42 protein-coding genes, 1 other RNA gene and 1 pseudogene (1 of these 44 running past the window's edge) are annotated in these 57,671 nt (G+C 72.7%); 33 read left to right on the plus strand and 11 right to left on the minus strand.

Annotated features, from left to right (window positions below; genetic code table 11):
* The first annotated feature begins 337 nt into the window (after nt 1–337).
* Nucleotides 338–1,885, plus strand: a complete 1,548-nt coding sequence (locus EIO00_RS10105) for a glycoside hydrolase family 3 protein (protein ID WP_206664099.1) — start codon at nt 338–340, stop codon at nt 1,883–1,885.
* A 123-nt stretch (nt 1,886–2,008) separates the two neighbouring features.
* On the opposite strand, the gene EIO00_RS10110 is transcribed toward EIO00_RS10105, so the two are convergent.
* Nucleotides 2,009–3,085, minus strand: coding sequence for an N-acetylglucosamine kinase (locus tag EIO00_RS10110; RefSeq protein ID WP_241661255.1), 1,077 nt, complete (start codon nt 3,083–3,085; stop codon nt 2,009–2,011).
* Between the two features lie 73 nt (nt 3,086–3,158).
* Here EIO00_RS10110 and EIO00_RS10115 point away from each other — a divergent pair, with 73 nt between their 5' ends.
* Together EIO00_RS10115 and murQ are read left to right on the plus strand one after the other, a co-directional pair.
* On the plus strand, nt 3,159–4,121 hold the full coding sequence (locus EIO00_RS10115) for a MurR/RpiR family transcriptional regulator (protein WP_241661256.1): 963 nt from the start codon (nt 3,159–3,161) through the stop codon (nt 4,119–4,121).
* Entirely contained in the window at nt 4,118–5,014 is an 897-nt protein-coding gene (murQ, locus tag EIO00_RS10120; protein ID WP_140177508.1) for an N-acetylmuramic acid 6-phosphate etherase, read from the plus strand. Before EIO00_RS10115 ends, murQ begins: the two co-directional genes overlap by 4 nt.
* Before the next feature lie 139 nt (nt 5,015–5,153).
* Here murQ and EIO00_RS10125 read toward each other — a convergent pair whose 3' ends face one another.
* Nucleotides 5,154–6,362: an acyl-CoA dehydrogenase family protein gene (locus tag EIO00_RS10125; RefSeq protein ID WP_140177519.1), complete on the minus strand. Its 1,209-nt coding sequence runs from the start codon at nt 6,360–6,362 to the stop codon at nt 5,154–5,156.
* Between the two features lie 61 nt (nt 6,363–6,423).
* Here EIO00_RS10125 and EIO00_RS10130 point away from each other — a divergent pair, with 61 nt between their 5' ends.
* From EIO00_RS10130 to EIO00_RS10150, 5 genes are all read left to right on the plus strand, one after another.
* The gene (locus EIO00_RS10130; RefSeq protein WP_422100037.1) at nt 6,424–7,077 is read left to right on the plus strand and encodes an HAD family hydrolase; all 654 of its coding nucleotides are present in this window, start codon (nt 6,424–6,426) and stop codon (nt 7,075–7,077) included.
* A 5-nt stretch (nt 7,078–7,082) separates the two neighbouring features.
* Nucleotides 7,083–7,583 carry a DUF6912 family protein gene (locus EIO00_RS10135; RefSeq protein WP_140177521.1) on the plus strand — a complete coding sequence of 167 codons (501 nt, stop codon included), beginning with the start codon at nt 7,083–7,085 and terminating at the stop codon, nt 7,581–7,583.
* Between the two features lie 183 nt (nt 7,584–7,766).
* The gene (gene pruA, locus EIO00_RS10140) at nt 7,767–9,395 is read left to right on the plus strand and encodes an L-glutamate gamma-semialdehyde dehydrogenase (RefSeq protein ID WP_140177523.1); all 1,629 of its coding nucleotides are present in this window, start codon (nt 7,767–7,769) and stop codon (nt 9,393–9,395) included.
* Nucleotides 9,396–9,619: 224 nt separating this feature from the next.
* The gene (locus EIO00_RS10145) at nt 9,620–10,357 is read left to right on the plus strand and encodes an HAD family hydrolase (RefSeq protein ID WP_140177525.1); all 738 of its coding nucleotides are present in this window, start codon (nt 9,620–9,622) and stop codon (nt 10,355–10,357) included.
* 78 nt (nt 10,358–10,435) lie between these two features.
* On the plus strand, nt 10,436–12,406 hold the full coding sequence (locus EIO00_RS10150; RefSeq protein ID WP_140177527.1) for an acetoacetate--CoA ligase: 1,971 nt from the start codon (nt 10,436–10,438) through the stop codon (nt 12,404–12,406).
* A 108-nt stretch (nt 12,407–12,514) separates the two neighbouring features.
* Here EIO00_RS10150 and EIO00_RS10155 read toward each other — a convergent pair whose 3' ends face one another.
* On the minus strand, nt 12,515–13,117 hold the full coding sequence (locus tag EIO00_RS10155; RefSeq protein WP_206664100.1) for a C40 family peptidase: 603 nt from the start codon (nt 13,115–13,117) through the stop codon (nt 12,515–12,517).
* Between the two features lie 903 nt (nt 13,118–14,020).
* On the opposite strand from EIO00_RS10155, the gene EIO00_RS10160 reads away from it, so the two are divergent.
* The gene (locus EIO00_RS10160; protein WP_140177529.1) at nt 14,021–18,871 is read left to right on the plus strand and encodes an NAD-glutamate dehydrogenase; all 4,851 of its coding nucleotides are present in this window, start codon (nt 14,021–14,023) and stop codon (nt 18,869–18,871) included.
* A 21-nt stretch (nt 18,872–18,892) separates the two neighbouring features.
* Here EIO00_RS10160 and EIO00_RS10165 read toward each other — a convergent pair whose 3' ends face one another.
* The 3 genes from EIO00_RS10165 to prfB form a co-directional block, all read right to left on the minus strand.
* The gene (locus EIO00_RS10165; protein WP_140177531.1) at nt 18,893–19,786 is read right to left on the minus strand and encodes a DUF8094 domain-containing protein; all 894 of its coding nucleotides are present in this window, start codon (nt 19,784–19,786) and stop codon (nt 18,893–18,895) included.
* A 51-nt stretch (nt 19,787–19,837) separates the two neighbouring features.
* The gene (locus EIO00_RS10170) at nt 19,838–20,857 is read right to left on the minus strand and encodes a DUF8094 domain-containing protein (protein WP_140177533.1); all 1,020 of its coding nucleotides are present in this window, start codon (nt 20,855–20,857) and stop codon (nt 19,838–19,840) included.
* Between the two features lie 89 nt (nt 20,858–20,946).
* Nucleotides 20,947–22,101, minus strand: coding sequence for a peptide chain release factor 2 (prfB, locus tag EIO00_RS10175; RefSeq protein WP_140177535.1), 1,155 nt, complete (start codon nt 22,099–22,101; stop codon nt 20,947–20,949).
* A 169-nt stretch (nt 22,102–22,270) separates the two neighbouring features.
* Between prfB and EIO00_RS10180 the strand changes: the two genes are divergently transcribed.
* A complete protein-coding gene (locus tag EIO00_RS10180; RefSeq protein ID WP_140177537.1) occupies nt 22,271–23,338 on the plus strand; it encodes a DUF8094 domain-containing protein in 1,068 nt (355 codons plus the stop codon).
* Between the two features lie 35 nt (nt 23,339–23,373).
* Here EIO00_RS10180 and EIO00_RS10185 read toward each other — a convergent pair whose 3' ends face one another.
* Nucleotides 23,374–23,565, minus strand: coding sequence for a hypothetical protein (locus EIO00_RS10185; RefSeq protein WP_140177539.1), 192 nt, complete (start codon nt 23,563–23,565; stop codon nt 23,374–23,376).
* 268 nt (nt 23,566–23,833) lie between these two features.
* On the opposite strand from EIO00_RS10185, the gene ftsE reads away from it, so the two are divergent.
* The 14 genes and pseudogenes from ftsE to EIO00_RS25155 form a co-directional block, all read left to right on the plus strand.
* Nucleotides 23,834–24,523, plus strand: coding sequence for a cell division ATP-binding protein FtsE (ftsE, locus tag EIO00_RS10190; protein ID WP_140177540.1), 690 nt, complete (start codon nt 23,834–23,836; stop codon nt 24,521–24,523).
* Between the two features lie 64 nt (nt 24,524–24,587).
* A complete protein-coding gene (gene ftsX / locus EIO00_RS10195) occupies nt 24,588–25,493 on the plus strand; it encodes a permease-like cell division protein FtsX (protein ID WP_140177542.1) in 906 nt (301 codons plus the stop codon).
* 36 nt (nt 25,494–25,529) lie between these two features.
* A complete protein-coding gene (locus EIO00_RS10200; RefSeq protein ID WP_140177544.1) occupies nt 25,530–26,753 on the plus strand; it encodes a S41 family peptidase in 1,224 nt (407 codons plus the stop codon).
* A gap of 12 nt (nt 26,754–26,765) precedes the next feature.
* Nucleotides 26,766–27,254: an SsrA-binding protein SmpB gene (gene smpB / locus EIO00_RS10205; RefSeq protein ID WP_140177546.1), complete on the plus strand. Its 489-nt coding sequence runs from the start codon at nt 26,766–26,768 to the stop codon at nt 27,252–27,254.
* Nucleotides 27,255–27,326: 72 nt separating this feature from the next.
* Nucleotides 27,327–29,219 (plus strand): penicillin-binding transpeptidase domain-containing protein, encoded by a 1,893-nt coding sequence (locus tag EIO00_RS10210; RefSeq protein ID WP_140177547.1) that lies wholly within the window; start codon nt 27,327–27,329, stop codon nt 29,217–29,219.
* Nucleotides 29,220–29,760: 541 nt separating this feature from the next.
* Nucleotides 29,761–30,132: a transfer-messenger RNA gene (gene ssrA, locus EIO00_RS10215) on the plus strand.
* Between the two features lie 342 nt (nt 30,133–30,474).
* The gene (locus tag EIO00_RS10220; RefSeq protein ID WP_241661257.1) at nt 30,475–31,296 is read left to right on the plus strand and encodes an EI24 domain-containing protein; all 822 of its coding nucleotides are present in this window, start codon (nt 30,475–30,477) and stop codon (nt 31,294–31,296) included.
* Between the two features lie 75 nt (nt 31,297–31,371).
* Nucleotides 31,372–33,015 carry a hypothetical protein gene (locus tag EIO00_RS10225; RefSeq protein ID WP_140177551.1) on the plus strand — a complete coding sequence of 548 codons (1,644 nt, stop codon included), beginning with the start codon at nt 31,372–31,374 and terminating at the stop codon, nt 33,013–33,015.
* A 93-nt stretch (nt 33,016–33,108) separates the two neighbouring features.
* Nucleotides 33,109–35,292 carry an acyl-CoA dehydrogenase family protein gene (locus EIO00_RS10230; RefSeq protein WP_140177552.1) on the plus strand — a complete coding sequence of 728 codons (2,184 nt, stop codon included), beginning with the start codon at nt 33,109–33,111 and terminating at the stop codon, nt 35,290–35,292.
* Between the two features lie 96 nt (nt 35,293–35,388).
* Nucleotides 35,389–37,095: an MmpA family trehalose lipid delivery protein gene (locus tag EIO00_RS10235; RefSeq protein ID WP_241661258.1), complete on the plus strand. Its 1,707-nt coding sequence runs from the start codon at nt 35,389–35,391 to the stop codon at nt 37,093–37,095.
* Nucleotides 37,092–37,214 (plus strand): hypothetical protein, encoded by a 123-nt coding sequence (locus tag EIO00_RS25595; RefSeq protein WP_277752867.1) that lies wholly within the window; start codon nt 37,092–37,094, stop codon nt 37,212–37,214. The genes EIO00_RS10235 and EIO00_RS25595 overlap by 4 nt, the downstream gene beginning before the upstream one ends.
* 13 nt (nt 37,215–37,227) lie before the next feature.
* The gene (locus EIO00_RS10240) at nt 37,228–38,028 is read left to right on the plus strand and encodes a glycosyltransferase (protein ID WP_140177556.1); all 801 of its coding nucleotides are present in this window, start codon (nt 37,228–37,230) and stop codon (nt 38,026–38,028) included.
* Nucleotides 38,025–39,197: a glycosyltransferase family 4 protein gene (locus EIO00_RS10245; protein ID WP_140177557.1), complete on the plus strand. Its 1,173-nt coding sequence runs from the start codon at nt 38,025–38,027 to the stop codon at nt 39,195–39,197. The genes EIO00_RS10240 and EIO00_RS10245 overlap by 4 nt, the downstream gene beginning before the upstream one ends.
* A gap of 140 nt (nt 39,198–39,337) precedes the next feature.
* Nucleotides 39,338–41,236 (plus strand): annotated as a pseudogene (locus tag EIO00_RS25155) (alpha-(1->3)-arabinofuranosyltransferase domain-containing protein); the annotation flags it as partial.
* 2,038 nt (nt 41,237–43,274) lie between these two features.
* On the opposite strand, the gene EIO00_RS25160 reads toward EIO00_RS25155, so the two are convergent.
* Nucleotides 43,275–44,561 (minus strand): acyltransferase family protein, encoded by a 1,287-nt coding sequence (locus EIO00_RS25160; protein WP_140177561.1) that lies wholly within the window; start codon nt 44,559–44,561, stop codon nt 43,275–43,277.
* Nucleotides 44,558–45,301 carry a class I SAM-dependent methyltransferase gene (locus EIO00_RS10260; RefSeq protein WP_140177563.1) on the minus strand — a complete coding sequence of 248 codons (744 nt, stop codon included), beginning with the start codon at nt 45,299–45,301 and terminating at the stop codon, nt 44,558–44,560. The genes EIO00_RS25160 and EIO00_RS10260 overlap by 4 nt, the downstream gene beginning before the upstream one ends.
* A 210-nt stretch (nt 45,302–45,511) precedes the next feature.
* Between EIO00_RS10260 and pgfA the strand changes: the two genes are divergently transcribed.
* Entirely contained in the window at nt 45,512–46,558 is a 1,047-nt protein-coding gene (gene pgfA / locus EIO00_RS10265) for a cell envelope lipid trafficking protein PgfA (RefSeq protein WP_140177565.1), read from the plus strand.
* Between the two features lie 186 nt (nt 46,559–46,744).
* Entirely contained in the window at nt 46,745–47,854 is a 1,110-nt protein-coding gene (locus tag EIO00_RS10270) for an NAD(P)H-dependent flavin oxidoreductase (protein WP_140177567.1), read from the plus strand.
* Nucleotides 47,855–48,043: 189 nt separating this feature from the next.
* Here the strand turns inward: EIO00_RS10270 and EIO00_RS10275 are convergent, their stop codons facing one another.
* The gene (locus EIO00_RS10275; RefSeq protein ID WP_140177569.1) at nt 48,044–48,724 is read right to left on the minus strand and encodes a TetR/AcrR family transcriptional regulator; all 681 of its coding nucleotides are present in this window, start codon (nt 48,722–48,724) and stop codon (nt 48,044–48,046) included.
* 175 nt (nt 48,725–48,899) lie between these two features.
* Between EIO00_RS10275 and EIO00_RS10280 the strand changes: the two genes are divergently transcribed.
* Nucleotides 48,900–50,156 (plus strand): oxygenase MpaB family protein, encoded by a 1,257-nt coding sequence (locus EIO00_RS10280; protein ID WP_140177571.1) that lies wholly within the window; start codon nt 48,900–48,902, stop codon nt 50,154–50,156.
* A gap of 160 nt (nt 50,157–50,316) precedes the next feature.
* A complete protein-coding gene (locus EIO00_RS10285; RefSeq protein ID WP_140177572.1) occupies nt 50,317–50,919 on the plus strand; it encodes a dihydrofolate reductase family protein in 603 nt (200 codons plus the stop codon).
* 18 nt (nt 50,920–50,937) lie between these two features.
* On the opposite strand, the gene EIO00_RS10290 is transcribed toward EIO00_RS10285, so the two are convergent.
* The gene (locus EIO00_RS10290) at nt 50,938–51,750 is read right to left on the minus strand and encodes a crotonase/enoyl-CoA hydratase family protein (RefSeq protein ID WP_140177574.1); all 813 of its coding nucleotides are present in this window, start codon (nt 51,748–51,750) and stop codon (nt 50,938–50,940) included.
* Nucleotides 51,751–51,884: 134 nt separating this feature from the next.
* Here EIO00_RS10290 and EIO00_RS10295 point away from each other — a divergent pair, with 134 nt between their 5' ends.
* The 5 genes from EIO00_RS10295 to EIO00_RS10315 all read left to right on the plus strand — a co-directional run.
* Entirely contained in the window at nt 51,885–53,450 is a 1,566-nt protein-coding gene (locus EIO00_RS10295; RefSeq protein WP_140177576.1) for an acyl-CoA synthetase, read from the plus strand.
* Complete coding sequence (locus tag EIO00_RS10300) at nt 53,440–54,369, plus strand: Zn-ribbon domain-containing OB-fold protein (protein WP_140177578.1); 930 nt, start codon at nt 53,440–53,442, stop codon at nt 54,367–54,369. The genes EIO00_RS10295 and EIO00_RS10300 overlap by 11 nt, the downstream gene beginning before the upstream one ends.
* Nucleotides 54,366–55,409, plus strand: coding sequence for a thiolase domain-containing protein (locus EIO00_RS10305; RefSeq protein WP_140177580.1), 1,044 nt, complete (start codon nt 54,366–54,368; stop codon nt 55,407–55,409). The genes EIO00_RS10300 and EIO00_RS10305 overlap by 4 nt, the downstream gene beginning before the upstream one ends.
* Nucleotides 55,402–56,559: a thiolase domain-containing protein gene (locus EIO00_RS10310; RefSeq protein ID WP_140177582.1), complete on the plus strand. Its 1,158-nt coding sequence runs from the start codon at nt 55,402–55,404 to the stop codon at nt 56,557–56,559. The genes EIO00_RS10305 and EIO00_RS10310 overlap by 8 nt, the downstream gene beginning before the upstream one ends.
* Nucleotides 56,560–56,660: 101 nt before the next feature.
* On the plus strand, nt 56,661–57,671 hold the 5' portion of the coding sequence (locus tag EIO00_RS10315; RefSeq protein WP_140177584.1) for an acyl-CoA synthetase. Its footprint extends 558 nt past the window's final position; only the first 1,011 of its 1,569 coding nucleotides appear in the window; its start codon is at nt 56,661–56,663; its stop codon lies off the right edge, out of view.

Consider the following 57,671-nt stretch of genomic DNA (forward strand, 5'->3'; position numbering starts at 1 on the left):
GGGCGTCGCGGCCGTGCGCATTCGGGGGTGTGCACGGCCGCGACGCCTTCTTCCCCTCGCCGCCGGCCGCCGGGGTCGTCCCGGGGCGCCTCGGCCGCCGGCGGACGGGCCGCGGGGTCCGGATGCGCGGCCGCCGGGGAGGGGGCGTCCGGGGTCGTCGATGCCCGAGCACCGCCTCCGGCGTGTTAGCGTCGCGAGGGCGAGGACCGACCATTTCACGGCGACCGAGTTCGGGGGGACTGGTCTGGTGCGCTGTTCACGCACGTCGGTCGCGGCCGCGGCGGCGGTGCTGGCCCTGTCGCCGGCGGCCTGCAACGGCGGTACCACGGGGAGCTCCATGTCGCAGCGGACGGAGGCGGCGCCCACCGCCACCCCGTCCGCCGAGCCGACCGTCTGGATCAACGACCTCGTCAAGGGGATGACCCTGGAGCAGAAGGTCGGGCAGCTGTTCGTGCCCGCCTTCGCCGACCGGGCCGAGGCGGAGCGCATGATCAAGCGCTATCACGTCGGCGGGTTCATCTACTTCCCCGACAACGCCCGCGACCCGGTGCAGACCGCGCGGCTGTCGAACGCCCTGCAGCGGATGTCCAAGATCCCGCTGCTGCTCGGCGTGGACGAGGAACAGGGCCTGGTCAGCCGGCTGCCGTACCTGACCGCGTTCCCCGGCAACATGGCGCTCGGCGCGACCGGGCAGCCGCAGCTGGCCCGCGAGGCCGCTCGGGTCACCGGCACCGAGCTGCGCCTGCTCGGCATCAACCAGAACTACGCTCCGGTCGCCGACGTCAACGTCAACCCCGCCAACCCGGTGATCGGCGTCCGTTCCTTCGGCTCGGACCCGGGCCTGGTGTCCCAGATGCTCGCCGGGGCGGTCCAGGGCTATCAGGACGCCGGGGTGGCCGCGACCGCCAAGCACTTCCCCGGTCACGGGGACACGAACGTCGACAGCCACACCGGACTGCCGGTGATCAAGCACACCCGCCGGCAGTGGGAGCGGCTGGACGCGCCGCCGTTCCAGGCCGCCGTCCGGCAGGGCGTCGACGCGATCATGACCGCGCACATCGTCGTCCCGGGGCTGGACGACTCCGGCGACCCGGCCACCATGTCCCACGCGGTGCTGACCGGGCTGTTGCGCCGGCACCTCGGCTACCGGGGCGTCATCGTCACCGACTCGCTGCAGATGGCGGGCGCGCGGCAGAAGTACGGCGCGACGCGGACGGCGGTGCGGGCCGTGCAGGCCGGCGCCGACCAGCTGCTGATGCCGCCGGATGTGGCGAGCGCCCATGCGGCGGTGACGGCGGCGGTGCGCCGGGGCGCGATCTCCCGGCAGCGGCTGGAGGAGTCGGTCACCCGCATCCTGACCCTCAAGGCCCGGCGCGGCCTGTTCGGCGACGTGCAGGTCGACCCGACGAGGGCCGCGCAGGTCGTCGGCTCGCGGGCGCACCGGGAGGTCGCCCGCCGGGTCGCCGAGGCGTCGATCACCCTGGTCCGCAACAAGGGCGGCGTGCTGCCGCTGCGGAGCGGGACGAAGGTCCACGTCACCGGGCCGCGCGCCCAGCGGCTGGCGGACGCGTTGCGCGAGCGGGGCGTGCGGGTCGTCGGATCGGCGCAGGCCGCCGATGCGGTCGTGCTGACCGTGCAGGACGCCGGGGCGGCGACCGCCGCGCGGATCAGGGCGGTGCGCGGCCGTCCCGTGGTGGCGGTGGCGCTGGGGCGGCCCTATGACCTGGCGCACGCCGGCGCCGCCACCGCGGCGCTGGCCGCCTACTCCGCCGAGAACGTCTCGCTGCGGGCGCTGGCCGGGGTGCTGGCGGGACAGGTCAGGCCGGTCGGCCGGCTTCCGGTGCAGGTCAGCGGCCTGCGGTTCGGGCACGGGCTGACTTACTAGCGGTTGCCTTCGTTGTCAGGGGCCCCTGCGCACGCATGCGCAGGGGCCCGTTCGGATGGGTGGGATGTCGTCCGGCCGAGCGGCGGGCCGGGGATCGGCGCCGTGACCGCGGCGCCTCGCAGATCAGTTGGACGGTCGCAGGCCCAGACGGCGCAGCGCCATCTCGGCGGCTCCGATCGCGCCGTCGCCCGCCATGCGCGGATCGGTGGAGAAGCGTTCGCGCAGACCGTCGCGTACCGCGTCGGCCACGGGGCCGTGGCCGAGGACCGAGCCGGCCATGACCACCGGCGAGTTCTGATCGGTGAGGGCGGGGCGGACCGCGTCCACGTCCCGCAGCAGCCACTGGGCCGCCTGATCGGTGATGCTGCGGGCCACGGGATCGCCCGCGGCGGCCGCGGCGCACACCACCGGGCCGAGCCGGCCCAGCGCCGCCGGAGGCCTGCCGTACACCTCCTTGATGATCGCCTGGGCCAGCGCGAGGTCGGCGGACGGGGAGCGTTTCGGCGGATCCAGGGTGGTGGTCGCGGTTCCGGGAGCGGCCGCCCCGGCGGAGACCATCGCCAGCGCCGGGGCGGGCGGTCTTCGGACCCGCGCCCCCCGGGGGGCGCCGTCGGCCATCAGGGTGGAGGCCAGCGGCCCGAGCAGCGCCCGGGGAACCGATTCGGCCAGCAGGGTGGGCGCACCGCGTCCGTCCAGCGCGGCCAGGGTCGCCTCGACCGCCTGGCGGCCCAGCCAGACCGCCGAGCCCTGGTCGCCGACCAGCCATCCGTAGCCGTCGGCGCGCTGCACGATCGCGCCGTCGCTGATCACCGCGGCACCGGCGCCGGTGCCGGAGAACACCACGATGCCCTCCGAGGCGCTGGTGCCCGCCGCGAACGCCACCGCGATGTCGGTGACCACGGAGGGCGATCCGGACAGTCCGACGGCGTGCCAGGCGCGTCGTGCCGCGGCCACGGCGGCGGGCCGCCCGGCCGAACCGGCTCCGGCGATGCCGAATACACCGCCCTGGACGAGGGAACGGTCCAAGTCGCCGAGTGCGGCGCTGAGGGCCGTGGTGAGCGCACCCGCGGTGTCGCCCCCGGAGTTGGGGTTGGCGCCCGGACCGGTTCCGGAACCGGCCAGAGCGCCTCCGAGCGTCAGTACGGCCGCGCGGGTCTTCGTACCGCCCGCGTCGACGCCGATCACGTAAGGACCAGCCAAATGGGTCAACACACGGCGACCGTAGACCTTGGTGACGTTGACGGGACATTGTGGACGTAAGAAACTTACTGACATGAGGAAAACCAATGGCCGAAACACGGGGGACCGGCGGGACGTCACAGCCCCTCCGGCGGCCTCACATCCCCATCGGGAGGCACCGCTCAGCACCGTGGTCCGGGTGCGTTCGCTGCTGCCCTCGCTGCCGCCCGCCGAGCGCCGGGTCGCTCAGCGGGTCATCGACGATCCCGAAGGGGTCGCCAATTCCACCATCACCGAGCTCGCGCACCAGTGCGGCACCTCGGAGACGACGGTCATCCGGTTCTGCCGGGCCATCGGCTTCTCCGGCTACCCGGAGCTGCGGCTGACCCTGGCCACCGAGGCCGGACGGGCGCAGAGCGCGGCCGGGGGACGGGTCATCGGGAGCGACATCAGCCCCGACGACTCCCTGGAGCAGATCGTCGAGAAGGTCACCTTCGCCGACGCCCGCGCCGTCGAGGAGACCGCCGCCCAGCTCGACATCAAGGTGCTGGAGCAGGTGGTCGACGCGGTCGTCGCCGCCTCCCGGGTCGACGTGTACGGGGTGGGCGCCAGCGCCTTCGTCGCCCTGGACTTCCAGCAGAAGCTGCACCGCATCGGCCGGCACTGCTCGGCCTGGTCGGACGCGCACATCATGCTGACCAGCGCCGCCGTGCTCAACCCGGGGGACGTGGCGGTGGGCATCTCGCACACCGGCTCCACCGTGGAGACCATCGACGCGCTCGGCGTGGCCAAGGGACGGGGGGTCACGACGGTGGCCGTCACCAACTTCCCCAAGTCGCCGATCGCCGAAGTCGCCGACCTGGTGCTGACCACGGCGGCCCGGGAGACCACGTTCCGGTCCGGCGCCACCGCCAGCCGGCTCGCCCAGCTCACCGTGATCGACTGCGTCTTCGTGGGGGTCGCCCAGCGGACCTACGGCACCACCCGCAAGGCGCTGGAGGCCACGTTCGAGGCGGTCCGCAGCCGGACCGTGCGGCCTGATCGGAGGCGCCGGTGATCGACTGCGACGTGCCCACCGAAGGACGCAATCCGCGCACCGTCGACGTGGACGTGCTGCCCACCATCGAGGTGCTGCGCCTGATCAACGCCGAGGACACCCTGGTGCCCGCCGCGGTCGGCGCGGTGCTGCCGCAGATCGCGCAGCTGGTGGACTGGGCCGTGGAGGCGCTGCGGGCCGGGGGTCGGGTGCACTACTTCGGCGCGGGCACCTCCGGCCGGCTGGCGGTGATGGACGCCGCCGAGCTGCCGCCCACCTTCGGGCTGTGGGGCCGTTTCATCGCCCACCACGCCGGCGGGGCCAGCGCGCTGGCGCAGGCCATCGAAGGGGTGGAGGACGACGCCGACCTGGGCGCGCGCGACGCCGCCGACGTGCGGTCGGGAGACATCGCCGTCGGCATCGCCGCCAGCGGCCGCACCCCCTACGTGGCGGGCGCGCTGCGCGCCGCCCAGCGGGTCGGTGCCCGGACCGCGCTGATCTCCGCCAATCCCGGCGCGCCGCTGGCCTCCGAGGTCGACCTGCACATCGGCCTGGCCACCGGACCGGAGGTGATCACCGGATCCACCCGGATGAAGGCCGGCACCGCCACCAAGATGGTGCTGAACGCCTTCTCCACCACCGTGATGATCAGGTTGGGCCGGACCTACTCCAACCTGATGGTCAGCGTCAACGCCCTCAACGACAAGCTGCGGGCGCGCCTGGTGCGCATCCTCACCGAGGCCACCGGCATGGACGCGGCCGTCTGCGAGGCCGCCCTGTCGGAGGCCGGCGGCGACACCCGGGTCGCCCTGGTCTCGCTGCTCGGCGAGGTGCCCGCCTCCCGGGCCACCAGGGCCCTGCAGGAGTGCCACGGAGGAGTGCGCGAGGCGCTGGCCCTGCTCGGAGCGCGCTGAGGCGCCGGACGTCCCGGTCCGCCGCGCCCGGGCCGATCCGTCCCGGCGTCCGCGCGCCGCGGGCGGACCGGCCTCGGCGCCGAGCGGGCGCGGGCCCGGGGCACGGGAGGGCGCTCGGCGCCCCTTCCCGTGTCCCGGGTCAGGCCGAGTACTTCTTGAGCTCCCGGCGGGCCACGGTGCGGATGTGGACCTCGTCGGGGCCGTCGAAGATGCGCATGGCGCGGACCCAGGCGTACATCTCCGCGAGGGGCGTGTCATCGCTGACGCCGGCGGCGCCGTGCACCTGGATGGCGTCATCGACGATCTTGGCGACGGTGCGCGGGACGACGGCCTTGATCGCGGCGATCTCGGTGCGGGCCTCCTTGGCGCCGTGCCTGTCGATCAGCCAGGCGGTCTTGAGGGTCAGCAGCCGGGCCTGCTCGATGGCCATCCGGGCCTCGGCGATCTGCTGGCGCACCACCCCCTGCCGGGCCAGCGGCTCGCCGAAGGCCACCCGGGAGAGTGCGCGCCGGCACATCAGCTCCAGCGCCCGCTCGGCGATGCCCAGGGCGCGCATGCAGTGGTGGATGCGGCCGGGGCCCAGCCGGGCCTGGGCGATGGCGAACCCGTCGCCCTCCGCGCCGATCAGGTTGGTCGCCGGGACGCGCACGTTCTCGAACCGCACCTCGGCGTGACCGGGCTGGTCGCGATAGCCGAACAGGTTCATGTCGCGGACCACGGTCACGCCGGGGGTGTCGCGGGGCACCAGCACCATGGACTGCTGGCGGTGGACGGGCCCGTCGGGGTCGGTCTTGCCCATGACGATGAAGACCTTGCAGCGCTCGTCCATGGCGCCGCTGATGAACCACTTGCGCCCGTTGACGACGTACTCCTCGCCCTCCCGGACGATCGAGGTGGTGATGTTGGTCGCGTCGGAGGAGGCCACGTCCGGCTCGGTCATCGCGAACGCCGAGCGGATCTCGCCCTCGAGCAGCGGCTTGAGCCAGCGCTCCTTCTGCTCGGGGGTGCCGAACATGTGCAGCACCTCCATGTTCCCGGTGTCCGGGGCGGAGCAGTTGACCGCCTCCGGGGCCAGGTGGACCGAGCGTCCGGTGATCTCGGCGAGGGTGGCGTAGTCGATGTTCGACAGCCCGGAGACGTCCGGAAGGAACAGGTTCCACAGGCCGCGTTCGCGCGCCTCCGCCTTGAGCTCCTCGATGATCGCGGGGGTCCCGTTGGGGTTCCCGGCGGCGATGAACTCCGCGCGTTGCGCCGCATAGACGGGCTCGGCGGGATAGACGTGCTCGGTCATGAACTCCTGCAGCTTCTCGGAGTACTCCTGCGCCTTCGGGCTGAGTTCGAAGTCCATAAGCGAAGTCTGACAGAGCGCCGTTCGGTCCGACCATGCGGGATCGCCTACCATCGACGCCGTGAACGTCAAGGCCGTGATCACCGACTGGGGCGGCGTGCTGACCTCCCCGCTGAACGAGGCCATCGCGCACTGGATCGCCGCCGAGTCCATCGACGAGGCGCGCTACAAGGCGGTCATGCGCCGGTGGGTGAAGCAGGCCTACGACGCCAGAGGAGGGATCCTCAACCCCATCCACGGCCTGGAGGACGGCTCGCTGCCGGTCGCCGAGTTCGAACGCATGCTGGCCGCCGAGCTGCGCACCGTCGACGGACGCCCGGTCGAGGGCGAGGGGCTGATCAGGCGGATGTTCGCCGCGTTCCGCCCGGTGGAACCGATGTACGCGGCGCTGCGCGCGGCCCGCTCCGCCGGCGCCCGCATCGCGCTGCTGTCCAACTCGTGGGGCAACGACTACCCGCGCGAGCTGTGGGACGGGCTGTTCGACGAGGTGGTCATCTCCTGCGAGGTCGGGATGCGCAAGCCCGACGAGCGCATCTTCCGGCACGCGGTGGAGCGGCTGGGGCTGACCCCTCCGGAGTGCGTGTTCATCGACGACATCGAGCACAACGTGCGGGCCGCCGAGGCGCTCGGAATGGTGGGAGTGCACCACGTGGACGTGAACGCCACCATCTCCCGGCTGGGAGAAGTCTTGGGGGTCCGTCTGGCAGACTGCTGATCGTCATGCGCGTCTATCTGCCGTCCACGCTTCCCCGGCTCGCCCGCGCCCTGGCGGCCGGCGAGATCGGCCCCGCTCCGCTGTCCGGCTATGCGGTGACCCCCGAGCTGCGCGAGTGGTACGCCGAGGGCGACACCGAGGAGCTGGAGTACGCGGCCATGACGGCGGCCGCCCGGGCCTCGCTCCGCCTGCTGGCCGCCGACCGGGCCGAGGACGCCGACGTCCCGCCGCGCCGGGTGGTGCTCGCGGTGGAGGTCCCCGAGCGGGCCGTGCAGCGCGACGCCTCCGCCGGGGAACGGGCGCTGGTCCAGGTCAACGCCCCCGTGCTGGTGCGCGACGTCGCCGCCGGGCACGTGGACGACGAGAAGGCCGCCGAAGACGTGCTGGCGGCGGTCGAGGCGCTTCCGGCCGCCGACGCCGGCGACGAGGACGCCCGTTTCGTCGTCGACGGCGCCGAGGGGCACGAGCTGCTCTGGTACGCCACCCAGGAGCTGGCCGACCTGTAGTCCCGCCGGCGATCCGGCGCTTCCCCGGCGTACGGGCGGATCCCGCCCGCGCCCGTCCCGCCGCGCCTCTCCCTCATCCGGACGATCCGGCATAGTCTGACGGCGGGCGTCGCGAACAGACCATACGGGTATGTTCCCGACGTGCCTCCGACAACGAGGTCGTGATCTTCCGGGAGCGAACGCATGGACGCCGTCACCACTGTGCCCGTACCGGCCAACGAGCCCGTGCTCTCCTACGCGCCGGGCAGCGCCGAACGGGCCGCGCTGGAAGACCGGATCAAGGAGCTGGCGGCCGACCGCGTCGAGCTGACCATGACCATCGGCGGCGAGCGCCGGCTGGGCGGCGGAGAGCCCGTCGACGTGGTGGAACCGCACCGGCACGGGCATGTGCTGGGACGGCTCGGCAACGCCACCGACGAGGACGTGCGGGCCGCGATCGAGGCCGCCCGCGAGGCCGCGTCGGCCTGGCGGGCGCTGTCGTTCGACGACCGGGCGGCGATCTTCCTGCGCGCGGCCGAGCTGCTGGCCGGCCCCTGGCGGGCCACCCTCAACGCCGCCACGATCCTCGGCCAGTCCAAGACCCCCCACCAGGCGGAGATCGACGCCGCCTGCGAACTGATCGACTTCTGGCGGTTCAACGTCCACTACGCCCGGCGGCTGCTGGCCGAGCAGCCCGAGTCGTCCCCGGGCGTGTGGAACAAGATGGAGTACCGGCCGCTGGAGGGGTTCGTCCTGGCGATCACGCCGTTCAACTTCACCTCCATCGCCGCCAACCTGCCGACCGCGCCCGCCCTGATGGGCAACGTGGTGGTCTGGAAGCCCTCGCCCACCCAGCAGCTGGCCGCGCACTTCACCATGCGGCTGCTGGAGGAGGCCGGGCTGCCGCCCGGCGTGATCAACATGGTCACCGGGGACGGGCAGGCGGTCTCCCGCGTGGCGCTGACCCACCCCGACCTGGCCGGCGTCCACTTCACCGGCAGCACCGCCACCTTCCAGCACCTGTGGCGCACCGTCGGGGAGAACATCGCCGGATATCGCGGCTACCCCCGGCTGGTCGGCGAGACCGGCGGCAAGGACTTCGTCGTGGCGCACCCCTCCGCCGACCCCGCCGTGCTGCGCACCGCGCTGATCCGCGGCGCCTTCGAATACCAGGGACAGAAGTGCTCGGCGGCCTCCCGCGCGTACGTGCCGCGCTCGCTGTGGGAGCGGATGCGCGACGACTTCTGCGCCGAGGTCGAGTCGCTGACCATGGGGAACGTCGCCGAGGACCTGTCGCTGTTCATGGGCGCGGTGATCGACGCGCGGGCGTTCGCCAAGCACAAGGCGGCGCTGGAGCGGGCCCGCGCCCTGGACTCCATCCGGATCCTGGCGGGCGGGCAGGCCGACGACGCCGAGGGCTACTTCGTGCGGCCCACCGTGCTGGAGGTCGCCGACCCCGCCGACGAGGTCTTCACCAAGGAGTACTTCGGCCCGATCCTCGGCGTCCACGTCTACGACGACGGCGACTACGAGGCGATGCTGCGGCAGATGGAGAGCGTCGCCCCCTACGGGCTGACCGGCTCGATCATCGCCCGGGACCGAGCCGCGATCGCCGCCGCCACCGAGCACCTGCGCTTCGCGGCGGGCAACTTCTACATCAACGACAAGCCCACCGGCGCGGTGGTGGGCCAGCAGCCGTTCGGCGGGGCGCGCGCCAGCGGCACCAACGACAAGGCCGGCTCCATCTTCAACCTGCTGCGCTGGACCAACGTCCGCTCGATCAAGGAGGCCCTGCTCCCGCCCACCGATCACCGCTACCCCTACATGGGCTGACGGTGCGCCGGCCGCGTCCCCGCGACCGGCGGCGCCGAGGGCGCGGTCGCGGGGAACGGGCGGCCGTGACCCGCCTCATGCCCCCGGCGGCCATGCGGGCCCGCCCGCACATGGCCCCGGGGCCCATAGGCGAGGCGCCCCCCGCCCCGTAACCTAGAGGCCGAACGCCGGACCGTGCCGGGGCCGTCCCGCTCCGGGACGTCCCGCACGCATAAGGGAAGAGGATGTCGACGAGCTACCGCTTGGTGCTGTGGAACATCGACCACACGCTGGTCGACGTCGGAAAGGTCACCCGGGACGCCTACGCCGAGGCGTTCCGGCGGACCACCGGGCGGCCGCTGGTGAAACTGGCCCCGGTGATCGGCCGCACCGAATCGGAGATCATCTTCGAGACCCTGGCGTTCAACGACATCGAGGTCACCGACGACCACCTGCCGCGTTTCATGGACGAGCTGGCCAAGGCGTTCGCGGCGCGGCGCGGGCGGCTGCGGGACGAGGGGCGGCTGCTGCCGGGGGCCAGGGAGGCGCTGGCGGCGCTGGCCAAGCGGAAGGGCACCGTGCAGTCGGTGCTGACCGGCTCGATCCGGCCGAACGCCGTCGTCAAGCTCGCCGAGTTCGGGCTGGACTCGTACGTGGACACCGAGGTCGGCGGTTATGAGGACGGGGTCTACAGCAAGGCCGCCCTGCTGGAGCTGGCCCGTCGCAAGGCCTCGCAGAAGTACGGCATCGCGTTCGACGAGTCCGCCGCCTGGCAGCCCGACCGCCGGGGCGCCACCGTGTACGTCGCCGACTCCGCCCGGGACGTCCAGGCCGCCAAGATCGCCGGAGCGACGGCGGTGGCCGTGACGACCGGCGGCGCCACCGAGGCCGAGCTGCGCTCCGCCGGGGCCGACACGGTGCTGCCCGACCTGGCCGACACCCAGGCGGTGGTCCGTGCGATCGAGGCGAACGCCACGGCGTAGGCTCGGCACGCACGAGCGTGATCCGGCGCACATCGGCCGGACACCTGGGTAGAGCCCGTGACATGGGAGGCCGGAGCCATGACGCACGACGACGCGGTCGAAGGCCGCGCGCTCTGGGAACCGTCGCAGGAGACCATCGCCGGGGCCAGGCTGACCGCCTACCGGCGGTGGCTGGCCGAGGAAGGGGTCTTCTCGGCCGAGGGCGAGGCGTATGAGGACCTGTGGCGCTGGTCGGTCACCGAGATCGACGCGTTCTGGGAGTCGATCTGGCGCTACTTCGACGTGGTGGGGGAGCGCGGCGACGGGCCGGTGCGCAGCGGCGGACCGATGCCGGTGGACGGCCTGCGCTGGTTCCCCGGCGCCAGCGTCAACTACGCCGCCAACGCCCTGCGCCGCCGCGAGGAGCGGCCCGAGGAGACCGCGGTGGTCTTCCGCTCGGAGTCGGGCGAGCGGCGCTCGCTGACCTGGCGGGAGCTGGCCGCGCAGGTGGCGAAGGTGCGGGCCGGGCTGGCCGAGCTGGGGGTGGGCCGCGGTGACCGGGTGGCGGCCTATCTGCCCAACATCCCCGAGGCGCTGATCTGCTTCCTGGCCACCGCCTCGCTGGGCGCGATCTGGTCCTCCTGCTCACCGGACTTCGGCTCCTCCAGCGTGATCGACCGGTTCGCGCAGATCGAGCCCAAGGTGCTGATCGCGGTCGACGGCTACCGCTACAACGGCAAGCGGTTCGACCGGATGGACGTGGTGGCCGAGATCGAGGCGGCGCTGCCGTCGCTGGCCCGCACCGTGCTCATCCCCTACCTGGACCCGGCCGTCGGCCCCGGGCGGCTGCGGGTCGGGATGCCGTTCGCCGACCTGCCGCGCGACGGGGGCGAGCTGCGCTTTGAGCCGGTCCCGTTCGACCACCCGCTGTGGGTGGTGTACTCCTCGGGGACCACCGGCCTGCCCAAGCCGATCGTGCACGGTCACGGCGGGATCGTGCTGGAGCACCTCAAGGCGCTGTCGTTCCACCAGGACCTCAGGCCGGGCGAGGTGTTCTTCTGGTACACCACCACCGGCTGGATGATGTGGAACTACCTGATCGGCGGGCTGCTGGTCGGGGCCACCGTGGTGCTGTTCGACGGCGCCCCCGGCGGGGACGCGCTGTGGCGGCTGGCCGCCGAGGCCAAGGTCACCTATTTCGGCGTCGGCGCCCCCTACATCATGGCCTCCCGCAAGGCGGGCCTGCGGCCGGGACGGGAGCTGGACCTGTCGGCGCTGCGCGGCATCGGCTCCACCGGGTCGCCGCTGCCGCCCGAGGGCTTCACCTGGGTGTACGAGGCGGTCGGCGAGGACCTGCTGCTGGGGTCGTTCTCCGGCGGCACCGACGTGTGCACCGGCTTCGTCGGGCCGAACGTGCTGCTGCCGCTGCGCGCCGGGGTGATCCAGTGCCGCGGCCTGGGCGCCAAGGTCGAGGCGTTCGACGAGGCGGGCGAGCCGGTGATCGACCGGGTCGGCGAGCTGGTGCTGACCGAGCCGATGCCGTCGATGCCGGTGATGTTCTGGAACGACGAGTCCGGTGAGCGCTACCGCGGCTCCTACTTCGACGTCTACCCGGGGGTGTGGCGGCACGGCGACTGGGTCAAGATCCTGCCGGACGGCGGCTGCGTGATCTACGGCCGGTCCGACTCCACCCTCAACCGGGGCGGGGTGCGGATGGGCACCGCCGACTTCTACCGGGTGGTCGAGGCGTTCGACGAGGTGGTCGACAGCCTGGTCATCGACACCGGCCGGCTCGGCGAGGAGGGACGGCTGCTGCTGTACGTGCAGCTCGCCCCGGGCGTGGAGCTGGACGAGGAGCTGGCCGGGCGGATCCGCAAGCAGCTGCGCTCGGCGCTGTCGCCGCGTCATGTGCCGGACGAGATCCGGCAGGTCCCGGGGGTGCCGCGCACCCTGTCGGGCAAGAAGCTTGAGGTCCCGGTGCGCAAGATCCTGCTCGGCACTCCGGTCGAGGAGGCCGCCAATCCGGGGGCGATGGCCAATCCGGAGGTGCTGGAGCACTTCCGGCCGTGAGGCGCGCCGCCGCATGAGGCGGGGCGGATCGCGGTCGACGTCATGTCAAGACCCCGGGCACATGGCGGATGCCCGGGGCGCCTCGCAGTGCCCTGATGCGATCGGGGCTCAGGACTTGGGGACCTTGGGCAGCTTCGGCCATCCCGGCCGCACCGCCCCGACGAAGCTGCGCGCGTAGTGGCCGCGCAGCCGTTCCGTGGTGACGGTCCGGCCCGCGCGCGGCGCGTGCACGAACCTGCCCCCTCCCACGTACATGCCCACGTGCCGGAGCCCGTTGAACAGCACCAGGTCACCGGGGCGCAGCCGGTGGCGCGGCACCTTCTTGCGGATCGCGCGGTACTGCTCGTGAGACACCCGCGGGATCTTCACCCCCGCCCTGCGCCAGGCCTGCTGGACCAGGCCGGAGCAGTCGTAGGCGTGCGGGCCGGTGGCCCCCCAGGCGTACGGCTTGCCGCGCTGCGCCAGCGCGAAGCGGACCGCGCGGTCGGCGCGGGCCTGCCACTGGGCGATGAGCCGGGCGCGCTTGCGGCGGACGGCGCGCTGCCGCGCGGCCAGCAGCATCCGTCCGTGCAGGGCGGATCCGCTCGCGTGGGCGTACATGCTCTGCTGCGGGTGCCCCGGCAGGCCCGGGTGCATCGGCGCGGCCATCCCGTGCATGCCGGGCATCCCGTACGCGCCGGGCATCTCGTATGCGCCGTACGCGTCGGGCATCCCGTGCACGTCGTGCTGCGGTCGGCCGCCGGGGCGCTGCCGGGCGAGCCGATGCGGCGCGTGCCGGGCGGGATGTTTTCCAGAAGCCGGATGGAGCCGGTGCTGGGCATTGTGATGATCGGCGACCCTGGCGTGGCCTATCCCCGGTGTCAGCGCAATGGTGAGCGTCGCCGCACCGCAGATGGCCTTTAACGGAATTGACATATCTGTCGTGCCTCCTCTCGAAGATCGCCACGAACGTCACTACCCGTGGTCGCGCAATTGCACTCCGGCTTTTCCAATTCACTGCCGTTATCTCTCGGTGATATGAACGCCGTCGTGCATTCTTTCGATCGGCATCGCCGACGTTGCGGGATGCACTGGAAAAATCTCCCGACGGCTCTCCGGCGGCTCTCCGGGGCGTCGCGGCGGGGGCATATCGCCGGATCGCCCGCCCATTGCGGCCGGATCCGGCCAACCGGGCGTTCCGCCGGTCGTTCGCACGCTCTTGCGGCACGCTGTGAAAAACGCCGGTGATGTCGCGGTGATCCGTATGGCGCGGATGTGCGGTGAAGTGAAACGCCCTCATGCCGTGCCCCTCATCGGGCATGGCGGAAAACGGCCGGAGAACGGCCGGAGAACGGCCGGTGAGGGCATGCCGGACGCCGTTTCCGTCCCTCGCGGGCGCGTCCGGGCCGGGCGGCGTCGGCCGGCCGGCCCGCGGCGGAACGGACCGGTCCCGTCCGGGGCCTGGCCGTGTTCGGTTCATCGGGTCCGGTTCATCGGCCGGCCGGTCCGGGAGCGCTCGGCGACCGCGTGTGCACGGTTGGTGCGTTCTTGCTCGTCACAGGACGAAAGTGGCTAGGCTGGCCGCCATGAGCGGCGTCACAACGGCGTGACGTCAGGTTCTAGGGGAGTGTCTGCATGAGCGGCAAGCTCGATCTGGCCAAAGACGACCTGCTTCGACGAGCCGCGGAGGCGTGCACGCAGGCCGTGGGGGGCCGTGACCTGGAGGAGACGATCGCCTACCTGCGGCTGTACTACCGGCATGTGGCACCGGAGGATCTGCTCGACCGCGACCCCGCCGACGTCTACGGCCCGGCGCTGGCGCATCGCCGGCTCGGCGAGGTCCGCCCGCAGGGCCGCCCCAAGGTCCGGGTCTTCACCCCGACCGTCGAGGAGCACGGCTGGGATCCCGGGCACACGGTCGTCCAGGTGATCACCGACGACATGCCCTTCCTGGTCGACTCGGTCACCATGGAGCTGTCCCGGCACGGTCTGGGCACCCACCTGGTCGTGCACCCGCTGATGGGCGTGGACCGCGACGTGGCGGGGAACATGCACGGGCTCCGCGGGCATCGGGAGAGCCCGCACGACCTGGACGAGTCCTGGATCCACATCGAGATCGACCGCACCGCCGACCGCGAGTTCCTGGACGCCCTGGAGCGGGACCTGCTGCGGGTGCTGCAGGACGTGCGGGCCGCGGTCGAGGACGAGCCCAAGATGCGGGCCCTGGCCGAGACGATCGCCGCCGAGATCGCCGAGGGCGCGCCGCCGGTGCCCGAGTCCCAGCGCACCGAGGCCGCCGAGCTGCTGAACTGGCTGGCCGACGGGCACTTCATCTTCCTGGGCTACCGCGACTACGACCTCTCCGAGGACGGCGGCGCGCTGATCCCGGTGACCGGCACCGGGCTGGGCCTGCTGCGCAACGACAAGCCCCAGTCCGGCAGCTTCGCCGCCCTGCCGCCGCAGGTCCGCGCCAAGGCGCGGGAGAAGAAGCTGCTCACCCTGACCAAGGCCAACTCGCGCTCCACCGTGCACCGGCCGCACTACCTGGACTACGTCGGGATCAAGCGGTTCGACGAGCACGGCGAGGTGGTCGGCGAGCGCCGCTTCCTGGGGCTGTTCACCCATGTGGCCTACAGCGAGTCGATCGCCCACATCCCGGTGCTCAAGCGCAAGCTGGACGAGGTGATCGACCGGGCCGGGTTCACCCCCGACAGCCACGACGGGCAGGACCTGGCCGAGATCCTGGAGACCTACCCGCGCGATGAGCTGTTCCAGATCTCGGTCGAGGAGCTGCTGCCGATCGCGCTGGGGGTGCTGGGGCTGCGCGACCGCAGGCGGCTGAAGCTGTTCCTGCGCCAGGACGCCTACGGCCGCTACATGTCCTGCCTGATCTACCTGCCGCGCGACCGCTACACCACCCGCGTCCGGCTGCGCATCCAGGAGATCCTGCGGCGGGCGTTCAACGGCGAGACCGTCGACTACTCCGCCATGGTCTCCGAGTCCACCCTGGCCCGCCTGCACGTGGTGGTGCGGGTGGCCCGGGGCGAGCCGCTGCCCGAGGTCGACCCCGAGGAGCTGGAGGCCAAGATCGCCGCCGCCACCCGCTCGTGGGCCGACGACCTGGCCGACGCCGTCGTCGAACAGTGCGGTCAGGAACGCTCGGGTCCGCTGACCAGGCGGTTCGCCGACGCGTTCCCCGAGGGCTACAAGGCCGACTTCCCCGCCCGCACCGCGGTCGCCGACCTCAAGCGGCTGGAGGAGCTGAGCGGCGACGGGGACGTCTCCATCAACCTGTACGAGCCGTTCCGCGCCGAGCCCGGCGAGCGGCGGCTGAAGATCTACCGGCTGGGCCCGCCGATCTCGCTCTCGCACGTGCTGCCGCTGCTGCAGAACATGGGCGTGGAGGTGGTCGACGAGCGGCCGTACGAGGTGGTGACCGCCGACGGCGTCCGCTACTGGATCTACGACCTGGGCCTGCGCTTCCGGCGGGGCGGCGAGGTCCCCGAGGACCGCGTCAAGGAGCTGTTCCAGGACGCGTTCCTCGCACTGTGGCGCGGCGACATCGAGAACGACGGGTTCAACGCGCTGGTCCCGCACGTCGGGCTGACCTGGCGGCAGGCCATGGTGCTGCGGGCGTACGCGCTGTACCTGCGGCAGGCCGGGGTGCCGTTCAGCAAACGGCACTTCGAACAGGTGCTGCTGCGCAACGCCGCCATCACCCGGCTGCTGATCCGGCTGTGGGAGTCCCGCCTGGATCCGGCGCTGCCCGGCGACCGGACCGAGCGCAGCGAGGCCATCGCCGAGGAGCTCGCCGGAGCCCTCGACGAGGTGGAGAGCCTGGACGACGACCGGATCCTGCGCTCCTACCGCAGCCTGATCAACGCCACCCTGCGCACCAACTACTTCCAGGACAAGCCGTATCTGTCGCTGAAGTTCGACCCCCAGGCCATCCCCGACCTGCCGCAGCCGCGGCCCAAGTTCGAGGTGTTCGTCTACTCCCCGCGCGTCGAGGGCGTCCACCTGCGGTACGGGGCGGTGGCGCGGGGCGGGCTGCGCTGGTCGGACCGACGGGAGGACTACCGCACCGAGATCCTCGGCCTGGTCAAGGCGCAGGCGGTGAAGAACACCGTGATCGTCCCGGCCGGGGCCAAGGGCGGCTTCGTCGGCAAGCAGCTGCCCGACCCCTCCGATCGGGACGCCTACCTGGCCGCCGGGATCGAGTGCTACAAGGAGTTCATCAGCGGGCTGCTGGACATCACCGACAACCTGGTCGACGGCCGGGTGGTGCCGCCGCCGAACGTGGTCCGCCACGACGGCGACGACCCGTACCTGGTGGTGGCGGCCGACAAGGGCACCGCCACGTTCAGCGACATCGCCAACGAGGTCGCCGCCTCCTACGGGTTCTGGCTGGGCGACGCGTTCGCCTCCGGGGGCTCGGTCGGCTACGACCACAAGAAGATGGGCATCACCGCCCGCGGCGCCTGGGAGTCGGTCAAGTACCACTTCCGCACCCTCGGCAAGGACGTCCAGCGGGAGCCCTTCACCGTCGTCGGCATCGGCGACATGTCCGGCGACGTCTTCGGCAACGGGATGCTGCTGTCCAAGCAGATCAAGCTGATCGCGGCGTTCGACCACCGGCACGTCTTCGTCGACCCCGACCCCGACCCGGCCCGCTCGTGGGCCGAGCGCAAGCGGCTGTTCGAGCTGCCGCGCAGCTCCTGGGCCGACTACGACGCCGCTCTGATCTCCGAGGGCGGCGGGGTCTTCCCGCGCACCGCCAAGTCGATCCGGATCACCCCGCAGATGCGGCGGGCGCTGGGCATCGACGAGGACGTCACGACGATGACGCCGCTGGAGCTGATCCACGCGGTCCTGTGCGCCCCGGTCGACCTGCTGTGGAACGGCGGCATCGGCACCTACGTCAAGGCGTCCACCGAGTCGCACGCCGACGTCGGCGACAAGGCCAACGACGCGGTCCGCGCCGACGCGACCGAGCTGCGCTGCCGGGTGGTCGGCGAGGGCGGCAACCTGGGGATGACCCAGCTCGCCCGGATCGAGTATGCGCTGCGCGGCGGACCGGACGGCACCGGCGGGTTGGTGAACACCGACTTCATCGACAACTCCGCCGGGGTCGACACCTCCGACCACGAGGTCAACATCAAGATCCTGCTGGATCAGGCGGTCCGGGACGGCGAGCTGACCCGCAAGCGGCGCGACGCCCTGCTGGACGAGATGACCGACGAGGTCGCCCGGCTGGTGCTGGCCGACAACTACGCCCAGAACGTGGCGCTGGCCGCCGCCCGCCGGCAGGCCCCCTCGATGCTGCACGTGCACGGCCGGCTGCTGCGCAAGCTGGAGCACGACGGCCGGCTCAAGCGGCGGCTGGAGTTCCTGCCCGACGACAAGGTCCTGGTCGAGCGGCGGCAGGCCGGGCAGGGACTGACCGGGCCGGAGTTCGCGGTGCTGCTGGCCTACGTCAAGCTGGCCCTGGACGACGAGCTGCTCGCCTCCGACCTGCCCGACGACCCCTACCTGGAGTCCTGGCTGGTCCACTACTTCCCGACCCCGCTGCGCGAGCGGTTCCGCCCGTACATGGACCGGCATCCGCTGCGCCGGGAGATCATCACCACCCAGGTGGTCAACGACCTGGTCAACAACAGCGGCATCACGTTCACCTTCCGGATCAACGAGGAGACCGGGGCCTCCAGCGCCGACATCGCCCGCGCCTACCTGGTGGCCCGGGAGGTGTTCGACATGCCGGCCTTCCGCCGCCGGGTGGAGGCCTTGTCGTACCAGGTGGACGAGGCCACCCAGATCAAGATGCTGCTGGAGGCCCGCAAGCTCACCGAGCGCGGGGCCCGCTGGCTGCTGCGCAACCGCCGGCCGCCGTTCGACATCACCGAGAACATCGAGTTCTTCGCCCCCCGGGCGCGGACGCTGGTCCCCGACCTGCCCAAGCTGCTGGTGGGCTCGGACCTGGCGGCGTTCGAGCAGCGCCGCAACGAGTTCGTCGAACGGGGCGTGCCGGACGAGCTGGCCGAGCAGGTGGCCGGGATGGTGCCCGCCTACTCCACGTTCGACCTGGTGGAGATCGCCCGGGACACCGAACGGGAGGTGACGGAGGTCGCCGAGGTCTACTTCGAGCTGGCCGATCGGCTGCAGCTGGCCCGGGTGCGGGAGCGGATCATCGCGCTGCCGCGCGGCGACCGGTGGAACACGATGGCCCGGGCCGCGCTGCGCGACGACCTGTACGCGGCGCACGCGGCGCTCACCCGCGACGTGCTGATGTCCACCGAGCCGGGACTGTCGCCGGAGAAGCGGCTGATCGTCTGGTCGGACAAGAACAGCAACGCGGTGGCGCGCGCCCAGCGCACCCTCGGGGAGATCTGGGAGAGCGACACCTTCGACCTGGCGACCCTGTCGGTGGCGCTCGGCGCGATCCGCAACCTGGTGACCGCCTCGACGCTGCCCGGTCTCGATCGCTGACGCGCGTTCGCCCCGGCGGGGTCAGGCCGGGCGCACGTCGGAGAGATGGACGCTCTCGCCGAGGACGTGCCCGCCGCCCTGCCGGGGTGCGTACCCGATGACCAGCCAGGTCCAGACCGCCGTCACCCGGCTCGCCCGCAGACGCGATCCGCTCAGCTGAGCACGCACGTCGGCGGGCAGGGCCCGGTCGCCGGCGGCGAACGTCCGCTGCTGCTCGATGGCGTACCAGGCGAGCGTTCCGCCGTCGTCGGTGCGCAACGCGCGGACCTCGTGGCGGGCGGGGCGGAACACCGTGCCCGAGCCGCGCGCCCGCTGGTGCGCGGCCCGGGTGAACGCGTCCGGGGTGAACGTCGAGCGCTCCCCGGTGGTCAGGTACTCGGTGTGCTCGGTGGGCAGCGATCCCCCCTCCGCGGGGATCGCATAGCCCTCGGGGTCGAAGTCCAGCTCGGGCGGCCTGCCCTGGAACGTCATCAGATGCGCCGCCCGCCACGCCTCGTCGGGCCCGGCCTGCTCCAGCACCACCAGCACCTGCCGGGCGGCGCCGCCGACGTCGTCCACCGCGGCGACCGCGAACCACCGGGGGCGGTCGACCTGCCGGGGCACGTACAGCACCGGATTGTGCAGGGCGATCCGCTCCGACCTCGGCAGCCCGCCGCCGACCCGGGCCCGCCCGACCAGGAAGTCCCGCAACGGCCCGGTGGTCGCCGCGCGCAGATCCGCCTCGGCGCCCGAGTCCACCGCTTTGTTGAACCGCTTGGTCCACTCCTCGAGAACGGCCCGGGCCCGATCCGCCGACACCGCGGGCTCGCCGGCCGGCGCCGCCGACGCCTCGTCGGAGGGCCCGCCGGGCCCGCCGGAGCATCCGCCGGTCAGCAGCAGCGCACCGGCCAGGACACCGGCCACGCGTCGGCGCATGCCGCCACCTCGCTCAAGATCGATCCGGGCGGACAGTGTACTGGGCGGTCGCTAGGCGCCCCGGGCGTGGACCGCCTTGCGGTACATGCCGGTGATCTGCGCCTGCCCGCCGCCCGCCGGGATCTGCGCCAGGTGCTGGATGAAGACGGTGGAGTCCAGCCGGGTGCGGGCCTGCGCCGGAGAGACCAGCCCGGTCAGGTCGCCGCCCACCTTCAGCCTGCCGGGCGTGCGGGCGGTGTAGGACTCGTGCTGCCGGAGCGCGTACCACACCACCGCTCCGCCGTCGGTGGTGCGCAGCGCGTAGACGGGGACGTCGTGCGGGACGAAGGAGGAGGTCAAGGTGACGCCGAGGGAGCGGAACCGGGCGACGGCCCGCTGCAGCCCCCGGTGCGCCCGGATGGTGGCGGGCCCGTCGGCGAGCGCCCTGCGGTGGTGGGCCGGGGCCCGGGTGCCGTGGGTCAGCACCGCGGCATGGGCCTCCCCGATCCGGCCGGGGGGGATCGCCAGCCCGGGGGCGTCGAGACGGACCGCGGTGGCGTACCCCTCCTCGTCGCGGGCCACCGCGCCGAGCGGCGAGGTCTGCGCGTCGCCGGTCGGCAGCGGGTCGGCCGCCAGCAGCCACGGGGCCTGCGGGGCCTGCTGGACGAACAGCATCGCGTGCCGCACCGGCCGGACGCGTTCGGTGGAACCGTTCGCCGACCTGCGGGCCGTCCAGGAGAGCACGTCGACGGCGAACCATCGGGGGTGCCCGGCGAGGCGGGGGATGAGGAAGGCGGGACGGCCGTACTCCAAGGGCCGCAGCGCATGACCGGTGGCCCGGTACATCCGGTAGGCCGCCAGGTCCATGGTCAGCTGCGGGTCGGTCTCGGCGGAGGCCAGCAACGACCCGTCCACGCTCCGCGTCGCGTCGGTCTGCATCCGGTTCTTGACCTGGATGTAGCGCTGGAGCACGGCGGCGGCCTCCCGGACGGTCAGCGCGGGCGCGGCCCGCCGCTCATCGGAGCCCGCAGCGCAGCCCGCCAGCACGAGCGGCGGCAGGGACAGGGCTGCGACGGCAGGGCGTACACGCATCACGGATCTCCGGAAGAGAACGACGACGGTCACCCCGCATCATCGCAGAGTGCTCGCCTCGTCACGCTCCGAATCCGGAATGCGAAGTGTCAGGCCTTCTCCGTCGACTTCTCCGCAGACTTCTCCGCGGCCTTCTTCTCGCTCTCCTGCTGGCGCAGCCAGCGGATCTCCGCCTCGATGAACTCGTCGATCTCCCCGTCCAGCACCGCCGCCGGATTGCCCACCTCGACGCCGGTGCGCAGGTCCTTGACGATCTGGTACGGGTGCAGCACGTAGTTGCGGATCTGGGTGCCCCAGCTGCTGGTGCCCTCGCCGCGCAGGTCGGCCATCTTGGCCTCCTCCTCCTGCCGCTTGCGCTCCAGCAGCTTGGCCTGCAGCACCGCCATCGCGGTGGCCTTGTTCTGCAGCTGGGACCGCTCGTTCTGGCAGGACACCACGATGCCGGTGGGGATGTGGGTGATCCGCACCGCCGAGTCGGTGGTGTTGACGCCCTGCCCGCCCGGGCCCGACGAGCGGTACACGTCGATCCGCAGATCGTTCTCGTCGATCTCCACGTGATCGCTCTGCTCGACCACCGGCATCACGTCCAGCCCCGCGAACGAGGTCTGCCGGCGCCCCTGGTTGTCGAACGGGGAGATCCGCACCAGCCGGTGCGTGCCGTGCTCGCCGCGCAGCGTGCCGTAGGCGTACGGGGCCTTGACGGCGAACGTGGTCGACTTGATCCCGGCCTCCTCCGCATAGGAGGTCTCATAGATCTCGGTCGGGTAGCCGTGCCGCTCGGCCCAACGCAGGTACATCCGCTGCAGCTGCTGCGCCCAGTCCGCGGCGTCCACCCCGCCCGCCTGCGCGTTGATGGTGATCAACGCCTCGCGGTGGTCGTACTCGCCGGTCATCAGGGTGCGGATCTCCAGCTGCTGGACGTCCTTGGCCAGCGAGCGCAGCTCCGCATCGGCCTCCGCCCGGGTCTCGGCGTCGTCCATCTCCTCGGCCAGCTCATACAGCGTGGCGACGTCGTCGAGCCGCTGCCGCAGCCCGGTGACCCGGTTCAGCTCGCTCTCCAGATGCGACAGCCGGCGCGTCACCTGCTGGGCGCGCTCCTGGTCGCTCCACAGGTCCGGGTCGGCCGACTCCTCGCGCAGCCGGGAGATCTCGGCGCGCATGGCGTCCAGGTCCAGCACGGCCTCGATGCCGGTGAGGGTCGAGCCGAGTTCCTTGAGCTGATCTACGGGGTCGATACCTGCCACATTCGCAAGTTTATCGGCGGGCGGCGACCGCTCCGGCCTCGCGCTCGGCCGGGATCCGCCGGTGTCGTCGCCGGCCGGGGAACGCACGCCGGTGGCCGTGCGGAGCGTGCATTGATGGCAGAATCCTGCTCACCAGCCACAGCAAGTCGGACGAGTCGGGGGGCAGGCGGTGAAAGGGACCTCACTGGCCGTATCAGCCCTCGCGCTGCTGCTCGGCATCGGTGCGGTGGGATGCTCCGCGGAGAAACGCGGCGCCTCCACCGCCCCGGTCGCGGCGGCCGTCACCCCCGCCGTCCCGGAACGGCTGACGCTCCAGGTCGCCGCCCGCGAGTTCCATCGGTTCGTCAACAACGAGGACGTGGCCCGCGCCAGCGGCGACGAGCGGCTGGCGCTCCAGTGGGTCTCCGACGGGCAGTCCGCGCTCACCGCCGCCGAATACCGCCACGCGGTCTTCCACGACGAGCCGCTGCCGCGTTATGAGTACGTCGAGCCGGTCTTCTATGTGCCGAAGCTGTCGGAGGACACCTATCCGCAGTGGTTCGTGGTGTCCGCCGAGCGCAGGGTCCGGCCCCCCGAGGGGGAGCGGGCCGAGGAGGACGGCTCCCGCACCGTGCTGATGGCGTTCATCCGCCGCAGCCCCGAGGCCGGGTGGACGCTCAGCCTGCTCACGACGCTGAAGGAGAAGGCCGAGCCGCCCAAGATCGCGCTCGACGCCGAGGGGTACGCCACCGCCGTGCTCACCGGGGAGACCGACCTGCTGATCCCGCCCAAGAGCGTGGCCGGCATCCAGGCCGGCATCGCCGAGGAGGGGCCCGACAGCGTGCAGGCCCGGCTGATGAAGCCGGGCGTGGGCACCACCGCCTATTACCACGAGACCCGGCGGATCAAGAAGGAGGCCGAGAAGTCGGATCTGGCCTTCGACGTGGTGTTCCCGGCGACCATGCACCCGGTGTTCGCGCTGCGCACCGTGGATGGGGGCGCGCTGGTGCTGTACGCGCTCGGCCGCGACACCGTCACCCTCGCCAAGGACCAGTCCCGGCGGCCCCCCATCCCCACCGAGGCCGCTCATCTGCTCGACAGCCTGATCCTCGGCAACGAGCTGCACGTCTCCCAGACCCTGCAGTTCGCCGCCTACGACCCCCCGAAGGCCAAGCCGAAGAAACCGCAGCCCAAGGCGGAGGTCATCGCCACCGACGGGGCGGTCACCCGCGCCTACTCTCCGCAGAAGGTCAACTAGCTCTCCGCAGAAGGTCAACCAGCGCCGGCGGGGCCTCAGTAGGACCCGTACCGGACCGCGAGGACCAGGGACAGCGCCAGCAACAGGACCAGGGTCGTCAGCACGAGGGCCGGCGGCAGGGCGAAGCCGTGGGCGTGGAACTCCTCGCGGGCCGCCCGGCAGGTCGGGCAACGGCCCTCGCTGACGGGGTGCGAGCATCGAGCGCAGATCAGATGATCACAGCTCATCTCGCGACCTCCCTGGGGTAAATGGCCTGTTTCGCCGCCATCCAGCCTAGCTGCCTTGTATGGTCGCCATAGCCGGTCTGCGAGCCTCGAAACCCGGGGGAGGCCCCGGGTTCCGGAGCGAGCGGGCCAAACGGTTGACAGCGACCCTAGACTGCTCGATGGTCAACCGGGCTGCTATCCCGGAGTACCCGCGGCCTGCGTCGCGGGCCCCTCGGGGGTGGCCAAGGAGCCGTTCCCAGCCTCTAGACTGACGAGCCGTGATGCAGCCGTGATCCATTTCGACAACGTCACCAAGGTCTACCGGAACCAGAACCGGCCCGCCCTGCAGCACGTGAACGTGTCCATCGAAAAGGGCGAATTCCTGTTCTTGGTGGGCCCTTCGGGATCGGGCAAGTCCACCTTCCTGCGCCTGATCCTCAAAGAGGAGCGGCCCACCCAGGGGCGGGTGCACGTGGCCGGCAAGGACCTCAGCCGACTCAGCAACTGGCGGGTGCCGCACCTGCGCCGCCGGATCGGTTGCGTGTTCCAGGACTTCCGGCTGCTGCCCAACAAGAACGTCTTCGAGAACGTCGCGTTCGCGCTCGAGGTCATCGGCAAGCCGCGACGGTTCATCGCCAAGGTGGTGCCCGAGGTCATCGACCTGGTGGGCCTGGAGGGCAAGGCGCACCGGATGCCGCATGAGCTGTCCGGTGGCGAGCAGCAGCGAGTCGCCATCGCCCGGGCGTTCGTCAACCGGCCGATGATCCTGCTCGCCGACGAGCCGACCGGGAACATCGACCCGGCCACCTCGATCGGCATCATGAAGGTGCTGGACCGCATCAACCGGACCGGCACCACCGTCGTCATGGCCACGCACGATGCCGCGATCGTCGACGCCTTCCGCAAGCGCGTCGTCGAGCTGGAGGGCGGTCGGGTCGTCCGGGACCAGTCGCGCGGCGTGTACGGTCAGGCGTACTGACACAGCCGGCAACCGAGCCCCGCCCACACTTCCGGCAGGCGAGGTCGACCAAGGACAGCGAAGCATGCGCGCACAGTTCGTTCTCCAGGAGATCTGGATCGGTCTCCGCCGCAACCTGACGATGACCGTCTCCCTGGTCATCACCGTGGCGATCGCCATGGCGCTGTTGGGCACCGGCCTGCTGGTCAAGCTTCAGGTCGACAGCTCCAAGAGCTACTGGCACGACCGCATCGAGGTCTCGGTCTTCCTGTGCAACAAGACCAGCACCAACCCCAGCTGCAACAAGACCGACGCCACCGACCAGCAGAAGGCCGAGATCAAGCGGGATCTCGAGGGCTCGCCGGTGGTGGCCCAGGTCACCTACGAGAGCAAGGAGCAGGCCTTCGAGCGGTTCAAGGAGACCTTCTCCAGCAACCCGGGGCTGCTGCAGGGGACCAAGGTCGGTGACATCCCCGACTCGTTCCGGGTGCGGCTGAGCGACCCCGAGCGGGTCGACGAGATCACCAAGCTGCTGGCGAACCGGGCCGGCGTGGACCAGGTGGTCAACGAGAAGGAGATCCTGGACCGGTTCTTCAAGATCCTCAACGGCCTGCAGTGGGCGGCCATCATGATCGCGGCCATCCAGGTGATCGCGGCGGTGCTGCTGGTGGCCAACACGGTCCGGCTGTCGGCGTTCAACCGGCGGCGGGAGACCGGGATCATGCGCCTGGTGGGCGCCTCCAACCTGTACATCCAGCTCCCGTTCATCCTGGAGGGCGCGATCGCCGGCCTGATCGGCGGCCTGTTCGCGGCCATCCTGCTGGTCGGCAGCAAGATCGTGCTGATCGACCAGCTGCAGGAGTCGCTGGAGTTCACCAGCCGCCTGTCGTGGACGTCGGTGACCGGCGTGATCGTGTTCTCCATCTGCGTGGGCGTGCTGCTGTGCGCGGTGGCCTCGTTCCTGAGCCTGCGCCGATACCTGCGGATCTGACCGGAAGGTCGTCCCACCCGTCTTACACTCGTTGCCATGCCCCGGCTGACCGGCCACCTTCCCCGAGCACTGCGGACCGGTCGACCCGTTCGCGCCGCCGCGGTCACTGTGGCGTTGCTGATCGCGTACGGCGCGGGGGTGGTGACCGGGACCGAGCCCGAGACCTCCGCCGGAGAGAGCGGTCAGGGCACCCTGGACGAGGCGGCCCGGCGGATCGCCGACACCTCGGCCATCCCGGTCGGCCGGACCGATCTGCAACGGGCCGCGGTCGAGGGGATGCTGCGCCGCCTGGGCGACCCGTGGGCCCGGTATTACACCGCGGTCGAGTACGACGACGCCCAGGGACGGTTCAGCGGCCGCTACAGCGGGGTCGGGCTGTGGCTGGGCGGCACCGGGTCGGACGCCGACCCGGTCACGGTCGCCAGCGTGCAGCCCGGCTCGGCCGCCGAGCGGGCCGGAGTGCGGGCCGGCGACGTGATCGTCGCGATCGCCGGCCGTCCGGTGGCGGGCTGGCCCCCGTCCCGGATCGCCGCCGCGCTGCGCGGCCGGCCCGGCACCGCGGTGACGCTGCGGGTGCGCCGCGGCTCGGCCGAGCAGGAGTTCCGGCTGGTCCGCGCCCCGGTGCAGGGCGAGGAGGTGACCGTCGAGCGCACCGAACGCGACATCCAGGTCATCCGGGTCTCGGCGTTCACCCGGGGGGTGGGGCGCCGGGTCCGCACGGCCGTGGAGCAGTGGCGGGCGCAGCGCGGCGGCGGGCTGATCCTGGACCTGCGCGGCAACCCGGGCGGCCTGCTGGAGGAGGCGGTGCAGACCGCCTCGGCGCTGCTGCCGGGGGGCGTGGTGGTCGTCTACGAACGCCGTGGCCGGCCGCCCCAGCGGTTGCCGGTGACCGCCCCCGGCGACGGGCGCACCCCGCTGGTGGTCCTGGTGGACGCCGGCACCGCCAGCGCCGCCGAGGTGGTCGCCGGATCCCTGCGCGACCGGGATCGCGCGGTGATCGTAGGATCGCGTACTTATGGGAAGGGATCGGTGCAGGAGCCGGTCCGGTTGGACGACGGTTCGGTGATCGAGCTGACCGTGGGGCGCTACCGCACGCCGAGCGGCCGCGATCTCGACGGCGTCGGAATCGACCCCGACGTGCCGGTGTCCGCGGACCGCCCCCCGGCGGAGGCCATGCGGCGGGCCACCGGGGTGTTGCGCGGGCTGGTGGCCGCCGCCCCGACCAAGGGCCTGCAGGACGGGCCCCGCACGAAGGACTGAGGCGAGAGACACGTGCCACGTGAGCAAGGCCGCAAGCTGGTGGCCCAGAACAAGCGGGCCCGCTACGACTACCACATCGAGGACACCTGGGAGGCGGGCCTGGTGCTGACCGGCACCGAGGTCAAGTCGCTGCGCGCCGGACGGGCCTCGCTGGTCGACGGGTACGCCCGGGTCAAGGACGGCGAGGTCTGGCTGGAGGGCGTGCACATTCCCGAGTACCTGCAGGGCACCTGGACCAACCACGCCCCCCGGCGGCCCCGCAAGCTGCTGCTGCACAAGCGGGAGATCGGGCGGATCACCGCCAAGACCAAGGAGGCGGGGTTGACGCTCGTCCCGCTGTCGCTGTACTTCAAGGACGGCAAGGCCAAGGTCGAGATCGCCTTGGCCCGTGGTAAGAAGACTTACGACAAACGTCAACAGATCGCGAAACGGGAAGCCGCCCGGGAGATGGCAAGAGCTCGTTCGGTCCGGCTGCGGGCCCGCAGTGGCGGCAGGGTCTGAGCGGTGGGGTTCACGCGCTGGAGAACCGGTGGCCGCGCACGCCGAGTGGTCTCGGCCGCGGCATGCGGTGTGATGGTCGCTTCGACCGCCACCGGCTGTTTCGCCGAGTCCTCGGCCATGCCCGCCGTGCGGGACTTCCTGGTGGCGTGGGAGGTCGGCAACTACGAGGCCGCCGCCGCCAGGACGGTGGGCGCCGATCGCCGGACCGTGGTCCAGGCGCTCAGCCAGATGGCCGACCAGCTCGACGCGGCGTCCATCAAGCTGGGGCTGGGGCTGAGCGGGCTGCCCGTGCAGGGCGGGCCGGGCTCCGGGCAGGTCGCCGCCGACGGCGGGGACCGGGAGGCCAAGGCCATCGTCCGAGAGGGCGACCAGGCGTTCGCCCGGTTCTCGGTGGAGATCGACCTGGGGGAGAACGGAGAGCCGTTCTCTTATCCGGGCGAGATGACGCTCAAGCGGATCGGCGGTCGCTGGAAGGTCGTGTGGAGCCCGTCGATCATCCACCCGAACCTCCGCGAAGGCCAGCGGCTGGCGGTGGTCACCGAGAACCCGCAGCGCAGCGACGTCCTCGACACCCAGGGCCGCTCGCTGATCAGGAAGGTCCAGGCCGACGTGGTCGGGGTGTACCCCGGTCAGCTCCGCGACCCGCAGCGCACCATCGCCCGGCTGGTGGAGGCCACCGCGACGGGCGACCGCAAGCTGGACGCCGAACGGCTCCTGGGCCGGGTGCGGTCCGCGCCGCCGAGCGACTTCCTGCCGCTGGTGATGCTCAGCCGCGCCGAGCATCCGAACGTGGCGATGCGGCTGCGGCAGATCCGGGGACTGCACGTCCGACAGGTGGTCGCGCCGATCGCGCCCGCCGCGGCCCCCGAACTCGTCGGCAGCCTCGGCCCCGCCACCGACGACCGGCTGCAGCGGGTCGGCGCCCCTTACCAGCCCGGTGACACCATCGGCGTCAACGGCATCCAGCTGCTGCACCAGCGCTGGCTCGCCGGAACGCCGACCGTCAAGGTGGTGGCCGTCGACTCCACCGGACGGCACCGCCAGGTGCTGGCCGAGTGGCGCGGCGAGCAGCCGCGCCCGGTCCGCACCACGATCGACCTCGCCCACCAGCGGAAGGCTCAGCGCGCCCTGGCCGGGCTGAACGTCCCCGCCTCGATGGTGGTGGTGCGCTCCAACAACGGCGAGGTGCTCGCGGTCGCCAACCACCGCACCGACGGCGTCAACAAGGCCATGGAGGGCCGCTACCCGCCGGGGCTGGCGTTCGGCATCGTGTCCGCCGAGGCGCTGCTGCAGAGCGGCATGTCCCAGACGGACAGCACCGAGTGCCCGGCCACCACCGCGGTCGGCGGGCGCACGTTCGCCAACCCCGGCGGCCGGGGGACGTCCAAGAAGGCCTCCTTCCAGCTCAACTTCGCCCGGTCGTGCGCGACCACGCTGGCCGCCGCCAGCACCCGTCTGTCCAACGACGCCCTGCTGCGGGAGGCGGGCCGCTTCGGGTTCGGCAAGGACTGGCAGCTGTCGGTCCCGGCGTTCTCCGGCACCGTGCCCGCGCCCAAGGACGACGCCGGCAAGGCCGCCACCGTGCTCGGTGAGAACGGCGTGCTGGCCAGCCCGCTGGGCATGGCGCTGACCGCCGGGGCGGTGGAGAGCGGCACCTGGCGTCCTCCGCTGCTGCTGAAGTCCCCCCAGGACAAGCAGACCATCCAGGCGCAGCCGCTCGACCCGGTGCCGGCCGGCGACCTGAAGCGGCTGATGCAGCGCGCGGTCCACTCCGGCACCGCCCGGGCCGCCCGGGTCCCCGGCTCGGTCCCGGTGCACGGCGTGGTCGCCCAGGTCTCCTACACCGAGGCGGGCAAGCCGCGGACGGTCTCCTGGTTCGTCGGCTTCCGCGGCGGCATCGCCTTCGCCATCGCCGTCGAGGGCAAGGTCAACGCCGCGACGATCGCCGCCAAGTACCTCAGCTAGCCTGTCCGGTCCGCCGTCGTTGCCGATTTGTTATCTCTTTACGTGCGGGGCGCAACCGGTCGGGCCCTTCCGCTCGTCTTTATGGGTGACTGAGACACCGCTTGGGGGGTTGCGGACTCAGTCGCCGTGATGAGACCAGGGCCTCGTCTCGGGGGAGGCTCTGCCGTCCGGACCGGCCCGACCCTGCCGGTCAGCCCCGGTGGGCGCGGGAACGCGCCCACCGGGGCGTTTCATGTGCGCCGTGTACGGCCCCGACGGCCTCCCGGGAGGCCGTCGGGAGGCGGCCCGCCGCGGCCGGCATCGGTCACCGTCGGCGATCACCGGCATCGATCACGGCGTTCGTCGTCGTGTCGAGCGTCGTGGTCCGCCGCCGGGGCGCGGCCCCGCCCCCCGCGGGGCGGAGCGGAGGGCCCGGGCGGGCCCTGAGCGGGCCCCGGGGAGCAGGGCCGGGGGGCCGGGAATGAGGTTGGTGCCGCAGATGTTCTGGAGTAATGTGTAAAGCACAGGCCCGATGTGGTCTGGCTGCTTGACATGTTCACATGGGGGTGACCGGCTTCGACTTCGGTCGATGTCGTCAGGGGAAGCGGGCCGAGGGCTGCGGTTGCGACCTCGTAAATCCCGTGACCGCGAACAATAACTGCCAACAAGTCGCAGTCCGAGTTCGCTCTCGCCGCCTGAGCGAGTAGCGACTCTGTCAGCCCGGGAGCGTCTCCGGCCCGGGATCTGGCATCGTGAGGAGACTCCACCTGCCCACCCGGTCGCGGGGTGAGCAGGGACAAGCGCACAGCGACTGGGCCTGTCGGTGACTTGCCTGCGTGAGCACCGGGGCCGAGAAAACGCCTAGCAGGCTGCGCCCGGAGAAGCCCTGGCGCATGACCGAAGGACGCGGGTTCGAATCCCGCCACCTCCACTGCTCTCGAATGCCGGCACGGCGCCCGCCGTGCCGGCATTCGTGTTCTTCCGCCCCGGACCTGCCCGGCGCGGGCACGAGGGAGGCGACCTCGGGCTCTGAGGCGAGGGGAGGCGAGCGGAAGTCGGGCGGCGACCCGAGCGACGGCCGCCGTGGGGCGTGACTGGGACCCGTGAGGCGGGGGAGGGGCGATGCGGACGCGAGGGCCGGTCGGCGCGAGTGGATCCGGCGGCGCGCTCCCTGCGTCGAACGGCCGTGCGAAACGCCCTGACCCACGACGTCACGGACCGCGACGATGCGAGGACGACACGGGCGAGGGGGAGAGCGAGGGGGAGGATGCCGAACGTGGGCGGTGAGCGCGGGATCACCGGGTTCTTCGTCGGGGCCGGCTATCTGGGTCGGGGGATCTGGTGGACCGTCCGGCGGCCGGGGTGGTGGCTGCTGGGACTGGTGCCCGCGCTGATCGTGCTGGCGGGGTACGCGGCGGCGCTGGTGTGGCTGGCGGGGCGGGTCGGCGGGCTGGCCGAGGCGGTGACGCCGTTCGCGGACTCCTGGCAGGAGGAGTGGCGGCGGGTCGTGCGGGTGATCGCGGGGGTCGCGATCCTCGTGGCCGGCGGGCTGGCGGCGGTGCTGACGTTCACGACGGCGACGCTGCTGGTGGGCGATCCGTTCTACGAGAAGATCTCCGAACGGGTGGAGGAGGATCACGGCGGGGCGCCGACGTGGGATGCGCCGTGGCCGGCGCAGCTGTGGCGGGCGGTGTGGGAGTCGTTGGTCCTGGGGGTCCTGGGCCTGACGGCCGCGGTGGCGTTCTTCGCCTTGGGGTTCGTGCCGATCATCGGTCAGTTCGCGGTGCCGGTGGCGGCGGCCGCGGTGTCGGGGTGGCTGCTGGCGGCGGAGCTGACCACGCCGGTGCTGGAGCGGCGCGGGCTGAAGCTGAGGGGGCGGTTCGCGCTGATGCGGCGGAAGCGGCCGGTGGTCGTGGGATTCGGCGTGGCGGTGTTCGTCACGTTTCTGATCCCGCTGGGGGCGGTGCTGCTCATGCCGGGGGCGGTGGCCGGAGGGACGCTGCTGGGCCGGGAGCGGCTGGCGCCGGAGAGCCCGGAGAGGCCCGTCGAAGGCGGTCTGGTGACTGAGGGCTACGTAAGTGACCAGGGTGATCATTGAGGCGATAGCAAGCTGTGTCCCTAGTGTGACTGCCCGCCCGGCGACATATGGTGATCTTCGCGTAACGTGTGCCGCATGTCCGACGAGGGGGAGCGCGGAGCGCGCTGGACGGAGATGACCGACGACATGGCCGCCACCGAGGACCGCACCGACCCGTCGCCGTCGGACTCCGACGGCGGATCCGACGAGAGGCGCCCGCCGAGATCCTTTGAGCTTCCCGAGATCGAGGTGCCCGCACCGACCGGTCGGACCGAGTTCTCCGAGCCGTCGGGGGCGGAGGAGGAGCCGGAGGAGGCCGCGGGCGGCGCGGATCCCCGGGACGGTGCGACCGTCGGCGGGGAGGGATCCGCCGACGAGCGGGAACGGCCCGTGCAGGAGAGCGAGGACGATCGGGACGCACGACCGCGGCCCAACCCCTGGTTCGAGCGGCCGGCCCGCCCCGCCGCCGCGTCCGGGGAGGACGCGGAGACCGCGGCGGATGCGAAGGCCGTGGCGGATGCGGAGGACGCGGAGGACGCGCCTCGGCGGGAGCCGCGGGGCGAGGAGACCGGCCCCGTCGCGGCGTCGACCCCGACCGCCGAGACCGCGGAGCCCGAGGGGGCCGGGGAGGGCGACGGGGGAGCGGCCGTCGCCGCATCGCTCCGGGGCGAGGAGAGCCCGGCCGGCCCCGCCGAACCCGGTGACGTCCGGGTGGCTCCGGCCGTCACCGCCGACGAGGACGAACGCGCGGACCGTCCGGCCGAGGAGCGGCCCGCCGGCTGGGAGGGGTCGCTGTTCGACGGCGGCGGCGACCGGGGCGGGGGCGTCGACAACTACGCGCCGGTCGAGATGCCCGGGGCGAACGCGCCGGTCAGGCCGGGCAAGCCCAGCAGCGGCAACTGGCGGCTGCCGGACTGGATCGACGATGAGGAGCAGCGGGCCGGAGAGGGCCGCGGCGGCGACTCCGCCGGGTTCGAGGAGGAGGGCCGCTCCCGGCTCGGCCTGTACGCGGGCGTCGGACTGCTGCTGATCGCGCTGGTGGCGGCCGGCGGCGTGTTCTTCCTCAAGCGCGACGGTTCCGGCTCCGATCCCGCCCCCGCCGACTCCGGCCAGTCCGTGCCGAGCCCCGTCGGCGCCCCGGTGGACCAGCAGGTGGAGGTTCCGCCGGACAAGGCCATGCCGCGCTTCCCCGGCACGCCCACCCGCCGGGTCGGGATGGTCGTCGATCGGACCTCCGGGCTGGCCTGGCCGCGGTTCGGCCCGCCCTGGCGGCTGCCCACCAAGCAGAACCGGCTGGCCGTCAAGGGCTGGTCCGGGCAGCAGGTGGTGGTGACCGAGCGCCGGGGGAACCGGATCTGGTACGGCCAGCTGCTGACCGGCGGGCTGCAGCCCGCGCTGGTGTCCCACTACACCGGGCCCGACAGCCTCAAGCAGGTCACGGCGCTGGCGTTGGACGACCTGCTCAAGCGGTACTACGGGTTCCCGCACACCGCGCGGCCGGTGGCCTCGCAGGCGCTGACCGTGGGCGGACGGCGGGGCTGGATGATCGGCACCCGGCTCAGCTACCGGCGGCCGGGGGTGCGCGCCACCGGCGAGCTGGTGGCGGTCGCGGTGATCGACACCGGGCGCAGGACCCCGGCCCTGGTGTTCGCCAGCGTCCCCAACACGCATCGGAAGCTGTACCCGGACATCACCGCGTTCCTGACCGGTCTCCGCCCGGTCAGACCGTCTACCGAATAGCATTCGGTAAGCTGACCGCCTGGTCACGCGAGCGGCTCGGGACCGAGCCGCTCGGCGGCGTGGCATGACCGCGACCATGAACAAGGTGGCAGCATGGCGATCGGGCTGACCGAGGAACACGAGGCACTGGCCGCGTCGGTGCGCGGCCTGGTGGAACGGCACATCACCGCGCAGACGGTGCGCGCGGAGGTGGAGTCCCCACGGCGCGAGGGACGTCCCCCCTTCTGGGAGGCCCTGGCGGGGCAGGGGCTGCTCGGCCTCCATCTGCCGGAGGAGCACGGCGGCCAGGGCTTCGGCCTGGTCGAACAGGCCGTCGCCCTGGAGGAGCTGGGCCGGGCGCTGGCCCCCGGCCCGTACGTCCCGACCGTGCTGGCCTCCGCCGCCATCGCCGCGTACGGCGCCGACGAGGCCCGCGCCGACCTGCTGCCGTCCCTGGCCGACGGGTCGGCGACGGCGGCGGTGGCGCTGCGGGGGGAGTTCACCGCGGACGGCTCCCGCATCCGGGGATCGGCCGAGACGGTGCTCGGCGCCCCGCTGGCGGACCTGCTCCTCCTGCCGCTGGGCGAGGACGAATGGGCGGTGGTGGACGCCGCCGACGCCGTGATCGAGGCCGGGGACTCCCTCGACCTGACCCGCCCGGTCGGGAGCGTCCGGGTGTCGGACGCGACCGTCCCGCTGGAGCGGATCCTGCACGGACCGATCCGGGACCTCGCCGTCGTGGTGCTGGGCGCGGAGGCGTGCGGCCTCGCCGGGCGGGCCACCGAGGACGCCACCGCCTACGCCAAGCTCCGCGAGCAGTTCGGCCGCCCCATCGGGCAGTTCCAGGGCGTCAAGCACAAGATCGCCCGGATGCTGATCGCCACCGAACGGGCCCGGGCCGCCGTCTGGGACGCCGCCCGCGCGATCGACGCCGGCGAGCGGGCCGACCAGCGCGGGTACGCGATCGGCGTGGCCGGGGCGCTGGCCGGGGACGCGGCCGTGACCTGCGCCCAGGACAACATCCAGGTCCACGGCGGCATCGGCTACACCTTCGAGCACGACGCCCACCTGATCTACCGGCGGGCGCTGACGCTGCGCGCACTGACCGGCCGCGCCTCCGCCCACCACGCCCGCGTGGCGCGGCTGGCGCTGGACGGGCTCCGCCGCCCCATCGAGGTCGACCTGCCCGAGGAGGCCGCCCCGCTGCGCGCGCGGATCCGGAAAGAGGTCGCCGAACTGGCCGAGATGGACCCGCTCACCCAGCGGGCGGCGATGGCCGAGGGCGGCTGGGTCACCCCGCACCTGCCCAGGCCGTGGGGCCGGGACGCCGGACCGCTGGAGCAGATCGTCATCCAGCAGGAGCTGCGGCGCGCCGGCGTCCGCCCGGTGCCGCTGATGATCGCCGCCTGGGTGGTGCCGTCGCTGGTCCAATACGGCACCCCCGAGCAGCAGGAGCGGTTCCTGCCGCCGACGCTGCGCGGCGAGATCCTGTGGTGCCAGCTGTTCAGCGAGCCCGGCGCCGGCTCCGACCTGGCGAGCCTGACCACCCGGGCGGAGAAGGTCGAGGGCGGCTGGCGGATCACCGGCCAGAAGATCTGGAACTCGCTGGCCCGGGAGGCCCAGTGGGGCATCTGCCTGGCCCGCACCGATCCCGACGCCCCCAAGCACGAGGGCATCACCTATTTCCTGGTCGACATGGCCTCCGAGGGCATCGAGGTCCGTCCGCTGCGCGAGTGCACCGGCGAGGCGGTGTTCAACGAGGTCTTCCTCGACGGGGTGTTCGTGCCCGATGAGCTGGTGGTGGGGCCGGTCAACCAGGGCTGGAAGGTGGCCCGCAACACGCTGGCCAACGAGCGGGTCGGGCTGACCAGCTCCTTCCAGCTCGGCGCGAGCCTGCCCAAGCTGGTCGGCCTGATCAGGGAGCTGGAGCTGGGCGACGACCCGGTGGTGCTGGACGGCCTGGGCCGGCTGGCCGCCGACGAGCACGCCTACCTGCTGCTGGGGCTGCGCGCCACGCTCCGGCAGCTGTCGGGCACCGACCCCGGCGCCACCGCCAACGTCCGCAAGCTGGTGGCGATGGAGCACGGCCAGCGGGTCACCGAGTACGGCTTCACCCTCCTCGGCGAGGAGGGCGCGCTGACCGGCGGCCGCAAGTCCGAGCTGCGCCGCCGGTGGACGTTCTGGCTGCTGGCGTCGCGGGCGATGACGATCGGCGGCGGCACCACCGAGGTCAACCTGAACGTCATCGGCGAGCGCATCCTCGGCCTGCCCCGCGACCCGGAGCCGCCCCGCCGCTGACCGGCGGCGCCGGCCGACGGGCGCCCGCCGGCCGGGGCGTCCGCGGGCCGGGCGGACGGGACGATCGGGTAGCCTCCTGCGCCTATGGCGGGACGGATGCGGCACCTGACGGCCGCCCTGGTCGGGCTGGGGCTCGGGCTGGCGGCGCTGGGGCCGGCGCTCTCCCCCGGGTTCACGCTGGCCTACGACATGGTGTTCGTGCCCGAGCCCGAGTTCGACCGGATGACGTTCGGGCTGACTGGGACGCTGCCGCGCCATGTGCCCAGCGACGCGCTGGTCGCGCTGCTGGGCACGCTGCTGCCCGGCGATCTGGTGCAGAAGCTGATCCTGCTGTCGGTCTTCGTCATGGCGTGCACCTCGGCGGCCTGGCTGGTGCCGTCGGAGCACGCGGCGGCCCGGCTGGCGGCGGGCGTCTGCTACGCCTGGAACCCGTTCGTCGCCGAGCGGCTGCTGCTGGGCCAGTGGGCGCTGCTGCTGGGGTACGCCGCCCTGCCGTGGGCGCTGGGGCGGGCCGCCGGCGTCACCGCACGCGGCGGGGGGCGGCGGCTGCTGCTGTCTTTGGTGCCCGCCGGGATCGGGGGGTTCGCGGCGCTGGCGGTCTCCGGGCTGGCCGCGCTGGTCGTCGCGGTGACGGCCGCGCGCCCGCGGGCGACGGCGGCGCTGCGGGTCGCCGGGGCGGTGCTGGTGCTGAGCCTGCCGTGGCTGGTGACCGGTTGGCTGCGGCCCGCGGGGGTTCCGGCGGACACGGCGGCGGTGGAGGCGTTCGCGGCCCGCGCCGACACCCCGTTCGGGGCGGTGGGCAGCCTGCTGCTGCTGGGCGGCGTGTGGAACGGCGAAACGGTGCCCCGCCAGTACGGACACCCGGTGACGGCGACGGCCTGGCTGCTGGTGGTGCTCGCCGCCCTCGCCGCGTACGGGCATCGGTGGCGATGCGAGCGGGACCCGGCGTATGCCGGCGTCGCGGCGGCCGGACTGGCCGGGTTCGCGGTGGCCGCGCTGGGGGCGGTGGCGCCCTGGCTGCTGCGCGGACTGATCGCGCTGTGGCCGGGGTTCGCGGTGCTGCGGGACGGGCAGCAGTACGTCGCGCCGCTGGCGGTGGTCGTGGCCGTCGGGGCGGGGCTGGCGGTGGCGTGGCTGCTGCCGCGGGTGCCCGCCTTCGGCGTGGTGTGCGCGGCGCTGCTGCCGATCGCGCTGCTGCCGTCGCTGGCGTGGGGCGCCGCCGGACGGCTGCAGTCCGTGCGGTATCCGGACTCTTGGGAACAGGCCCGCCGGATCGTCCGGGCCGACCGCGTCCCCGGCGACGTCCTCGTCCTGCCGTGGGCGCCGTACCGGTCGTACCCGTGGAACGGCCACCGCCGGGTGCTGAACCCGCTGCCCCGCTATCTGCCCCGCCGGGTGGTCCTCAACGACGCCGTCACGGTCGGGGACATCACCGTGCCCACCGAGGACCCCCGCGCCAAGGGGCTCGACGCCGCCGTCCGCGGGCACGGGCCGCTGACGGCGACGCTGCGCGCCCACGGGATCAGGTACGTGGCCGTCGACGCCGAGGCGCCGTCGGTGACGGCGGCGCTGCGGGCCAGGATGCCCGAGGCGAGGGTCGTCCTGTCCGCTCCGGAGCTGACGTTGCTCCAGGTGCCGTCCCCACGACGACCCGTCGACCCCGCTCCACCGCAGGTCATAGTGGTGATAGCGTGGATTGTCACGATCGGCGTCGTTGGCTGGTCAATGTCCGGAACACCCATTAACCTTGTCGCTCACTCCACCCCGTTCAGCCGCAGAAAGGCCCCCCTATGCGGATCGTGATCGCCGCTGTCCTCGGTGTGTTCCTGGCCGGTGTCGGCTCGTTCGGTGTCGTTCAGCTGGTCGACTCCAGCCAGCAGGAGCCCGTCATCCAGCCGCTGTACAACTACGGCACCCGGTGATCGGCCGCCCGTGATGGGGCGTTCCCCGCGGCCCGCCGACGGCGCGCCGCAGCTGGAGATCGTCGTTCCCGCCTACAACGAGGAACGACGGCTGCCGCGCGGCCTGGCGCTGCTGGAGGAGCGGCTGGCGTCGCTGCCGGTGGCGGCCGAGGTCATCGTGGTGGACAACGCCAGCACCGACGGCACCGCCGAGGTGGTGCGGCGGTGGGACGGCACGGTGCCGGTCCGGCTGCTGCACTGCGCCGAACGCGGCAAGGGCGCGGCGGTGCGCGCCGGCCTGCTGGCCACCACCGCCCCCTACGTCGGGTTCTGCGACGCCGACATGGCCACCGAGCTGTCCGCGCTGCAGACGGCGCTGAAACTGCTCGACGAGGGGCGCCCGGTGGTGGTCGGCTCCCGCCGGCACCCCGACTCCGTGGTCGAGGGGTACGGGAAGCCGCTGCGCCGGATCGGCGCCCTGGTGTTCAACCTGATGATCCGCGACCTGGTCGGCGGCATCGCCGACACCCAGTGCGGGTTCAAGTTCTTCGCCGGGCCGCTGGCCCGCCAGGCCGCCGCAGACCTGCAGACCACCGGCTTCTCCTTCGACGTGGAGCTGCTGCTGCACTGCGTCCGGCGCGGCGCCTCGATCACCGACATCCCGGTGGTCTGGCACGACGTGCCCGGCACCACGTTCTCCCTGCGCCGCCACGCCGTCGGGTGCCTGCGCGACCTGCTGCGGATCCGCCGGACGGCCAGCCCCCGGCCGGACGCCGCGTCCTCCTCCGCCGTCGCCCTGGCGATGCCCGAGCCCCCGGCGCCCGGGACCCGATGACCCCTGGACCGGCGGGCCGTCGGCTGCGGCTGGCGGTCGTCAACTGGCGCGACCCCTGGCATCCGGCCGCCGGCGGGGCGGAGCGCTACGCCTGGGAGCTGGCCCGTCGGCTGGCCGCCGCCGGGATGGACGTGCGGTACGTGACGGCGCGGGCGCCCGGGCAGAGCCGGCGCACCGAGGCCGAGGGAGTGCGCGTGGTGCGGCTCGGCGGCCGGTTCACCGTCTACCCGCTGGTCCTGCTGTGGATGCTGCTCCGCCGCCGGAGCTTCGACGCGGTGCTGGACTGCCAGAACGGCATCCCTTTCTTCACCCCCTGGGTGCTGCCGCGCCGGGTGCCGGTGTTCTGCGTGGTCCACCACGTGCACACCGAGCAGTTCGGCCTGTACTTCCCCGCCTGGCTGGCCGGGCTGGGACGACTGCTGGAGGGCCCGGTCGCCAACCGGACCTACCGGCGGCACGCCTGCGTGGCGGTCTCCCGGTCCACCGCCCGCGACCTGCGCGAGAAGCTGGGCTGGCGGGGACCGGTGCACCTGGTCTACAACGGCCTCACCATGCCGCCCGGCCCGGTGCGCCCCGCCGAAGGGCTCGGCTCCCCGGCGCTGGTGTGCGTCAACCGGCTCGTCCCGCACAAGCGCGTCGACCGGCTCGTCGACCTGGCCGACCGGCTCCGCGACCGGCACCCGGGGCTGCGCCTCCACCTGGTCGGCGACGGACCGGAGGCCGGACCGCTGGCCGCGCTGATCGCCGAACGCGGCCTGGACGACGTGGTCGCCCTGCACGGATTCGTCTCCGAGGAGGACAAGGCCGCCCTGCTCGCCGGGGCAGACCTGCACGTCAACGCCTCCCGGGGCGAGGGCTGGGGACTGTCGGTGATCGAAGCGGCGTCCCTGGGAGTGCCCACGGTCGCCTACGATGTGCCCGGCCTGCGCGAGGCGGTCCGGGACGGCGAGACCGGCTGGCTCGTGCACGACGGCGAGGACCTCGCCGACGTGGTGGAGCGGGCGCTGAAGGAGCTGGCGGACCCCCGGCGCCGGGCCGAGATCGCCGCGCGGTGCCGGGACCGGGCGGCCCGCTTCGACTGGGACCGCAGCGCCGAACGGATGGGCGCGTTGATCCACCGGGCCGTGCACGCGAGGAGGAGCAGGGGGCGAGGACGCTGGTGGCGCTGAGGCGGAGCATCAGGGCGGGCGTGGACGCGCTCGCCCTGCGCCTGGCCGACGCCGACCGGGACACCGCCGCCGGGGAGGAGGACCTCGACGCGCGGCTGCGCGAACGGATCCGGCTGATCGCCTGCTGCCTGGCGCTGACCATGCTGGCCATGGCCACCCGGCCGGGCCGGATCCTGGCCGACACCAAGATCGACATGGCCGAGAACCCGCTGGGGTTCCTCGGCCGCGCCCTGCACCTGTGGGATCCCGAGCAGTTCGGGCAGCTGCAGAACCAGGCGGTCGGCTACTGGTTCCCGATGGGCCCGTTCCACGCCCTCGGCGACCTGATCGGGATGCCCGTCTGGATCGTCCAGCGGCTGTGGCTGGCGCTGCTGCTGTGCCTGGCGTTCACCGGCGCCCACCGGCTGGCCGCCCGGCTGGGCATCGGCGGGCCGCTGTCCCGGCTGGTCGGCGGGCTGGCCTATGCGCTCACCCCGCACGGGCTGGCCACCCTGGGGCAGATCTCCTCGGAGTATCTGCCGCTGGCGATGCTGCCGTGGATCGTGCTGCCGCTCATCACCGCCGTGCAGGGGGGAAGCCGCATCCGCGCGGCGGCCCGCTCGGGGTTCGCGGTGGCCTGCTGCGGCGGCATCAACGCCGCCGCCACCGTCGCCGTGCTGGTCGTCCCGTTCCTGTACCTGCTCACCCGGCCCCGCGGCGCGCCCCGGATCCGGCTGGCCGCCTGGTGGGCCCTGGCGGTGGGGCTGGCTTCGGCATGGTGGCTGGTCCCGCTGCTGCTGACCGGCACCTACGGGTTCTCCTGGCTCACCTACACCGAGAAGGCCTCCGTCACCACCGGGCCGACCGGCCTGCTCACCGTGCTGCGCGGCGCCGAACGCTGGGTCAACTACCTGGTCGTCGACGGGCAGATCTGGTCGCCGGTCGGCTTCACGCTGTCGCTGGGCGTCCTGCCGGTGCTGTGCACCGCGGCGGTCGCCGCGCTCGGCCTGGTCGGCCTGCTGCGCCCCCGCCTGCCGGAACGCACGTTCCTGCTGCTCACCCTGCTGACCGGCCTGGCGATCATCTCGGCCGGGCACATCAGCGCCGTCGAGGGGCCGCTCGCCCCTCTCATGCGGGACCTGCTGGACGGGCCGCTGGCGCCGCTGCGCAACCTGCACAAGTTCGACGGGCTGGTGCGGCTGCCGCTGGCGCTGGGCATCGCCCACCTGCTGGCGACGGTCCCGCGCGCCCGGCACCGGCTGCGGGTGCTGGCCGCGACGTACACGGCGCTGACGGGCGTGGCGGTCGCCGCGCTGAGCACCGGCCTGTCGGGCCACGGCGACTTCCCCCAGGTCCCCAAGTACTGGCGGGACGCGGCGGCCTGGCTGAACGCCCGGGCCGGGGAGCATGCGGTGCTGGCCCTGCCGGGCGCCCCGTTCGGCGAATATCTGTGGGGCCGGCCGATGGACGACATCATGCAGCCGCTGCTGTCGGCCCGCTGGGGGGTGCGGCAGCTGGTCCCGGCCGGCTCGCCCGGCTACACCCGCGCCCTGGACGCCATCGACCAGCGGGTGGTCACCGGCCGCTCCTCGCCGGGACTGAGCGAGTTCCTCGCCCGGATGAGCGTCCGCTACCTGCTGGTCCGCAACGACCTGGAACGCGACGGGCTGCGCGGCGGCTGGCCCGCCCGGCTGCACCAGGTGCTGGACGCCACCCCCGGGCTGACCAAGGTCGCCCACTTCGGCCCGCAGGTCGGACAGCGCAGCGGCGACGCCGTCTCCACCTTCGACCAGGCCTATCCGGCGCTGGAGGTCTACGAGGTCGCCGACGCCGACGACGTGGTCAGCGTGAGCGGCACCCGGGACGCCGTCCGGCTGTACGGGGGACCGGAGGCGATGCTGACGCTGGCCGACGGGCAGCGGCTGCGCGGCCGGCCCGTGCTGCTCAACGACGACGCCCCGCAGATCCCCGCGACCCCCGTGGTGTCGGACTCGCTGCGGCTCACCCGGCGGCAGTTCGGCGAGCTGCACCAGATCTCGCCGACCCTCACCGAGGCCGAGCGCGACCGGGCCGCCGACATCCTCGACGACGGCTGGGACCGCTACGCCACCACCGCGGTCTACGCGGGGATCGCGTCGGTGACCTCCTCGGCGTCGGCGGCCGACCCGGAGGCGCCGCCTCATCTGCACGACCTCGGCCGCAACCCGTATGCGGCGCTCGACGGCGACCCCTCCACGTTCTGGGAGGCCGCCAGCTGGGCGGGGGCCGAGAACCAGTGGCTGAAGGTGGAGTTCACCCGGCCCATCGACCCCGGCCGGGTGACCGCCGCGTTCGTGCAGAACGAACATCTGCTCGGCCCTCCGCCGAGCCGGATCGCCGTGGAGACCGAGGCGGGCGTCGTCGCGCAGCCGGTCCGGGCCGTCGCCGAGCCGCAGACGCTGCAGGTGCCGCGCGGTGCGACCCGGTGGCTGCGGATCCGGATCCTGCGGTTGTCCAAGCCGGTGGCCGCCCCGGTCTACGGACGCGCCGCGATCTCCGAGCTGACCGTGCAGGGCGTGCGCGCGACCCGCACCTTCCGGCTGCCCGCCCCGCGGACCCGATCCGACCGCCCGATCTCCTACCTGATGGAACGCGGCGTGGGCCGCGCCGACGAGTGCATGCCGGGCTCGGCGACCTGGGTGTGCAGCGCCTACCTGCACCGGCGGGACGAGGAGGGGCACGGCTTCGACCGGACGTTCTCCGCCCCCGCCGCCGCGCGCGGGACGCTCACCGGCACCGCGACCCTGGTGGATCCCGCCCTGGTCGCCCGCTACACCGGCGGCCGCGCAGGGGTGCAGGTCAGCGCCGACTCCGGACGGACGCACCCGGCGGCGGCGCCCAGGTCCGCCTTCGACGGCGACCCCGCCACCGTGTGGATCGCCGGGGACCGCGACACCCGGCCGGTCTACCGGATGCGGTGGCGGCGGGCGGTGGAGCTGGGGGAGATCACCGTCAAGCGCCCGGCGGGGGCGGGCGGACCGCTGCGGGTCACCGTGCAGGCCGACGGGGGGCGGCTCCGCGAGGGCTTCGTGGACGAGGACGGCGTGCTCGAGTTCGCGAAGCTGCGGACCCGCTCGCTGACGCTGACGTTCCACACCTCGACGGCGACGACCCTGCAGATCTCCGAGATCGAGGTGCCCGGGGTCGATCCGCTCCCGGACGTGTCCCGGGCGCCGCTCCGGCTGCGCTGCGGATTCGGTCCCAAGCTGCGGCTGAACGGCACTCTGATCGACACCAGGGTGACCGGCACCATGGGCGATCTGCTGGCGGGACGGCCGGTCCGCTACGAGTCCTGCCGCCGGGTCGAGATCACCGCCGGGGACAATCGGCTCACCGGGGTGCCGCTCGACCCCTTCCGGATCGAGTCGGCGGTCGTGGACACCGGCGGGCTGGGCACCCGCGTCCGGGGGGAGACCTCCTCGGTCGCCGTGCGGGAGTGGGGCGCCACCACCCGGGTCGTGGAGGTCGACGTCGCCGAGCAGTCGTTCCTGACGGTCAACGAGAACTACAACGCCGGATGGCGGGCCGAGATCGGCGGCACCGCGCTGCGGCCGGTGCGGCTGGACGGCTGGAAGCAGGGCTGGATCCTGCCCGCCGGCACCAGCGGCACCGTCACCCTCACCTACCGGCCCGACCGGGCCCACAAGCTCGCCGTGCTCACCGGGCTCGGGCTGGTGCTGCTGCTGACCGTCGGGGCCGCGACGCCGGGCGGACGGCGGCCCGGCCGGCGGTCCCCGACTCCGGCGCCGCCGCGGCGTGTCCGGCGCCGAAGCATCGTCCTGGCCGGCGTCGTCGCCGCCGGGCTGGGCGTGTGGACGGCGGGCGCGCCCGGCCTGGCGGTGGGCGCGGCGGGCGCGCTGCTGTTCGCGGGCGCGCTCCGGCGGGCGGCGATCCGCGACACCGCCGTCGCCCGCGCCCTGGCCTCGCCCTGGTCGGTCGCCGTGCTCATGGCGGCGGGCATCGGCTGCTGGCTGCTCGGTCAGGCGCTGCGGGGCGCCGGCAACCCGGCCGCCCCCACCGGGGCGCTGGCCGACGTGGCGCCGCAGCTGATCGGGCTGCTCATCGCGGCTCGGCTGGTGACGGGGCTGTGGCTGCCCGATCCGGTGACGGCCGCACCCGGCCCGCCCCGTCGCGGCGATCTGAGGTGGCGTCCGCCCACCGGTTCCACAGCCGCTGCGCCGGCCGCTCCACCAGGTGGAAGCACGCCGCCCCCGCCAGCACCGACGCCGCCGCCAGCACCGGCAGATCGGTGAGCAGGCTGCCGTTGTGCAGCCGGCCGGTCAGGTCGAACCAGGTCTGGATCACCAGCAGCTGCCACAGGAAGACGCCGTAGGACACCTTCCCCAGCCACCGCATCGCCGCGTTGCCCAGCAGCCCGTCCAGCATCGCGTGACCGGCCGCCGCCACCGCCACCGGCGCCACGAAGAACGCCGCGCACGCCGCGTACAGCAGCATGTGCAGCTGCGAGGTCCATGGCGCGGGCGACTCGCTCAGCGAGGTGGGACCGGTGATCGGCGTCGCGCAGATCACCAGCAGGCTGCCCGCCGCCGCCCAGCACGCCCCCCACGAGGCGGCCACCGACCGGCAGAACCGGGCGGCGGAGGACTCCGGCTCCAGCCGCGCCCACACCGTCACCACCGCCAGCGCCATCCCGATCGCGAACCATGCGGCGTACCGGATCGGCCACAGCCCCGTCTGCGAGGGGAGGCCGTCGACGAACATCAGGCCGGTCAGCAGCGGGGTCGCCAGCGCGTACCCCGCCAGCCCCCACAGCTGCCGGCGGGCCCGGGCGGCGACGTCCGCGCCGCCCCGCGACAGCCGGGCCAGCAGCCATGCGGTCGGAGGCAGCAGGAGATACCAGGCGACCTCCACCGACAGGCTCCAGGCCTGCCCGATCTCCCGGGGGCCGAGCGCGGAGGTGTACCACTCCTGCGGCAGGTACAGGTGGGTCAGCGTCAGCAGCCTCGCCCACGCGCCCGGATCCGTCAGGTGCTCCCGGTACGCCGCCGCCATCACCACGATCACCAGCGCCCAGTACGCCGGCAGGATCCGCACCGCCCGCTTGGCCAGATAGCGGCCGGTGGCCGGGGCGTTCCGCCCGCCCAGCGCGGCGTGCGCCCACGGCCGGTACAGCAGCAGGCCCGACAGCACGAAGAACACCGGCACCCCGACCTGCCCGGCGTTGAACACCCAGCCGCCCGGCGTCTGGCGGGCCATCGTCCCCGCGTCGGCGGCGACGTGGAACACCAGCACCGCCAGCGCCGCCACCGCGCGGACTCCGTCCAGGGTGTTCTGATGCCCGGAGATCTGCGGCACCGACGCACGGGAGGGGGGAGCGGCCATCATGCGGTCTTCCGCAGCACCAGGGCCAGATTCCAGGTCAGGACCTCCCGGACGGCGGGGATCCGCACGATGCCCTTGGCCCAGGAGGGGGCGTACCGCGGCAGTGCGTCGAGCACGCGCACCTTCGGGTTCCGCCGCGCCCAGGCGAGGGCGTCGGCGACGGACACCTTGTGCAGGGTGCGGCCGTACCGGTTCTTGGGCGGGCGGCCGTGCCGGCGTTCGTAGCGGCGCGCCGCACGCTCCCCGCCCAGATAGTGCCAGGGGGAGGTCTCGTGCCCGCCCCACGGTGACAGCCAGTTGGTGAACGCCAGATAGATCAGCCCGCCGGGCCGGGTGACGCGGACCATCTCCTCGGCCATCCGCCAGGGGGAGGGGACGTGCTCCAGCACGTTGGAGGAGAAGCAGACGTCGACGACCCCCGTGCCGAACGGCAGGTGCAGCGCGCTGCCGACGACGAAGCCCTCCGGCGGCGGACCGTGCGCGGTGATCTCGGCCAGGTCCAGGTCGACCCCCGCGCAGCGGGCTCCGGCGCGTCGCAGCTCCCGGGTGAAGAACCCCGGGCCGGCGCCCACGTCGAGCGCCGTGGCGCCGGACAGGTCGGCGTAGCGGGCGAGCTGCGCCACCGTGTCGCGGGCGAGCAGCTCATAGAAGTACTCGGGACGGGTGCGCTCCAGACGGAACGCCTTGGCCAACCGGAGGGTGCGGGCCAGATCGGCCCGGTGTCGTTCGCGCGGCTGCAGCATCGCCTCATGACCTTGGGTCGTCGCTTTGGGGCGGGAGCCTACCCTTAGGCGGTCACTGGTCGTGATAAGCGAATCGTGACCCGTCCTGTAGTGTTACGGCAGCTTCGGGCGTCCATGGGCCGGCGGAGCGCGGCGCCCGTCCCCCCGACCGCGACGGGCCGTCGACCTCGCGCACCATGGCCCGCCCATCGGTGAATCCAGGAGGCACGCATGCGGCGATCGCTCGGCCTGGTGCTGGTCGCCCTGGGATCCTTCCTGCTCGCGCTGGCTCCGATGTCGTTCTTCTATCTGACGGGGCGACTGGTGCGGGCCCCGCTGAACCACTACCAGACGACGGAGCTGGAGGCGCGCGATGCGCAGTACTACGACCTGCTGACCCGCAAGGTGCGGACCGGGGCGACGCTGGGGGCGATCAACACGGTGCGCGGCGACACCCGGGCCAACCAGGGCGACGACGACATCGCGGTGTGGGACTCCATCACCGAGATCTACGACAAGGACCTCAAGAAGCAGATCGAGTTCCAGACGTACCGGATCGCCTTCGACCGGCGCAGCGGCCGGCTGGTCGACTGTTGCGGCAGCCATGTCGGCGGGGACACCTCGGTGCGGATGTCGGGGTACGGACTGCTGTTCCCGCCGGGGAACGTGGACAAGCGGACCTATCCGTTCTTCGACATGACCACCCGGCGGACCGTGCCGATGCGGTTCGAGGCTGAGGAGACCGTGCACGGGCTGCGGACGTACCGGTTCGTCCAGCAGGTGCCCAAGACCCGCGTCGCCGCGGTCGACATGCGGCCGACCGGGAGGATGCTCGGCATCGCGGGGCAGGACCGGCGGACGTTCAAAGTCGACCGCTACTTCGCCGCCACCATCCGGGTGTGGGTGGATCCGCGCACCGGCATCCCGATCAAGCACGAACAGGACGTCAGCAGCACCGTGGAGACCGGGGACGGCCGCGGATCGATGGTCATCGCCCGGGCCCGGCTGATCACCATGGACCGCGACCAGCGGCGGAACGTCGAGGAGTCGAACGAGTACGCCTTCCGGCGGAACCTGGTGCAGCGGATCCTGCCCGCCGCGGGGCTGGTGTCGGGACTCGTCCTGCTGGGGGCGGGGATCCCGCTGTCCCGAGGCGGCGGCGACTCGGCCGACGACGACGTCGCCTCCGCGCCGCCGCCCCGTCCGGGCATCACCCGCAAACCGGACGGCCGGTTCGGCACCGTCTCCCGCCCTGGAGGCCGGCCCGGGGCGGGGTGAGGGCCCGCCCGCGCTCGTCCGCCGGGGCTCCGCAGCGGGCACGGCATGCGCCCCGCCGATCCGGATCGGCGGGGCGCGCATCTTTTTGGTACCTGTTCTACGTCCATGCGTCCGACCCCGTTGAGCTTTGAAAGGCAAAACTAGAACCTGTTGCAGTTTGCCGGGTCGGCGGCTTACAGTCATGGCGTGCGGACACGAGCAACCGAACTCTTCGGCATCGAGTACCCGATCTTCGCGTTCAGCCACTGCCGCGACGTGGTCGCGGCGGTCAGCCGCGCCGGCGGCATGGGCGTCCTGGGGGCGCTGTACTTCACCCCCGAGGAGCTGGAGATGGAGCTCGCCTGGATCGACGAGCACGTCGGCGGCAAGCCCTATGGGGTGGACGTCGTCATGCCCGCCGCATACGAGGGCGCCGACCTCGGCGACGCCGAGGAGCTGCTGACCAGGCTGCAGAGCATGATCCCCGAGCGGCATCGGCGGTTCGTCGAGGAGCTGCTGGCCGAGCACGGCGTCGAGCCGTCCGCCGAGGGCGCCGACCGGGTGCTGCTGGGCTGGACCGACGCCACCGCCCGGCCGCAGGTCGAGGTCGCGCTGCGGCATCCCATCGCCCTGCTGGCCAGCGCGCTGGGCCCGCCGCCCGCCGACGTGGTGGAGGAGGCGCACCGGCGCGGAGTCAAGGTCGCCGGGCTGGCCAGCAACGCCCGGCACGCCCGCAAGCAGGTCGCCGTGGGAGTGGACATCATCGTCGCGCAGGGCACCGAGGCCGGCGGGCACACCGGGGACGTGTCCACCATGGTGCTCATCCCCGAGGTGGTGGACGCCGTCGGCGGGGACACCCTGGTCCTGGCCGCCGGCGGCATCGGCCGGGGCAGTCAGATGGCGGCCGGCATGGCCCTGGGCGCGGACGGGGTGTGGACCGGCTCGATCTGGCTCACCGTGGACGAGGCCGACACCCCCGAGATCGCCCGCGAGAAGCTGCTGAAGGCCACCTCCCGCGACACCGTCCGCTCCCGCTCGTGGACCGGCAAGCCCGCGCGTCTGCTGCGCACCGCCTGGACCGAGGCCTGGGAGAGCGAGCGGTCCCCCGGCTATCTGCCGATGCCGATGCAGTTCATGCTCATCTCCGACGCCCTGCGCCGCATCCATCGCTCCGGCGACGGCGAGCTGGTCACCTTCCCGGTCGGCCAGATCGTCGGCTCCATGAACCAGATCAAGCCCGCCGCCCAGGTCGTCTACGAGCTGGTCGAGGAGTACGTGGACGCCATCGAGCGCCTCAACAAGATCACCGAGGGCTGACCCGCCCGCGCGCGGCGGGTCCGCCCTCCGCGGAGCGCCTCCCCGTCCCCTTCCCGTCGCTCCCCGCCGCATCGGGCGCGGCCGGTCCGCGGTCGGTCCGCGGCGGCCCGTTCGCAGTCGGTCCGCGCCTGATCCGCCCCCGGAGAGAGGGCGCGCGTCCGCGCCGGGGCGCGGTCGCGTCCGGCGACGTCAGGAGCCGGCGGCGGGGGGTTCCAGCATGGGGACGAGGAAGCGGCGGGCCAGGGCGGCCAGCTGCTCCTCGTCGTCGAGGTCGACCAGCCGGCTGGGGATCGCCAGGAAGGAGGCGGAGATCCGGACCATCATCTCGGCCACCAGGTCGACGTCCAGCTCCTCGGACACGTTGCCCGCGCGCTGCTCGCGGCGGAGCTGATCGGCCACGAACTGCCGCACCACGGCGACGGTCCGGCCGCCGTCGTTGATCATGGAGGGCACCAGCAGGTCCGGTTCCGTCTCCATCAGGCCGCCGATCAGCGGGTTGTTCCGGATGGCGCGCAGCGAGCTCACAAAGCCCAGCACCACCCGATCGGCGGCGGTCTCCGCCTGCCGGATGTCGACGAGGAACTGGTCGAAGTACTTGCGGAACTCCCGGCGCACCACCTGCTCGACCAGCGCGGTCTTGGTGGCGAAGCGGCGGTAGACCGTGATCCGCGAGACCCCCGCCCGGCGGGCCACGTCCTCCATGGTCGATCGCTGGATGCCCATCCGGCAGAACTGCTCGTAGGCGGCGTCGAGCACGCGCGCGCTGATCTCGTCGGTGTCCTCGACCTGTTCGACGGCGTCGATGTAGGCGCGTTCCAGCAGGGACTGCGGTTCTGAGGTCGTCATGAGGGCGGCCAGTGCGGGTTCCATGGGCTTCTCCTGGGTCGACTGATTCTGCCTCACCCTCAGCCGGCCTCCGTCCGAACCGGGGCTTGTGGGGAGCGTCACGGTGTGTTCTTATTGGACATGTCGTCGATGATACGCAGAAGCAGTTCGCGTTTCACCGTATCAGGACGATGCTCTCGCCCCGAGGAGGAACGCAGGCATGAACACCCCCAGCAGACGCAACGTGCTGATGGCGGGCGGCGCGCTGGGCGCGGCCGGCGCGCTCGGCATCGCGACGCCCGCTCAGGCGAAGCCGCAGTGGACGTGGTCGCCCAAGGGCTCGGTCGCGGGCTCGGGCACCGGCGCCGACCCGCGCGGAGTGTGGGACGAGGAGGCCGACCCGATCGTCGCCTCGATCATCGAGAGCGGGCAGGTCCACAAGGTCAACGAGCTGCTGCGGCAGTGGACCAAGAACGGTCAGAGGCTGCCGGACGGACTGCCGTCGGACCTGCGGGACTTCATCGAGCACGCTCGTCAGATGCCCTCGTGGGCCGATGAGGACAAGCTCGCCACCGCCTTTCACTTCAACGAGAAGCGCGGGCTCTACCTGGGCGTGACCTACGGCTTCGCCAGCGGGATGATGAGCACGGTCATCCCCAGGGAGGCGCGGGCGGTCTACTACTCCTGGGGCGGCTCGGACATGCGGGACCGCATCACCAAGACCGCCAAGCTCGGCTACGACATCGGCACCGAGCACGCCTACGAGCCGCACGGCGAGATGATCGTGACCTGCGTCAAGACGCGGCTGGCCCACGCGGGCGTGCGCCACCTGCTGCCGCAGTCCGCGCATTGGACCAAGGTCGCCGACGAGGAGATCCCGATCAGCCAGGCGGACATGATGGTCACCTGGCACAGCCTGCCCACGACCGTCATGCGGCAGCTGAGGACGTGGAAGGTCCCGATCCCGGACGAGGAGTCCGAGGCCTTCCTGCACTCCTGGCAGGTGGCCGCGCACATGCTCGGGATCAAGGACGAGTACATCCCCGTCTCCTGGGAGCAGGCCGAGGCCCAGGCCGAGCAGGTCCTGGACCCGATCCTGGGGCCCACCCCCGAGGGCATCAAGCTGGCCGACATCCTGCTCAACATCGCCACGATCGTTCCGGACGGCCCGCTCAAGTACGTCACCCGGCCCGTCCTGAGCGCGCTCACCCGCTATGTGCTCGGGGACCAGATCGCCGACTGGCTGAAGATCCCCCGGGAGCCGCTGTGGGACTGGGTGTTCGAGACCCTGTGGGAGCCCTTCGTCGCCGTCCGCGAGGGTCTGCTCTCCTTGGAGAGGGCGCCGGGGGCCCTGTCGAAGTTCTACTGGACCTTCGACGAGATCCTCCGGCTGGCGGTGCTGATCGTCCTGTCCGGCGCGAAGTTCCCGATCAGCATCGAGATCCCCTACTCCAACAACCCGAACTACCCCTCCTGATCCCCCTTGAGCCGCGTCCACGGCTCGAGGGGCGCGCCGACGCGGGCCCGGGACCCGTCGCGGGTTCCGGGCCCGAGGCGTTTCCGGGCCCGTGGCCCGGGGATTCCGTCGGAACCGGGGAATACCGTCGGGCCTGACGAGGCGTCGGGAGGGGGCGACCATGCGGCTGGTACTGGACGCGTTCCTCACGCTCGACGGCGTGATGCAGGCGCCGGGAGCGCCCCAGGAGGACCGCGAGGGCGGATTCGGCCACGGCGGGTGGCAGGCGCCCTACGTCGACCGGGAACTGGTGCGGATCAAGGAGGAGTGGCTCCAGGCCGCCGAGGCGTTCCTGCTGGGGCGGAGGACGTATGAGATCTTCGCCGACTACTGGCCGACGGTGGCCGACGAGGACGACCTGATCGCCGCCGCCCTCAACACCCGCCCCAAGTACGTGGTGTCCACCACGCTCAAAGAGTTGACCTGGGAGAACTCCACGCTGATCGACACCGACCCCATCGCCCAGGTGCGGCGGCTCAAGGACCGGCCGGGCGGGGAGCTCCAGGTGCACGGCAGCGGGCGCCTGGCGCAGGCGCTGATGTCCCACGGCCTGATCGACGAGTACCGGCTGTGGATCCATCCGGTGGTGCTCGGCTCGGGGCGGCGGCTCTTCACCGAGCAGACGGCGGCGCTGCGGCTCGTCGACTCCCGGACCACCGGGACGGGGGTCATCGTGGCCGTCTACCGCCCGGCGGGCGACCCCGTCTACGGGACCGTGGGGTGAGCGGTCTCGCCGGCGGCGTCACTCGCCGGTGAAGACCGGGTCGCGCTTCTCCCGGAAGGCCCGGGTGCCCTCCGCGGCGTCCTTGGAGTCGAAGACCGGCCAGCCGATCTCGTCGGAGACCTTCAGCGCCTCCTCCTCGGGCAGATGCCAGGTCTCGCGGTGGGCGCGGAGGATGGCCTGGACCGACAGCGGGGCGTTGGCGGCGATCCGATCGGCCAGTTCGCGGGCGGCGGCGAGCGCCCGGCCGTCGGGGACGACCTTGTTGACCAGGCCCATCGCCAGCGCCTCCCGGGCGGTCACCGGGCGGGCGGTCAGCAGGATCTCCATGGCGGCGGCGTGGCCGATCTGCCGGGGGAGGCGGACCACCGAGCCGCCCATGGGGTACAGCCCGCGCTTGGCCTCGTACAGCCCCAGGACGGCGCTCTCGGCGACCACGCGCAGGTCGGTGCCGAGCAGCAGCTCCGTTCCGCCGGCGACGGCATAGCCCTCCACGGCGCAGATGAGGGGCTTGGTCGGGACGCTCTCCCGCAGCAGGCCCTTCCAGTGGAAGTTCGGGATCTCCGCCATGCGCCGCCTGACGCGTTCGTCGTCGGGCGGGGCGCTCATCGCCTTGAGGTCGGCGCCGGCGCAGAAGTGGCCCTCGGCCCCGGTGAGGATGCCCACGCGGACGTCGGGGGTCCGGCTGATGTAGGCGAACGCGTCCGCCATCCCCACCAGCATGGCCGAGCTCAGCGCGTTGCGGGCCTCCGGCCGGTTCATGGTCACGATCACCACGTGGCCGTCGCGCTCGACCGTGCAGTGCCCGGTGCTGATCGGCAGCCGTTCAGCCATCGGCGACTCCTCACCCGAGAGGTCAAAACAAGAACGGATTCTACGTATGAGATCCGCTTACTAACAGGTCTTGTCGAACAAAACGAGAACGTGATCTACTTTGGTTCTCGGACCTCGACGCATGGAGTGGGCCGATGGGATCGTTGGGCTTTTGGCGGCTGGCTCGACAAGACCCGCAGTGGATCGCGGCCGTGGACCCCGACGGCACCGAGCACACCGCCGGCGAGCTGCTGGCCCGCAGCAATCGGCTGGTGCACGGGCTGCGGGAGCTGGGGCTGCGCCCCGGCGACGGCATCTGCGGGCTCGTTCCGAACGGCGCCGACGGGCTGCTGCTCTACCTGGCGGCGTTGCAGGCCGGGTGGTACTACACGCCGATCAACTGGCATCTGACCGGCCCCGAGATCGGCTACATCGTGGCCGACGCGGAGGCCAAGGCGTTCTTCGTCCACGAGCGCTACGCCGCCGAGGGCGTCCGCGGGGCCGACGAGGCCGGTCTCGACCCCGCCCGCCGCTTCGCGTTCGGCAAGGTCGACGGCTTCCGGCCGGTCGAGGAGCTGACGGACGGGCGGCCGGAGGAGCCTCCCGCCGACCGCACCGCCGGCGCCACCATGCACTACACCTCCGGGACCACCGGCCGTCCCAAAGGGGTGCGGCGTCCGCTGCCCGGCATCGACCCCGACGACAACGGCGAGCTGCTGTCGTTCCTGCTGGGCCTGTTCGGCATCCCGCCGGGCCGCCCGGCCGGGGGAGAGCCGCAGGCGCACCTGGTCACCTCGCCCTCCTACCACACCGCCGTCAGCCAGTTCGGCGGAACGGCGCTGCAGATGGGCCACACGCTCATCTACATGGACAAATGGGACGCCGAGGAGGCGCTGCGGCTGATCGAGAAGCACCGGGTGACCAGCACCCACATGGTCCCCACGCACTTCAAGAGGCTGCTGTCGCTGCCCCAGGAGGTCCGCGACCGCTACGACGTGTCCTCGATGAAGTGGGCGATCCACGCCGCCGCGCCCTGCCCCGTCCCGCTCAAGCGGCAGATGCTCGACTGGTGGGGCGACTGCATCTGGGAGTACTACGCGGCCACCGAGGGCGGCGGCACCATCGCCTCCCCCCAGGACTGGCGCGCCCACCCCGGAACGGTCGGCAAGCCCTGGCCGATCAGCGAACTGCTGATCGTGGACGACGAGGGCAACGAGGTCCCGCCCGGCACCCCCGGCACGATCTACATGAAGATGGCCGGCGCCCAGTTCGAGTACAAGGGCGACAAGGCCAAGACCGAGCGGAGCCGGCTGCGGGACTTCTTCACGGTCGGGGACGTCGGCTACCTGACCGAGGACGGCTTCCTGTTCCTGTCCGACCGCAAGGCCGACATGATCATCTCCGGCGGGGTCAACATCTACCCCGCCGAGATCGAGAACGAGATCCTCACCCATCCCAAGGTCGCCGACGTGGCGGTCTTCGGGATCCCCGACGAGGAGTGGGGCGAGCAGATCAAGGCCGTGGTCGAGCCCGCCGAGGGCGTGCGGCCCGGGCCGGAGCTGGCCGAGGAGATCCTCGCCTCGCTGGAGGGCCGGCTGGCCCGGATGAAGTGGCCGAGGTCCATCGACTTCATCGACCGGATGCCGCGCGAGCCCAACGGAAAGCTGCTCAAGCGCAAGCTGCGGGACCCGTACTGGAAGGACCGCGACGTTGCCATCTAGTCCCAACCACGTCCTGGAGTTCCCCGGCGGCTACACCCGCTCGGTCGGGCCGGTCATCGGGCGCTTCCTCAGCGAACTGCGCGACGGCCGCCTGATGGGGGTGCGCACCGCGAGCGGGCGGGTGCTGGTCCCCCCCACCGAGTACGACCCCGACACCGGGGCCGCGGTGACCGACGAGTGGGTCGAGGTCGGTCCGGCCGGCACCGTGCAGAGCTGGTCGTGGGTGCCCCGCCCGCGCCATGGCCACCCGCTGGACCGCCCGTTCGCCTGGGCGCTGATCAAACCGGACGGCGCCGACACCGCGCTGCTGCACGCCCTCGACATGGGCGTGCACGAGCTGGGCGCGAAGCCGCCCAAGACCCTCACGACCGGGATGCGGGTCCGCCCCCGCTGGCGGGCCGAACGCCGCGGCCACATCGGTGACATCGAATGCTTCCTGCCCGAGGTCGCCGTGATCACCGCGCCGACCCGGCTGGAGTACCGGCTGCGGCCCGGCCGGGCCCAGGACCGCTTCCTGGAGGGCATCTCCCAAGGGAGGATCCTCGGCGACCGCTGCCCGGTGTGCGAGCAGGTCATCGTGCCGATGCGGGGCCTGTGCCCCAGGGACGGCGTGCCCACCGTCGAGGAGGTGGAGCTGCCCCACACCGGCACCGTCACCACCTTCGCGGTCAACAACATCCCCGACCCGCGCGCCCCCGAGGTGCCGTTCGTGTCGGCGTACGTGCTGCTGGACGGCGCCGGCATGACGATGCTCGCGCTGGTCGCCGGCGTCCCCGCCGACCGGGTCCGGATGGGCATGCGGGTCCGGGCGGCCTGGAGACCCCGTCGGGAGTGGGGCCGGACGATGGACAACATCAAGTGGTTCGAGCCCCTCGACGAGCCCGACGTCCCGTTCGAGCGGATCAAGGACTACCTATGAGCCGGGACATCGCGGTGGTCGCCTTCGCCCAGACGCCCCACAAGGAGCGGGAGGACGGGCTCAGCGAGGTCGAGATGCTCGCGCCCGTCATCGCCGAGGTCAAGGAACGGACCGGGGTGGACCGGTTCGGATTCACCTGCTCGGGCTCGTGCGACTACCTGGTCGGCACCCCCTTCTCGTTCGTGTCGGCGCTGGACGCGGTGGGCGCATGGCCGCCGATCTGCGAGAGCCACGTGGAGACGGACGCCGCCTGGGCGCTCCAGGAGGCCTACGTCAGGCTGCTGCACGAGGAGATCGACACCGCCCTGGTGTACGGGTTCGGCAAGCCCTCCCAGAGCGATTTCCGCGAGGTCGCGACCCAGCAGCTCGACCCCTACTACCTGGCGCCGCTGGGACCCGACCAGGTGTCGCTGGCCGCCCTGCAGGCCCGCGCCCACCTGGAGCGCACCGGCGCCACGGAGGAGGACCTGCGCGCCGTGGCCGCCCGGTCGCGGGCGGCGGGGCGGAACAACCCGTACGCGCTCCACCTGGACGACCCCGACCCCGGGGAGGACTACGAGGTCGCGCCGCTGCGCCCCTACGACGTCGCCCCCCTCACCGACGGGGCGGCGGCGATCGTGCTGGCGGCCGGCGACAAGGCCCGGGAGCTGTGCGAGCGCCCCGCCTGGATCACCGGGATCGACCATCGCGTCGACGCCCACGGCCTGGGCGCGCGGGACCTGAGCCGCAGCGACTCCGCCCGTCTGGCGGGCGAGCGGGCCGGCGCCCGCGGCGTCGAGATCGCCGAGCTGCACGCCCAGTTCACCCACGAGGAGCTGATCCTGCGCGAGGCCCTCGGGCTGGGCGAGGAGGTGACGGTCAACCCCTCCGGCGGGGCGATGACCGCCAACACGGTCATGGCGGCCGGGCTGGTCCGGATCGGCGAGGCCGCCGCCCGCATCCACGACGGCACGGCCGACAAGGTCCTCGGCCACGCCTCCGCCGGCCCGTGCCTGCAGCAGAACCTGGTCTGCGTCATGGAAGGAGAGCCCCGTGGGTGAGCCGTGCGCCGTCATCGGCGTGGGACAGACCGAGTACCGCACCCGGCGGCTGGACGTGTCGATGGCCGGGCTGGTGCGGGAGGCGGCGTGGCGGGCGCTCCAGGACGCCGGCCTGGACTGGGGCGACATCGACGCCGTGGTGGTCGGCAAGGCCCCCGACCTGTTCGAGGGCGTGATGATGCCCGAGGCCTACCTGGCCGACGCGCTGGGCGCCCGGGGCAAGCCGCTGCTGCGGGTGCACACCGCCGGATCGGTGGGCGGCTCCACGGCGATCGTGGCGGCCGGGCTGATCCACAGCGGCCGGCACGAGCGGGTGCTGACCGTGGCGTGGGAGAAGCAGTCCGAATCCAACGCCACCTGGGCGCTCACCGTGGAGAGCCCGCACAACACCTCGCTGGTGGTGGGCGCGGGCGGCTACTTCGCCCCGCACATCCGCGCCTACATCGCCCGCTCCGGGGCCCCCACCCACATCGGCACGCTCGTGGCGGTCAAGGACCGGCTGAACGCGCTGAAGAACCCCTACGCCCATCTGAAGATCCCCGGCATCTCCCGCGAGATGGTCGAGTCCACCCCGATGCTGTGGGAGCCGATCCGCTACCTGGAGACCTGCCCGTCCTCGGACGGGGCCTGCGCGATGGTGCTGGCCTCGGAGCGGGCCGCCCGCCGGGCCCCCAACCCGCCGGCCTGGGTGCTGGGCGCCGCGATGCGCTCGGAGCCGCTGTTCTTCGCCGGCCGGGACACCGTGAACCCGCGGGCCGGCCGGGACGCGGCGGCCGAGGTGTACCGGCAGGCCGGCATCACCGACCCCCGGCGCGAGCTGGACTGCGCCGAGGTGTACGTGCCGTTCTCCTGGTACGAGCCGATGTGGCTGGAGAACCTGGGCTTCTGCGGCGAGGGCGAGGGCTGGAAGCTGACCGAGGCAGGGGCGACCGCCCTCGACGGCGACATCCCCTGGAACCCCTCGGGCGGCGTGCTGTCGTCCAACCCCATCGGCGCCTCCGGGATGATCCGGTTCGCCGAGGCGGCGCTGCAGGTGCGCGGGATGGCCGGCGAGCACCAGGTGGACGGCGCCCGCACGGCCCTCGGCCACGCCTACGGCGGCGGCGCCCAGTTCTTCGCCATGTGGATCGTCGGCTCCGACAAGCCCTGACCCGGCGGACCGGGACTCGTTCCGCCCGCGACCGACTCCTTCGACCCCGAGGAACCCACCCCCGAAACCCCACCCCCCACTACCGCCGGAGGTCGCCGGTGATGGAGTTCAACTACGCGGACGTGTTCGAGGGGCTCGCGGACGCGATCGGGGAGCGCGTCGCCGCGGTGTGCGGTGATCGCAGGGTCACCTACGCCGAGCTGGACGCGGAGGCCAACCGGCTGGCGCACCATCTGCGCTCCGCGGGGGTGCGGCCGGGGCAGCACGTGGCCATGCAGCTCTACAACGGGCTGGAGTACGTCACCGCGCTGCTGGCCGTCCTGAAGATCCGGGCCGTCCCGGTCAACGTCAACTACCGGTACGTGGAGAGGGAGCTGACCTATCTCTACACCGACTCCGACAGCGTGGCGCTGATCTACGACACCGAGTTCGACGACCGGGTGGCCGCCGCCGCGGCGCGGGCCCCGAAGCTGCGGCACTTCATCGCGGTGGGCGGGGACTCGGCCGTCCCGGGCGCGGTCGGGTACGAGGAGGCGCTGCGCGCGCAGCCGGCCGTCCGGGACTTCCCGCCGCGGTCGGGCAGGGACCTCTACATCATCTACACCGGCGGGACCACGGGCACGCCCAAGGGCGTGATGTGGGAGATGGAGCAGATGCTCCACGCCTTCTGGCACCCCCACGCGCCGCGCCCGGCCCGGCCCGAGGACGTCGTCGCCCAGGCCGCCGGCAACGGCCCGCTGGTGATGATGCCGGTCGCCCCGCTGATGCACGGCGCCGCCCAGATGGCCACCTGGATCTCCTGGTGGATGGGCGCCACGCTGGTGTACGTCCGCACGTTCGACCCCGCCGAGATCTGGCGGACCGTCGGACGCGAGAAGGTCAACTCCATGACCATCACCGGCGACGCCATGGCCGTCCCGCTCGCCGACGAGCTGAGCGCCGGCTCCTATGACGTCTCGTCGCTGTATGCGATCGTCTCCACCGGGGCGATCCTCACCGGCGCCGTCCGGGAGCGGCTGGCCGGTCTGCTGCCCGACGCGATGATCCTGGACCGGTTCGGCTCCACCGAGTCCGGCTCCACCGCCGAGGCGGTCGCCGGGTCCAGCCCGGAG

The organism is Thermomonospora catenispora (genome assembly GCF_006363815.1).
Taxonomy (GTDB): Bacteria; Actinomycetota; Actinomycetes; order Streptosporangiales; family Streptosporangiaceae; genus Thermomonospora; species Thermomonospora catenispora.

Excerpts from the sequence above, each read along its gene's own strand:
- EIO00_RS10105 (WP_206664099.1), top strand. The coding sequence starts at position 338 with ATGTCGCAGCGGACGGAGGCGGCGCCCACCGCCACCCCGTCCGCCGAG.
- EIO00_RS10160 (WP_140177529.1), top strand. The coding sequence starts at position 14,021 with ATGAGCGGCAAGCTCGATCTGGCCAAAGACGACCTGCTTCGACGAGCC.
- EIO00_RS10115 (WP_241661256.1), top strand. The coding sequence starts at position 3,159 with ATGAGGAAAACCAATGGCCGAAACACGGGGGACCGGCGGGACGTCACA.
- pgfA (WP_140177565.1), top strand. The coding sequence starts at position 45,512 with ATGCGGCGATCGCTCGGCCTGGTGCTGGTCGCCCTGGGATCCTTCCTG.
- EIO00_RS10145 (WP_140177525.1), top strand. The coding sequence starts at position 9,620 with ATGTCGACGAGCTACCGCTTGGTGCTGTGGAACATCGACCACACGCTG.
- EIO00_RS10170 (WP_140177533.1), bottom strand. The coding sequence starts at position 20,857 with ATGCGTGTACGCCCTGCCGTCGCAGCCCTGTCCCTGCCGCCGCTCGTG.
- EIO00_RS25160 (WP_140177561.1), bottom strand. The coding sequence starts at position 44,561 with ATGATGGCCGCTCCCCCCTCCCGTGCGTCGGTGCCGCAGATCTCCGGG.
- EIO00_RS10135 (WP_140177521.1), top strand. The coding sequence starts at position 7,083 with ATGCGCGTCTATCTGCCGTCCACGCTTCCCCGGCTCGCCCGCGCCCTG.
- EIO00_RS10210 (WP_140177547.1), top strand. The coding sequence starts at position 27,327 with ATGGTCGCTTCGACCGCCACCGGCTGTTTCGCCGAGTCCTCGGCCATG.
- EIO00_RS10295 (WP_140177576.1), top strand. The coding sequence starts at position 51,885 with ATGGGATCGTTGGGCTTTTGGCGGCTGGCTCGACAAGACCCGCAGTGG.
- EIO00_RS10200 (WP_140177544.1), top strand. The coding sequence starts at position 25,530 with ATGCCCCGGCTGACCGGCCACCTTCCCCGAGCACTGCGGACCGGTCGA.
- EIO00_RS10305 (WP_140177580.1), top strand. The coding sequence starts at position 54,366 with ATGAGCCGGGACATCGCGGTGGTCGCCTTCGCCCAGACGCCCCACAAG.
- EIO00_RS10245 (WP_140177557.1), top strand. The coding sequence starts at position 38,025 with ATGACCCCTGGACCGGCGGGCCGTCGGCTGCGGCTGGCGGTCGTCAAC.
- EIO00_RS10240 (WP_140177556.1), top strand. The coding sequence starts at position 37,228 with ATGGGGCGTTCCCCGCGGCCCGCCGACGGCGCGCCGCAGCTGGAGATC.
- EIO00_RS10290 (WP_140177574.1), bottom strand. The coding sequence starts at position 51,750 with ATGGCTGAACGGCTGCCGATCAGCACCGGGCACTGCACGGTCGAGCGC.
- EIO00_RS10280 (WP_140177571.1), top strand. The coding sequence starts at position 48,900 with ATGAACACCCCCAGCAGACGCAACGTGCTGATGGCGGGCGGCGCGCTG.
- pruA (WP_140177523.1), top strand. The coding sequence starts at position 7,767 with ATGGACGCCGTCACCACTGTGCCCGTACCGGCCAACGAGCCCGTGCTC.
- EIO00_RS10165 (WP_140177531.1), bottom strand. The coding sequence starts at position 19,786 with ATGCGCCGACGCGTGGCCGGTGTCCTGGCCGGTGCGCTGCTGCTGACC.
- EIO00_RS10155 (WP_206664100.1), bottom strand. The coding sequence starts at position 13,117 with ATGCCCGACGCGTACGGCGCATACGAGATGCCCGGCGCGTACGGGATG.
- EIO00_RS10235 (WP_241661258.1), top strand. The coding sequence starts at position 35,389 with ATGCGGCACCTGACGGCCGCCCTGGTCGGGCTGGGGCTCGGGCTGGCG.
- EIO00_RS10230 (WP_140177552.1), top strand. The coding sequence starts at position 33,109 with ATGGCGATCGGGCTGACCGAGGAACACGAGGCACTGGCCGCGTCGGTG.
- EIO00_RS10150 (WP_140177527.1), top strand. The coding sequence starts at position 10,436 with ATGACGCACGACGACGCGGTCGAAGGCCGCGCGCTCTGGGAACCGTCG.
- EIO00_RS10260 (WP_140177563.1), bottom strand. The coding sequence starts at position 45,301 with ATGCTGCAGCCGCGCGAACGACACCGGGCCGATCTGGCCCGCACCCTC.
- ftsX (WP_140177542.1), top strand. The coding sequence starts at position 24,588 with ATGCGCGCACAGTTCGTTCTCCAGGAGATCTGGATCGGTCTCCGCCGC.
- EIO00_RS10125 (WP_140177519.1), bottom strand. The coding sequence starts at position 6,362 with ATGGACTTCGAACTCAGCCCGAAGGCGCAGGAGTACTCCGAGAAGCTG.
- EIO00_RS10275 (WP_140177569.1), bottom strand. The coding sequence starts at position 48,724 with ATGGAACCCGCACTGGCCGCCCTCATGACGACCTCAGAACCGCAGTCC.
- EIO00_RS10185 (WP_140177539.1), bottom strand. The coding sequence starts at position 23,565 with ATGAGCTGTGATCATCTGATCTGCGCTCGATGCTCGCACCCCGTCAGC.
- EIO00_RS10285 (WP_140177572.1), top strand. The coding sequence starts at position 50,317 with ATGCGGCTGGTACTGGACGCGTTCCTCACGCTCGACGGCGTGATGCAG.
- EIO00_RS10225 (WP_140177551.1), top strand. The coding sequence starts at position 31,372 with ATGTCCGACGAGGGGGAGCGCGGAGCGCGCTGGACGGAGATGACCGAC.